Below are 56,108 nucleotides of genomic sequence, written 5' to 3'. Positions count from 1 at the left end.
TGCCGGTGAGTTCGTGGGCGACGAAGTCGTGGAGGTCCTCGGCCAGTTCGAGGCGCTGCTGGTGGCGGGCCAGGGCGACGGCGTGGGTGCGGCGGGTGTCCAGGGCGCGGAGGTAGCGGGCGGCGAGGGCCGTGGTCGCGGTGGGGACGGTGGCCAGGGCCATGAGGAAGAGGGATTCCTTCAGGCCGGTGCGGGGGTCGTGGAGGGTGAGGCGGAGGGGGAGGGTGAGGGCGGCGGTGGCGGTGAGGGTGGCCAGGGCGGGCGCTTGGTGGCGGGGTAGGTGGCGGATCGTGCGGTAGAGGAGCAGGAGGAGGGCCGGGGCTTCGAAGGGGAGCCAGAGGAGGGGCAGGCCGGGTGGGCCGGGGTAGGCGAGGTCGAGGGCTAGGGAGGCGGTGGCGGTGGTGGCGGCCGCGTGCGTCAGGGTGAGGCGGGCGGTCGGCCAGGGGTGGAGGGCCGCGGTGAGGGCGAGGGCGGCCAGGAGCGCCGGGAGCCAGGCGGTGGGTGGGGCGAAGGGGGCCGGGGCGAGCATCGCGCCGGCGGCGGCGTACGCGCCTGTGTGCCGGCGACGACTGCGGCGGCCTGGGGGTGGCGTGGTCGGGGCGGGTAAGGCCGGGGCGGAGAAGGGCGGTTGGGTCATGGGGTGCGGCCCGTCGCGTAGCCCGATTCCCAGGCGCGTACGGCTATTCCGACGCGATTACGGACGCCCAGCTTCCGTTGGATGCTGGCGAGGTGGGTCTTGACCGTGCCGGGCGAGATGAAGAGTTCCGCGGCGATTTCGGAATTGGTCATTCCCTGGGCGACTTTGCCGGCGATCTCGATTTCGCGGTGGGTGAGGAGGTCATCGTCCCGGCGGGGTTTCCGGAAGCGGCGGCCGTGGTTCCGCTCGGCCGGGTTGCCGGTGAGGTGCTGGAGCAGACGGACGGTGATGGAGGGGCTGATGAGGCTGTCGCCCGCCATCGCGGCCCGGACGCCTTCGACGAGCAGCGCCGGGCCGGAGCGTTTGAGCAGGAAGCCCGAGGCGCCGTACCGCAGTGCGGGGTAGACGTAGGCGTCGAGGTCGAAGGTGGTGACGACGACCACGCGGACCGGGTGCGGCGCCTCGGGGCCGGCCAGCAGCCGGGTCACCTCCAGGCCGTCCCGCCGCGGCATCCGGATGTCCACCAGGGCCACATCGGGGGTGAGCCGCCGTGCCAGCTCCACCGCCTCCACGCCGTCGGCCGCCTCGCCGACGACTGCCATGTCCGGCTGGTGCTCCAGGATCCGCCGCATTCCGCGGCGAACCATCTCCTGGTCGTCGGCGATCAGCAGGCGAATGGTCACGGGCAGATTGTGCCGGATGGCGCCGGATGGCGGAGCAGCCCCGGGTTCCCCGCCCCCACCTTCCGCTCGGGCCGGTGGGGGCCCGGTCGGGAGGTGGGGGCGGGGGCGGGGGGCGTGGTGGTCAGGCGTCGAGGCGGACCGGGAGGGAGTCCAGGCCGTAGACGATGGAGAGCTTGCGGAATTCCAGGTCCTCGGGGCGGGCGGCGAGGCGCATGGTGGGGAAGCGGCGGACCAGGGCGGGGTAGGCGGCGCGGAGTTCCATGCGGGCGAGTTCGGCGCCCACGCAGCGGTGGATGCCGTAGCCGAAGGCGAGGTGGGAGGGGATCTTGGCGCGGTGGGGGTCGAACTGCTCCATGTCGGGGCCGAGTTCGCCGTCGCGGTCGGCGCCGCTGAGGGAGCAGAGGACGACGTCCCCGGCGGAGATCTGGACGCCGCCGATCTCCAGGGCCTCGCGGGCGAAGCGGGGGAAGGCGACCTGGACGACGGTGAGGTAGCGGAGGAGCTCTTCGACGTAGCGGTCGACGGCGTCGTCGCCGTCCTTGAGGGCGGCGAAGTGCTGGGGGTCCTGGAGGAGGACCAGGGCGCCGAGCGCGAGCATGCTGGCGGTGGTTTCGAAGCCGCCGGTCAGGACGCCGTCGGCGAGGCCGGCCAGTTCCTCGTCGGTGACCGAGTCGCCGTGTTCGCGGACGATCATGCCCAGGAGGCCGTCGCCCGGGTTTTCGCGCTGCTTCTTGACGACGTCGCGGAAGTAGGAGAGCGATTCGGATATGGCGCCGAAGGAGGCGTTGGCGCCGCTGAAGAGGTCGAAGCGGGCGGCGCTGAGGCGCTCGAAGTCGGCCCGGTCCTCGTAGGGGACGCCGAGGAGCTCGCAGATGACGAGGGAGGGGATGGGGAGGGCGAAGGCGGCGACGAGGTCCACCGGGTCGCCGTTGCGGCCGGCCTGCTCCATGGCGTCGAGGCGTTCCTCGACGATGTCGTGGATGCGGGGGGTGAGCCGGCTCAGGCGGCGCATGGTGAATTCGGGGGTGAGGAGCCGGCGGAGGCGGGTGTGCACGGGCGGGTCGGCGAAGCCCAGGCCGCCGGGGTTCTGTTCGGCGCCGGCGCCGGCCTTGCCGACGAGGTTGGTGAAGTCGGAGCTGAAGGCGTCGGCCTTGCCGAGCACCGCCTTGACCTCGTCGTAGCCGGTGACCAGCCAGACGTTGGCGGCTATCGGCACGGGGAGCTTACTGATGGGCTCGCGCTCGCGGACGGCGGCCAGGTCGGGCACCGGGTCGAGTCCGTCCCGACGCAAGGGCATCAGGACGGCGTCCGGCAAGAAGGACATGCGGGAAAGGTCGAAGCCCTTCTTCCGCGTTCTCGCCAGGTAGAGGCGGCCGGCCCAGGCGAAGATCCGGGAACGGAGGGTCGTCATGGCGCTCATACTGCCTTTCGTCGCGGGGGACGGTCACCCGCGCTCGGCCGCCCCCGTGGGCCGAAACGGCGCGGGACCTTCACTCGGCGTGCTTGGTGTCGTACGCCATAGCCCCTCGCGTGCGGCGCCATGGCGCGTGTCCATGGCGTCGACCGGTTCGATCGGTCGTCCGCATCAGCGTGACGAGCTCGGCCTTCTGCTTTTCGTTCTGACCGAGTTTACAAACTGCCATTGGCCTCGTTGACAGAACAGCCCGGACCTACCCCTATGAGGTCCCTGATTCTCCCCCTAGGGGCCCGGCCGACCGGACCCGCCCCCGTCCGCCGCCCGGACCGGGGTCCGCCCGGAAGCCGGTGCGCGGCGGGTACAACAACGGGACCTATGGGCGTTATGGGCGAAATGCTGGGATTTGCTTGCTACGTTGCCGATGTGGATGTGGCGGACGGGGCGGATACGGCCGAGGTGCGGGCGACGGCGGTGGACGGTGGGCGGGTGGCCGACGGGGCCCCGGCGCCGCCGCGGCCCAAGAGGCGGGGGGTCGAACTGGCCCTCCTCGTGGGTGCCGTGCTCATCAGCGTCTGCGGCTATCTGGCGGTGGGGCTGGCCAGGACGCATGCGGTGCCGGCCGGGGCGCTCCGGTACGCGGCGGGGCTGGGCGGGCTGGCGCTGCTGGCGCACCTCGTGGTGCGGTTCGGCGCCCCGTACGCGGATCCGTTGCTGCTGCCGACCGCGGTGCTGCTCAACGGGCTCGGGCTGGTGCTGATCTTCCGGCTCGATCTGGAGACGCCGGCCGATCAGGCCGCGCCCGCGCAGTTGGTGTGGTCCACGGTGGGTGTGACGTTGTTCATCGGGGTGGTGGCGGTGCTGCGGGACCACCGGGCACTCCAGCGGTGCGCCTACGGGTGCGCGGCGCTGGCGCTGGCGCTGATGGTGGTGCCGATCGCCTTCCCGGCCGTCAACGGGGCGCGGATCTGGATCCGGGCGGCCGGGTTCTCGCTGCAACCGGGCGAGTTCGCCAAGGTGCTGATCACGGTGTTCTTCGCGGCGTACCTGGCGGCCAACCGGGAGGCGTTGGCGCACACCGGGAAGGTGGTGTGGCGGCTGCGGCTGCCGGCGGGCCGGGTGCTCGGGCCGGTCGTCGCCATCTGGCTGGTGAGCGTGGGGGTGCTGGTCCTCGAACGGGACCTGGGGACGTCGCTGCTCTTCTTCGGGGTGTTCGTGGTGCTGTTGTACGTGGCCACGGGGCGGACCGGGTGGATCGCGGTGGGGGTGCTGCTGGCGGCGGCCGGGGCGGCGGCGGTGGGCACGTTGGAGCCGCATGTGCACGTCCGGGTTCAGGACTGGTTGCAGCCGTTCGCCGGGATCGCGGCGGGTCGGGGGCCGGGGCAGTTGGCCCAGTCGCTGTTCGCGTTCGCCGCGGGCGGGACGTTCGGGACGGGGCTGGGGCAGGGGCACTCGTCGCTGATCGGGTTCGCGATGAAGTCGGACTTCATCCTGGCGACGCTGGGCGAGGAGCTGGGGCTGGCCGGGTTGAGCGCGCTGTTCCTGCTGTACGCGCTGCTGGCGGCGTGCGGCTACCGGGCGGCGCTCGGACTGCGTGACCCCTTCGGCAGTCTGCTGGCGGTCGGGCTGGCGGCGCTGCCCGCCCTCCAGGTGTTCGTGATCGCGGGCGGGGTGATGGGGCTGATCCCGCTGACCGGGATGGCGATGCCGTTCCTGGCCCAGGGCGGCTCGTCGGTGGTGACCAACTGGATCATCGTCGCGCTGCTGGTGCGGATCAGCGACCGGGCGCGCGGGCCGCGGGCCGCGACCGCCGCCCGGCCGGCCCGCGCCGCCCCGGACGTCGTCGGGGCGCTCCGGTGATCCGCGGCATCCGGCACACCGCCGCGTTCTCGTTCCTGCTGCTGGCCGCGCTGCTGGTCAACGCGGTCCGGGTGCAGGTCTTCGAGGCGGACCGCTACACCGGCAACTCCGCCAACCGGCGGGCCGCCATCGCCCGGTACGCGCAGCCGCGCGGTGCGGTGCTGGTCGGCGGCCGCCCGGTCACCGGCGCGCGGGACAGCGGCGGGCGGCTGCGCTACGAGCGCACCTACACCGACGGCCCGCTGTACGCGCCGGTCACCGGCTTCGCCTCGCAGACGTACGGCACCTCGCTGCTGGAGGGCGCCGAGGACGGCATCCTGGCCGGGACCGACGACCGGCTGGTCACGTTCCCGTGGTGGGACCGCTTGATCCGCCGCCGGCCGCCGGGCGGTCGGGTCGAGACCACCGTCGATCCGGCGATACAGCGCGCCGCGTTCCACGGGCTGGCCGGCCGGAAGGGTGCGGTGGCGGCGGTCGAACCGCGCACCGGGCGGGTGCTGGCGCTGGTCAGCTCGCCGTCGTACGACCCCGGTGAGCTGTCCGGGAACGGGCGGTCGGTGACCGCTGCCTGGCGGCGGTTGAACGAGGCGGCGGACCGGCCGATGCTCAACCGGGCGCTGCGGCAGACCTATCCGCCCGGCTCCACCTTCAAGGTCGTCACCGCGACGGCCGCGCTGGACAGCGGTCTGGTCAAGGACCTCGACGCCCCGCTGGACGTGCCCGACCCGTACACCCTGCCGGACACCCGCACCCGGCTGGGCAATCCGACGGCGGGCTGTGCGCACGTGGGGCTGCGGGAAGCGTTCCGGCTCTCCTGCAACACGGTCTTCGCGCGGCTGGGGGTCGGTGTCGGGTTGCGCGCGATGGCCGGGACGGCGGAGCGGTTCGGCTTCAACGACCCGGGGCTGCGGCTCCCCTCCCCCGTCGCGCGCAGCACCTTCGACACCAGGATGGACCCGGCGCAGCTGGCGCTCTCCGCGATCGGGCAGTACGACACCGCCGCCACCCCGCTCCAGATGGCGATGGTGGCGGCGGCGGTGGCCAACGACGGCCAGCTGACGCCGCCGTACCTCGTCGAGCGGGTGACCGACGCGCACGGGGTGCTGGTCGCCCCCGGGGCGCGGGAGCCGACCCGGCAGGTGATGAATCCGGCCACCGCCCAGCAGTTGCAGGAGCTGATGGCCGAGGTCGTCGAGCACGGCAGCGGGCGGACCGTGGCGATCGACGGGTTCACGGTGGGCGGCAAGACGGGGACCGCGCAGCACGGCGTGCGCAACGAGGGCACGCCGTACGCCTGGTTCATCGCGTGGGTGCGGGACCGGCAGAGCCACGAGCCGGTGGCGGCGGTGGCGGTGGTCGTGGAGGACGCGGAGGCCGAGCGGGCGGACATCAGCGGGGGCGGCAGTGCCGGGCCGATCGCGCGGGCGGTGCTGGCGGCGGGGTTGCGGTGAGGCGACGGTGAGGCGACGGACTGCGCGGGGCGGGCCGTCCGGTGGCCGGTGTCCGCGGCGGCCCGGCCCGCCGTCACAATGGCGCCATGGTTTGTGATGCGGAATCCTCCCCGGCCCCCGCGGAACGGTCGCGGCTCTCGCTCGCCGAGGTGGAAGCGCTGGCCCGGCGCGCGCACGAGGGGCAGACCGACAAGGCGGGCCGGCCGTACGCCGAGCATCTGGCGGCGGTCGCGGCGGGGGTGCGGGCGCGCGGTGGCAGTGCGGCGCAGATCGCCGCGGCCTGGCTGCACGACGCGGTCGAGGACGGGGCGGTGAGCTCCGCGTGGCTGGCCGGGGCGGCGCTGGACGAGTCGACCAAGGCGATGGTCCTGGCGGTCAGCAAGCGGCCCGGGGAGCCGGTCGAGGAGTACACCGCGCGCATCCTGGCCACGCCCGGTGCGCTGCTGGTCAAGGAGGCGGACCTGGCGCACAACGCCGATCCGGCCCGGCTGGCGGTCCTGGACGCGCCGACCCGGGAGCGGCTGACGGCCAAGTACGCCCGGGTGCGGGCGTTGCTGGGGCTGGCGTGACTGAGTGACTGAGTAGCTGAGTGACTGAGTAGCTGAGCGACTTGAGTGACTGAAGTCACTGCCGCGCTCCGGTCGCCACTACGGACTTTCCGGGCCCTTCGGACAGTTGACGGCCTCCGGATGCGCGACGCCCCGCGGACATCGGCGCCTCCCGCCGGCGGGTCGGGCCCGGCATCCGGAACCGGCTCCCGCGGTTCCACGCATCGGACGCCCGCCCAGAAAGGTGTCGTACGCAGCTAATCTGCCGCGATGACTCCCACGCAGCCTTCGGAACCGCAGTCCCCGGCCCCCCGGCCCACCGACCTGCACCGACCGGACGCGGGGCGGGTGGTCGCCGCGCTGGCCGGCGTCGGCGTCCGCCGCCACACCACCGACCAGGTCATCCTCGACGGCATCGACTGGACCGTGCGCGCCGGTGAGCACTGGGCGCTGCTCGGCGCGAACGGCGCCGGCAAGACCACCGTCCTGCGGCTGATCGGCGCGCTGATGTTCCCCACCGTCGGCACCGTCGAGCTGCTCGGCCACCGGCTCGGCCGGGTGGACGTACGGGAGCTGCGCGCCGTCATCGGCCTGGTGTCCGGTGCGCAGAAGGTGCCGCAGGACGCGACCGCGCACACGGTGGTGCTGACCGGCGCGAGCGGCACCGTGCAGCCGCTGTGGCGGACGTACGACCCGGCGACCCGGGAACGGGCCCATGAGCTGCTGGCCGAGTTGGACTGCAAGGAGTTGACGGACCGGCCGTACGGCGTCTGCTCGGGCGGGCAGCGGGCCCGGATCCTGATCGCCCGCGCGCTGATGGCCGATCCTTCGCTGCTCCTGCTCGACGAGCCGTTCAACGCGCTGGACCTGCCCTCCCGCGAGGACCTGATCGACGCGCTGCACCGGCTGGCCGTGCGGCGGCCGGAGTTGGCGACGGTGACGGTCACCCATCACCTGGAGGAGCTGTCCCCGGCCATCGGGCGGGCCGTGCTGCTGCGCGACGGGCGGGTGCAGGCACTCGGCCCGGTGGCGGAGGTGCTGACGGGTGAGCGGATGACGGCCTGCTTCGGGCGGCCGATCGAGGTGTCCCGGCACGAGGGGCGGTGGCTGGCCCGGTCCGGGCGGCGGTAGGCCCGCCGGCCGTCACGTCCCGTCCGCGGTGTCCCGCACCCCCGTCAGGAAGCGCCGGATCGCGGCCCGTTCGTCGGCGTCGAAGGTGTCGAGCAGGGCGAGGGTGCGCTCGATCAGCGGGCCGAAGAACGACTGGCCCAGGGTGACCGCGCTCGGGTCCACGGCCAGCAGGACGCGCCGCCGGTCGCGGGTGTCGCGGACCCGGCGGAGGTGCCCGAGCCGCTCCAGGCGGTCGACCAACGCCGTGGTGCCCGCGGAGTTCAGGCCGAGCCGGGCGCCGAGCCGCCCGGCGGTCAGCTCCTCGCCGGCCCGGGCCGCGTCCAACAGGGCGATCAGGGCCCGCAGGTCGGTGGGGTGCAGGCCGTTGCGGGCCGCGAACTCCCCGCCCGCGAGGTCGAGTCGGACCGTCACCTCGCGCAGGAGATGGACCAGGTCCATGCCCTCCGGTTCCCGCTCCTGCGCCACCTTCACCGCTCTCCGCCTCTCCTGCACCCGGCCCGTACGTCCCGCACCGGCAACCTAACGCGGCCGGGGCGCGTACGATCGCCAATTAGCTTGCTCAGCAAGATACTTGCTGAGCAAGCCAATTATCGCCCGTCCGTCTGCCGTCGTCCTCGCCGCGGAGGCGCACCATGACCGCCGAACCCACACCACCCACCACCGCCGCACCGTCGGCTTCCCCGGCGTCCCCGGTGTCCCCGGCGTTCCGGGCCGCCTACGGGCAGGTCCTGGCGCTCTGGCCCGTCCCGGTCGAACCGCTCGCGCTGGACACCGAGTTCGGCACCACCCGGGTCAACGCCTGCGGGCCGGCCGACGGGCCGCCGGCCGTGCTGCTGAGCGGCGGCGGGACCACCTCCGCCGGCTGGTACGCGCGGGTCGCCGCCCTCGCGCGCACCCACCGGGCGTACGCCGTGGACCTGATGGGCGCGCCGGGGCTGAGCGTGCCCGGTGGGCGGCCGCTGCGCCGGCCGGCGGACCTGATGGCCTGGTTGGACGGGGTGCTGACCGCGCTCGGGGCCGAACGGGCCGCGCTGCTGGGGCACTCGTACGGGGGCCGGCTCGCGCTGGGGTACGCGGTGCACGCCCCGGACCGGGTGGACCGGCTGGCGCTGCTCGACCCGACGCAGTGCTTCGCGGGGTTCCGGGCGGCGTATCTGGTGCGGGCGGTGCCGCTGTTCGTCCGGCCCGGCGAGGACAGTGCCCGGCGGTTCCTGGCGTGGGAGAGCCGGGGCGGCCCGGCGGTGGCGCCGGAGCTGGTCCGGCTGATGGGGGTGGGCGGACGGGAGTTCCGGGGGCGGCCGGTCACCGGGCCGCGGCCGGAGGTGGCCCGGCTGGGGTCCGCCGCGCCGCCCGCGCTGGTGCTGCTGGCCGGGCGCAGCCGCGCGCACGCGGTGCGGCGGGTCGCGGAGACGGCCGGGCGGACGCTGCCGGGGGCGCGGATCGTGACGCTGCCGGGGGCCGGGCACCATGCGCTGCCGGAGCTGCGGTCGGCGGAGTTGGACCGGCGGTTGGCGGAGTTCCTGACGGGGTGACGGGTGCGGGGTGACGGGCGGGGGCGGCGGGCCGGGGCCGGCCCGGGCCGCGGGTCGAGCTGGCGGCCGGGCTTGGCGGCCCCGGGGACCTCAGATCCCGGCGACCCAGTCCGGCAGTTGCTCCCGTCGTCGCGCCCACTCCTCCCCCAGTGCCGCGGCCCTGGTCCCGGCGCCCACCACTCCGCCGGTGATGGCGCAGGTGGTGTCCACGTCGCCGAGGCCGGCCGCGGCGGTCCACAGGGCGGCCGCCAGGTCGTCGGGGTGGCCGGCGGCGCACCACAGGGCGAACGGGACGGTGTCGTCGATGGGGGTTCCCCTGCTCGTTGAGAGCTTGGGGGAGGATCCGGCGGCCGCTGCCGAGGGCCGCGGCGGCCTCCTCGGGGCCGGTGCCGGGCGGGAGTGCGGCGGCGCGCAGCAAGCCCTCGCGGACCGCGCCGTCGGGGGTGCGGGCGGCGATCCCGGACAGTTCGAGCGGCGCGCCGCGGGCGGCGAGCGCGGCGGCGACGGCCACCGCCACCGCGCCGGCCACGCCCTGGGGGTGGGCGTGGGTGACCTCCGCGATGGGGGTTCCCCCTGCTCGTTGAGAGCTTGGGGGAGGGCGGCCTGCGCGGCGGCGCGGTCGAGGTCGTGGTGGAACCAGGCGCCGAGCGGGGCGACCCTCCCCCAAGCTCTTAAGGAGCAGGGGGGACCCCCATGGCGGCGCCGTTGCCGAGGCTGCCCTCGCCGCCGAAGAGGGCGTGCGCCAACTCCCGCCATTCCGCCGGCTTGGCGGCGGCCCGGGGCAGCAGGGCGTGCATGCCGGAGCCGTAGCCGCGGCCCGGGTCGGCGCGGTAGGTGGCGGCGAACCGCGCCACCAGGTCCGGCTGCCGGACATCACCGTGCTCGGCCAGGACGGCGAGCAGGTCGAGCGCCATAGCGGTGTCGTCGGTCCAGTGCCACTTGGGCTCGGGCGGCAGGCGGCGGGCGGCGATCAGCTCCCGGGCCGCCGCCTCGGGCCGGAAGAGCCCGAAGAAGCGTTCGCCGAAGGCGTCGCCGTGCGCCAGGCCCTCGATGCTGCCGCGCACCGCGGCGCGCCGTCGGTCGTCGGTGTCCATGGGCGGATCCTGCCATTGGTGCGGGGGCGGGGGCGGCGCTCCGTCCCGTCCGGCGGCAGGCAGTTGGGGCGGTGGCCGTCAGTCCTCGGCGGCGCCCCGGGCGATGGCGTCGGCGACCTCGGCGGTACGGGCCGCCTCTTCGGCGGCGAACCGCTGGGCGTCCAGTTGCTCGGCGAGTTCCTCGTCCTGGGCCATCAGCAGGTCCAGATTGGCGTCGCCCAGTTCGAAGACGCCGAGGTCCAGGTAGGCGCGTTGGAGGCGGGTGCCCCACAGGCCGATGTCCTTGACGCACGGGACGATCCGGCTGAACAGCAGCTTCCGGAAGAGCCGGAGGAACTCCGAGCGCTCGGTGAACTCGGCGGCCTCCTTGGGCGGGATGCCGAAGTTCTCCAGGACCTCCGTGCCGCGCAGCCGGTCGCGCATGAGGTAGCAGCCCTCGATGACGAACTCCTCGCGTTCGCGGAGTTCGGCGTCGGTGAGCTGGCGGTAGTAGTCGCGCAGCGCCATCCGGCCGAAGGCGACGTGGCGGGCCTCGTCCTGCATGACGTAGGTGAGGATCTGCCGGGGCAGCGGTTTGGTGGTGGTGTCGCGGATCATGCCGAAGGCGGCCAGCGCCAGTCCTTCGATGAGCACCTGCATGCCGAGGTAGGGCATGTCCCAGCGGGGATCGGCGAGGGTGTCGTCGAGCAGTGCCTTGAGGTTGTCGTTGACCGGGTAGAGCATCCCGATCTTGTCCTTCAGGAAGCGGGCGTAGATCTCCGCGTGCCGGGCCTCGTCCATGGTCTGGGTGGCCGAGTAGAACTTGGCGTCGAGGTCGGGGGCGGATTCCACGATCCGCGCGGCGCACACCATCGCGCCCTGCTCGCCGTGCAGGAACTGGCTGAACTGCCAGGAGGTGTAGTGCTGCCGGAGGTCGCCGCGGTCCTTGGCGGTCATCTTGTCCCAGTACGGGGTGCCGTAGAGGGAGAGGGCGTCGTCGGGGGTGCCGAGCGGGTCCTTGGGGTCCACCTCCAGGTCCCAGTCGATCCGCGTACCGGCGTCCCACTGCTTGTCCTTGCCCTTTTGGTAGAGGGCCAGCAGTCGGTCGCGTCCGGAGCCGTTCTTTTCCCCCGGATACATGGCCTCCCAGGTGAAGCGGGCCGCGCCGGTGGCCGGCACGGTCCAGAGGGAGTCGCCTGGGTCCTGTACGTACAACTCTCGGGTCGACACCGGCCGCACCTCTTCCGCTCGCCGAACGCCCCCTGTCGGGCGGCCCGTTGGCAGATTCACACGCTTCTTACTGGCGGGTCAATAAGTCGTGCGCGAGGGATTGACGTCCTTACTGACAGGCAGTCTCATAAGAGGCAGCCGCATGTGACCGCGGGTAACTCCGACTATGAGGTGTAGCCAGAGCCATGACGAGCGCGCCCACCGCAATGACCGAAGCGGACCTCGACGTCCTGCGGGATGCCCTCGGGCTGCTCAAGGACCGGGAGCAGATCGCCGAGCGGCTGCTCGCCTCCTCCGCCAAGCACTCCTTCGACCCCGACACCGAACTCGACTGGGACGCCCCCTTCGAAGCGGGCAAGTGGTTCTGGCCGCCGGAGCTGGTGTCGCTCTACGACACCCCGATGTGGCGGCGGATGAGCGAGGAGCAGCGCATCCTGCTCTCCCAGCACGAGGCCGCGGCGCTCGCCTCGCTCGGCATCTGGTTCGAGATCATCCTCATGCAGCTGCTCGTCCGGCACATCTACGACAAGCCGGCCACCAGCGCACACGTCCGGTACGCGCTCACCGAGATCGAGGACGAGTGCCGGCACTCCAAGATGTTCGCCCGGCTGATCTCGCGCGGGGACACGCCCTGGTACCCGGTCGGCCGGGCGCACCAGAACCTCGGCCGCGTCTTCAAAACGATCTCCACCACCCCGGGCTCCTTCACCGCGACCCTGCTCGGCGAGGAGGTCCTCGACTGGATGCAGCGGCTGACCTTCCCGGACGAGCGGGTGCAGCCCCTGGTCCGGGGCGTCACGCGGATCCACGTGGTGGAGGAGGCCCGGCACGTGCGCTACGCACGCGAGGAACTGCGGCGGCAGATGGTGACCGCACCGAAGTGGTCGCAGGAGTTCACCCGGGTCACCTCCGGCGAGTTCGCCCGGGTCTTCGCCATCGCCTTCATCAACCCCGACGTCTACACCAATGTCGGCCTGGACAAGCGGGCGGCCATGGCGCAGGTGAAGGCCAGCGGCCACCGGCGGGAGGTCATGCAGAACGGCGCCAAGCGGCTGACCGACTTCCTCGACGACATCGGGGTGCTGCGCGGAGTGGGCCGCCGACTGTGGCGCAGCTCGGGACTGCTGGCCTGAACGCCCCGCCCGCGGCCCGCTGCGCCCCGAGCACCTGTACGAGGGGAAATCCCCGGCGGTTACGCTGCTGTTCATGAACGGCAGCGGCACCGCCCCAGCAGTACCCAGACCCGCCTACCGCAGGCTGAGCGTGGAGCAGCGCCGCAGCCAGCTGCTGGCCGCCGCGTTGGGCCTGTTCGCCCAGCGCGTGCCGGAGGACGTCTCGTTGGACGACGTCGCGACCGCCGCCGAGGTCTCCCGGCCGCTCGTCTACCGCTACTTCCCCGGCGGCAAGCAGCAGTTGTACGAGGCGGCGCTGCGCAGCGCAGCGAACGAGCTGGAGCAGTGCTTCGCGGAGCCGGAGACCGGCCCGCTCACCCAGCGGCTGGGCCACGCCCTGGACCGCTACTTGGCCTTCGTCGACCAGCACGACGCCGGGTTCAGCGCCCTGCTCCAGGGCGGCAGCGTGGTCGAGACGTCCCGGACGACCGCGATCGTGGACGAGGTCCGGCGCGCCGCCGCCGAGCAGATCCTGCACCACCTCGGCGAGCCGGCGCCGGGCCCGCGGCTGCGGACCACGGTCCGGATGTGGATCACCGCGGTCGAGGCCGCCTCACTGATCTGGCTCGACGAGGAGAAGCAGCCAACCCTCGACGAGCTGCGGGACTGGCTGGTGGACCACTTCGTCGCGCTGCTGACCGCCACCGCGGCCCGGGACCCGCAGAGCGCGCGGGTGATCCGGGCGGCGCTGAAGCGGGAGGCCCCCGACGGCCCGGCCGGCGAGCTGGCGCGCCGGATCCTGCCCGTCGTGAGCGAGGCCGCCCACCTGCTGTGAGACTGGGGCGGTGCGTAGCGAGAACACCCTCTTCGTCGGCGGCCCCCTGGACGGCCGGGTCCTCCCGGTCCTGGTCGGCCCCACCGGCCTGCCCCCGAAGACTTACGAGATCCCGGTACCCCGCGACGACGGCCGGCCGCCGGAGGTCCACGTCTACCGCCGGGTTCCCGGCCCCACCGGCCGCCTGGGGCTGCCACGCGGCTGGCAGTACGCCTACGACCCGGAGGGCCGGGCCGGCAAAGGCCCCAAGTGGCCCTGGGGGAAGCGGCGTTGACACCGCAGGCCGACGGACCACCGCACGGCCCGCCGGGCGTGCGCCCGACCCGCTCTCCGTGGCCACCTGCCCACCCCCAGTACGATCACGGGGTTGCGACATGACTATCGAAGGAGGAGCCCCATGGCTCAGGTCACGCTGAAGGGCAACCCGGTACGGATCGACGGCGGCCTGCCCGACACCGGCAGCCAGGCGCCGGCTTTCACCCTGGTCGGCGAGGGGCTGGCGGACAAGTCGCTGAAGGACTTCGCCGGCAAGCGCAAGGTTCTGAACATCTTCCCCAGCGTCGACACCCCGACCTGCGCGGCTTCCGTCCGCACGTTCAACGAGCGGGCCGGCGAGCTCGCCGACACGGTGGTGCTGTGCATCTCCGCCGACCTGCCCTTCGCCCAGGGCCGGTTCTGCGGCGCCGAGGGGCTTACGAACGTGCAGAGCCTCTCCACCTTCCGCAGCCCGGAGTTCCGCGCGGACTACGGCGTGGCGATCGCCGAGGGGCCGCTCGCGGGGCTGGCCGCCCGCGCCGTCGTCGTGCTGGACGAGAACGACACGGTCCTCCACTCGCAGCTGGTCCCGGAGATCAGCGAGGAGCCGAACTACGACGCCGCCCTCGCGGTCCTGAAGTAGGCCCCGGCGCGGAACGCGGACGGCCCTACCCGGTCACCCGGGTAGGGCCGTTCGCCGATCCGGAGGGAATGCCTAGGCGGCTACCTGGACCTTGTCGGCCTGCATCCCCTTCTGCCCCTGAACGGCCTCGAAGGTAACCTTCTGGCCTTCCTGAAGGCTCTTGAAGCCGTTTCCCTCGATCGCCCGGAAATGCACGAACAGGTCGGGGCCGGACTCCGGCGTGATGAAGCCGTAGCCCTTCTCGTCGTTGAACCACTTCACAGTGCCGTTCTGGCGCTCGGCCACGTTGTCCCCACTCCGTAGTAAGCAGTCATCGTCATCGGCAAAGCCGAAAGGATCATGGCATGCGACTGCCCCCGAGGGCGAGGAAACGGCTCAGAAGCATCGAGATGAACGACCTTCCGGCGCGTACTGAGGGCTGATGACCGACGGGCGGCGACGACCGGCGATGACCGATATCGGCCGGTGACGGCCGCGGGACCGCTGTTCAGGGGCCCCGTCAGGCGCCGGTCAGCGACGCCAGGTACGCGGCCGTCTTCTCGGGCTCGAAGAAGAAGTTCTCGAAGTCGGACGGGTCGTCGAAGCCGTTGGCGAACCGGTCGGCGGCCGGCTGGAGCTGGCCGGCGGCGCCGAGCAGGTTCAGGATGTGCTCCGGCGGCGGCGCCAGCATCGCGTTGGTCCACTTGGTGACGTGCCGGGCGGTCTCCCAGTAGCGGTCGAAGGCGGTCCGCATCCACTCCGCGTCGAACGGCCGGTCACCGTGCTCGACGATGGCGTCGAGGTAGGCCGCGGCGCACTTGGACGCCGAGTTGGAGCCCTGGCCGGTGATCGGGTCGTTGGCGACCACCACGTCCGCGACGCCCAGGACCAGGCCGCCGGAGGGCAGCTTGCCGATCGGGTTGCGGACGGTCGGGGCGTAGCGGCCGGCCAGCGTGCCGTTGGCGTCGGTCAGTTCGACCTCGGCGCTGCGCGCGTACTCCCACGGCAGGAACGTCTTCATCAGGTCCAGCGTGATGGCCAGGTGCTCCTGGGGGTCCCGCACGCCCTGGAAGGCGTCCACCGGGCCGCCGGGGATGCCCTCCCAGAAGAGGATGTCGGCGCGGCCGGAGACGGTCAGGGTCGGCATGACGAACAGTTCGCCGACGCCGGGGACGATGTTGCAGCGCACCGCGTCGTACTCCGGGTGCTCCGGGCGCGGGCCCATGCCGTGGACGTAGGAGACGGCCAGCGCGCGCTGCGGGGCGTCGTACGGCGAGCGGGCGGCGTCCCGGCCGAACATCGACACCAGCTCGCCCTTACCGGCCGAGACCAGCGTCAGGTCGTAGCGCTGTGCGAAGAAGTCCAGGTCGGAGACTGCCGCGCCGTGGATGACCACCTGGCCGCCGCGCTGCGCGAAGGTCTCCACCCAGCCGGCCATCTTGACCCGCTGGTCGACGGACTGGGCGTAGCCGTCGAGCTTGCCGACCCAGTCGATGGCGCGCTGGGTGCCGTCGGGCTCGGCGTGGCTGCCGGGGGCGGCGACCGAGACGCCCAGGCCCTCGATGCGCGGTGCCTGGCTCTCCCAGAAGTTGAGTGTCAGGTCGCGCTCGTGCTGGAGGGCGGTGTCGAACATGCACTGCGTCGACATGACCCGGCCGGAGCGGATCTCGTCGGCGGTGCGGTTGGACATCAGGGTGACCTCGTAGCCCTGGGACTGGAGGCCGAGCGCGAGTTGGAGACCGGACTGCCCGGCTCCGACGATGAGTATCTTCCGCATGGCGGGCTCTTCTCTGTTCCTGCTGTTCGGGGTGCCTGAGGGGTGGCGGGAAAGAGGCTATTCGGGGGTGACGTCCAGGGCGTGGCCGACCAGCGCGAGCAGTGCCTGGATGACGGTGGGCCGGCGCCGCGCGTCCATCACCACGACGGGCACCTCCGGCGGCACGGTCAGCGCGTCCCGGACGTCCTCCACGTCGAACCGCTCGGTCCCCTCGAAGTGGTTGACCGCGACGACGTACGGCAGTCCGCAGCTCTCGAAGTAGTCGAGCGCCGGGAAGCAGTCCTCCAGCCGGCGGGTGTCGGCCATCACGATCGCGCCGATCGCGCCGCGCACCAGGTCGTCCCACATGAACCAGAAGCGCTGCTGGCCGGGCGTACCGAAGAGGTACAGCACCAGTTCCTGGTCGAGGGTGATCCGGCCGAAGTCCATGGCGACCGTGGTCGTGGTCTTCTCCGGCGTCGCGGTCAGGTCGTCGGTCGCCTCGCTGGCCTCGGTCATCACCGCCTCGGTCTGGAGCGGGGTGATCTCCGAGACCGATCCGACGAAGGTGGTCTTGCCGACGCCGAAGCCACCGGCCACCACGATCTTGGTGGCGACCGGCGCCTGCGCCCGGTCCATCTGCCAGCTCTGCAGCCCCGCGTCGGCGGCGGTGGCCGGGCCGGCCGGTGCCGTGGAGCCGGCGGCCGGCCTGGTCCCGGCCGCTATCGTGTCAGAGCCTGTGAAGTCCACTCAGCACCCTTTCGAGCAGCGCGCGGTCGGGCCGGCCGGTGCCGTGCCCGGTGCCGTAGACGCGAATCTTTCCCTGGTCGGCAAGATCGCTGAGCAGGACGCGGACCACGCCCAGCGGCATCTTGAGCAGTGCGGAGATCTCCGCGACCGAGCGCATCCGGCGGCACAGCTCGACGATCGCGCGCATCTCCGGCATCACGCGGTCCCCCCAACCGCCCGAGGTCAGCTCGCGGCGCTCCTCGGGGGCCTCCAGCGCGGCCACGAACGTCTCGACGAGCAGCACGTGGCCGAACCGCGTCCGGCCGCCGGTCAGCGAATACGGCCGGACCCGCGCGGGTTTGCGATCCCCGCCGCGCACGGGGAGTTGCGGAGTACTACTCACTGGACGTTCTCCATCGACTTGCGCAGTTCGGTGCGGAGTTCGGGGGTGAGGACGTGACCGGCCCGGCCGACGAACAGCGCCATGTGGTAGGCGATGACGCTCATATCGCAGTCCGGGGTGGCGTGCACGCCGAGCAGCGAGCCGTCGCTGATCGACATGACGAACAGGCTGCCCTCGTCCATCGCGACCATCGTCTGCTTGACGGCTCCGCCGTCCATCAGCTTGGCCGCGCCGTTGGTGAGGCTGCCGAGGCCGGACACGATGGTGGCGAGGTCGGCGCTGGAGCCCCGGGGGCCCTCGTCGTCGCCGGTGTGGACCGGCGTGGCCTCGGCCCGCTCGGGGTCGGAGGACAGCAGCAGCAGACCGTCGGAGGACACCACCGCGACCGAGTGGACGCCGGGCACCTCATCCACCAAATTGGTCAGCAACCAGTGCAGGTTGCGTGCCTGGCTACTCAGTCCGTGTCCATAAGCAGTGGGCGCTTGCGCCTTCAATCGCGTGCCTCCTCGCCGATATGGCTTTCTCCCGGGGCCCCCGCTCCGTCGGTGTCCGTCTCTGGGATGGTCTGGTCCGCGGTGTGATCCGCGATCTCGGCCGCCACATCGCGTCGGCCGTTCCGCGCTCCTTGCTGGAAGCCGCCGAGCCGGCGGCGCAGTGCCTCGGCGTTGGCGGCACCGGTCTTGCGGGGCGCGGCGGGCGCCTTCTTCTGCGCCACGTTCTTCGGGGTGCGCTTGGGCAGCCCGGTGGTGGTCCGGCGTTGCGGCCGGGGCGCACCGGGTGCCTGCGCCGGGGATGCCTGGCCCGGGAGTGCCGGGTCCGGGGCGGCGACCGGCTCCGGGGCGCCGTCGGGCACCCCTTCCGGTGCCGGGCGGGTGTGCTGGTCCGGCCCGATGGCGTACGGGTCGGGGGTGGCGGGTGCCGGGGCGGCGTGCCGCCGCTTGCCGGGCGCCGGGACGGCCGGGGCGCCCTCGGCCGGGGGCGTGCCCTCGGCCGGCGGCGTGGTCTCCCCGGGGCGGGTGTGCTCGCCGGTGGTGCCGGCGGTGGTCCCGGCGGCGTACGGGCCGGGGGACTGCGGGCCGTATGGGCTCGGTTCGGTTTCGGCAGCGGGCTCCGGGGCGGCGGGCGGCGTGGTCGGGACCTGGGACGGGCCCTGGGCCTGGGCCGGTACGGCCGGCGCCACCTGCTCGGCCTGCCCCACCTGTTCGGCTTGCTCGGACAGCTCTGCCGGCTCGGCGGGTGCCGTCGGTTCCGCCGCGGCCTGGGTGCTGAGTCCGGCCGCGTCGATGGCGCGCTCGGCCGCGGCGACGAACGGGTCGCCGGCGAGTCCGCGACCGCCGGCCGGCGGCTGGGCGGCGGGTTCCGGCGCCGGTTCCGGCGCCGGCTCGGCCTCGGCGGACGGTGCGTCCGCCGCCGGGGTGGGGACGGCCGCGGGGGGCGCCTCGACGGCCGGCGGTACCGCCGGGTCGAGCCGGTTCATCCGCGTCTGGAGGGTGTTGGAGTTGGCCTCCGCGATCGAGCCCGGGAGGGTCGGCGCGGACGGCACGGCCCGGCTCGCCGTCGGGGCGGCCGGTACCGGTCCCGGCCGGTTCGGCAGGATCGAGCCGGGCAGCACGACGACGGCGGTGATGCCGCCCTGCTTCCGGTCCCGCAGCTGGACCCGCACGCCGTGCCGGGCGGCCAGCCGCACCACCACGTACAGGCCGAGGCCCAGCGCCTCGTCCACGCTCTCGGAGGTCGATGCGGCCTCCGCGTCGGAGAGCCGCTCGTTGACCTCCGCCAGCCGGTCCGCGGTCATCCCGATGCCCTCGTCCTCGACCGAGAGCATCAGCTCGCCGCTCTCCAGCAGCCAGCCGGACAGCTCGACGTGGGCGTCCGGCGGGGAGAACGCGGTGGCGTTCTCCAGGAGTTCGGCGACCAGGTGGCTGACGTCGTCGGCGGCGAACCCCGCGACCTGGGCGTGCGGCGGCAGCGAGGTGATGCGCACCCGCTCGTACCGTTCGATCTCGCTGACCGCGGCGCGCAGCATGTCCAGCAGCGGCACCGGCCCGGCGTGGCTGCTGCCGTGCTGTTCGGCGCCGGCCAGCACCAGCAGGTTCTCGCTGTTACGGCGCATCCGCGCGCCGAAGTGGTCCAGCTTGAACAGGGTGTCCAGCCGCTCCGGGTCCTGCTCGCTCTCCTCCAGGGACTCGATGACCGCGAGCTGACGCTCCACCAGGCCGAGGGTGCGCAGGGAGAGGTTGACGAACCGGCCGTGGACGCCGGTGCGCAGCACCGCCAGCCGCTCGTTGAGCGCGGCGACCTCTTCCTTGAGGGCCTCCGCCTGCTCCTGGAGGACCTCCCGCTCGGCGACCAGCCGCTGCCGCCCGCCGACCAGCCGCTTGCGCTCGCCCTCCATCTCGGCGGTGCGCCGTGCGGTGTCGGCGATCTGGGCGTGCAGGGTGTTGACGGACCGGACGGTGGCGGCGAACTCGTCGTTGCGGCCCTTGTAGCCGATGGGCTCCTCGTGGCCGGGGTCGGCCGCCAGCCGCTTGGCGCCGATCCGCAGCGCGGCCAGCGGCTGGGTCAGGGTGCGGGCGGCCCAGACGCCGGTGCCGACGGCGACCAGCAGGCAGAGGCCCTCCAGACCGATGGCGATCTCCAGGTCCGTCACGTCGTCGTCGCGCAACTGCCCCAGGCGCTGGACCTCGGCGGTGCCGAGGGCCGATTCGACGCCCCGCATCAGGCCGACCCGGGCCGTGAGGGCGGCCTGCACCCGGCGCCGGCTCAGGGCCAGGTCCGTGGCGTCCAGGTAGGGCTGGTCGGTCAGCTTGGTGAGGTAGCGCTCGGCGGTGTCGACGTCGGTGCCGTTGACGGTGCGTTGGAAGCGGTCCCGGGCGTCCTGGCTGGCGGCCTGGTTGAAGTCGCCGAGCGCGCCCTGCTCGCGGACGTGGGCGACCTGCGCGGCGGCGGTCAGCCGGGGCTGGGTGCCGCCCGCCTTGAGGCCGGCGAGCAGCAGCGTCTGGGCGGCGGCGGCCTGGTCGACGGCCCGGCCGAGGGCGGGCAGCGCACGGGTGTCGGCCGCCCCGGCGTCGGCCCGGGCGGGCAGTCCGCGGGCGATGTCGTCGCTGATCGTGCCGAGCGCCTGGACGACCTGGCTGTAGGCGTCGTAGACCTGATCGGCGGTGGCCGGCCCGGCGAGCGCCGTCTGGCGGGTCTCCGGCAGCTGCTTGAGGAGCTTGTCGGCGGCGGCGAACGCGCCGGTGTCCCCGGCCACCCCCTGGGCCTGGCCGCGCAGTTCGTCGATCTGCCGGTCCACCTGGGCGCGCTGGGACTCGGTGGGGGCGGCGGTGACGTTGCGGCCGGTGCGGCCGGCGGCGACGTACGCGGTCATCGCGTCCCGCTCGTCGGCGAGGGCGTGCGCGAGGGTGATGGCCTGCGCGTTCACCCCGGCCAGGTCGACCAGGTGCTGACTGCCGCCGGCGTTGTCGGCGGCGGTCGCCAGGGCGGGGGCGCCGGCCCCCAGGACGGCGACGGCGACCACGGCGACAGCTCCCATGAGTCGGTTGCGGACCCGCGCGGGACGCCGTCCCGAGCCGTCCGCGCCGTCGCCCGCCGTACCGGGTCCCGCACCGGGCACCTGGCCCGGTACCGAGACCGATCCGGCCGGTGACCCCGGCTTCCCTGCGCCGCCCCGAAGCCGCTTCTTCCGCACCGCTGCTCGCAATCCTGTCTCGCCTGCCCACGCCGTGTTGGCGTCGCGGACCCGACTCGCTCACCGCTCGCGGGGCGGATCTGCGCGAAGACCGCGGCAGCGCACAATTCCGCGAAGGGGAACAGCCCGGCTCTGCGCGTCGCGACGGACGTCCTGACTACCCCGGTTGATCCGGGAAACGACCATTCCACCGGCGTCGCGCAGTGGCTCGGCAACACATGTCCGGCCACCTGAACGAGTGAACAGCAATCGGAGTTTGACCATCAACTTCCGCGCGGCAACAGTTTCGGCCGCAACCCCGCGCAACCCCCGGATGGGTTTGGAGATGCGTGCCGGTCCTGGAAGGATGCCCGCCCGCAGCCGGCCCCCGGGCCCTGCGCGCCCGACCGGGCCACCGTTACCCACCCGACCGTCACGGCGGCCCGCCACCATGCGTTTTCGGCCACCTCCGGCAGACTTTCCGACATGCGCATCGAACTCGCCACCGAGCCGGGCGATCCCCAACGCCCCAACGAGGACTACGCGTCGGTCGCCCTACCTGCCTCCGGGGACGGCGGCGCCCTGGTACTGCTGGACGGGGTGACCCCACCGGAGGGGGACGACGGCTGTGTCCATTCCGTGCCGTGGTTCACCGCCCGGCTCGGGGGCGCAATGCTCGAACTGTCGGTTTCACGCCGCGACATGACGCTGACTGAGGTACTCGCCGCGGCCCTCGCCAGAACGGCCGACACACACCGCGCCACCTGTGACCTTTCTCACCCCCGCACTCCCCAGGCAACGGTGGTCGCCGCGCGCTGGTCCCGGGAGACCGTGGAGCACCTGGTGCTGTCCGATTCCGTACTGCTCCTGGAGAAGGCGGACGGCTCGGTGCATCCCGTACTCGACACCCGGCTCGACGACCCGCCGCCCGCGGTCCGCGCCCGGCGCGCGGCGGTCCGGGCCCTGCCCCGCGGCTCGGCCGAACGCGCCGCCGCGGCCCGGGAGTACGTCCGCGCGGTGGAGGCGCTGCGGAACGCCGAGGGCGGCTTCTTCACCGCGGCCGCCGATCCGTCCGTGGCGGCCCGCGCGGTCACCGGCACCACCCCGCGCGCCGAGGTCCGCGCCCTGACCGCGCTGAGCGACGGCGCGGGCCGCTGGGTGGAGGTCTTCGGCGCGGGCTCCTGGGCCCAGTGCGCGGCGCTGGTCGCCGAGGCCGGGCCGCAGGCGCTGATCGACCGGGTGCGGGCCCTGGAGGCGGCGGACCCGGAGTGCGCCGCGCACCCACGGGGGAAGGCCCGGGACGACGCGGCGGTGGTCCACGTCGCACCGTGACCCGGACCGGGCGGCCTCGGCCCGGGAGGCGACCGGGGGCCTGCCCGGTGGATCGGGGCCGGATACGCCGCGCACCCGGCCGTGGCCCGTCGGGCAGGTCCGGAGCCTGTCCGACCCCGATCCATCGGCAGGCCCTAGCCCTCCTCCCCCTCCTGCTCCGCGTTCAGCCGGTGGAGCAGGCGGGCGAGTTCGGCGACCTCGGCGCGGTCCCAGGAGGCGAGGTTGCGGGCGTAGCGGGCGCGGCGGGCGGTGCGGACGCGGTTGAAGCGGTCCCGGCCCTCGTCGGTGATCCGCACCAGGACGGCGCGGCCGTCGGCCGGGTCAGGGGCGCGGGCCACCAGGCCGAGCTTCTCCAGGGCGTTCAGTTGGCGGCTTATGGTCGCCTTGCCGACGCCGAAGTAGGCGGCGAGGTCGGTGGCGCGTTGGGCGCCGGCGTCGGCGAGGCGCACCAGCAGGCCGTAGGCGGCCGGTTCGAGGTCGGGGTGGACCTCGCGGGCGAGTTCGCCGGAGGAGGCGCGGGCCCGGCGCAGGAATACCGCCAATTCGCGTTCCAGGGACAGGAATGCGGGGTCCACTCCCATCGGCTCGCCGTCCGCCGTGGTACCGCCGGCTTCGGTGTCGTGCACGTCAGCGCCCTTTCCCGCGTTGTCCCGTCCAGAAATTCCCCCGCTGTGCCCTCCGCGCGTTTCCGCCGCCGGAAATTTTCCTTCCCGGGCGGACGGAACCGCAGTTGGGCCAGTATTTCGCAGGATTAGACCAACGGCAGCTCGCGGCCCCCTTTTATCACGGGGGTCTACGCGCGTATCGTCTTTTCTGGCATGGCCACACCAAGTGTGGCGCCGGTTCCTCCCCCCTCAAGGTCACTTCGCAAGGTCACTTCTCCGCCAAGTCACCGCACCGAGATCCACCGAGATCTACGGAGGCACGTAATGCCCGTGCTCAGATCCGGCTCCCCCCACCGCTCCGTGCGCTCCCGCGCGACCGCGGCCGGGACCCTCCTCGCGACCGTCTCCCTCCTCCTCGGCCTGCCCGGTACGGCCGGTGCCGCGGCCACCGGGCGCGCGCCCGAGCCCCGCCACCCCGAACAGGACTGGGCCGGCTCCCAGATCGCCAAGCACGAGGGCGCCACGAGCGGCGTGCTGCCGCCGCTGCGCTCGCTGACCGCCTCCGTCGAGGGCGTGGACGTCAGCAGCCACAACGGCAACGTGGCCTGGTCGACGCTCTGGAACAGCGGCGTGAAGTTCGCCTACGTCAAGGCCACGGAATCCACCAGCTACACCAATCCGTCCTTCGCGCAGCAGTACAACGGCTCCTACAACTCCGGCATGATCCGCGGCTCCTACCACTTCGCCACACCGGACACCTCCAGCGGCGCCGCCCAGGCCAACTACTTCGTCGACCACGGCGGCGGCTGGTCCAAGGACGGCAAGACGCTGCCCGGCGCGCTCGACATGGAGTACAACCCCTACGGCTCGACCTGTTACGGGCTGAGCGCGGCCGGGCTGGTGAACTGGATGAAGGACTGGTTCGCCACCTACAAGGCACGCACCGGTCGGGACGCCGTCGTCTACACCTCCACCAGCTGGTGGAAGCAGTGCACCGGCAACTCCTCCGCCTTCGGCAGCATCAACCCGCTGTGGGTCCCGCGCTACGGCTCGTCGGTCGGCGAACTCCCGGCCGGCTGGGGCTTCCACACCATCTGGCAGTACACCTCGACCGGCCCGACGGTCGGTGACCACAACAGCTTCAACGGGGCGTACGACCGGCTCCAGGCGCTGGCCAACGACTGAGGCGCGGCGGGCCGGCCCCTCCCCACTGGGGGCGGGCCGGCCGTCCGCCGGGCCGTTCCGGGCGCTACGCCGCGACCAGGACCTCGGGCCGCTCCCCGTTCGCGGCCGGCGTCAGGGCGAGTTCCAGCACCTGCCGCACGTCCGCGACCGGGTGCACCGCAAGCGCTTCGAGGATCTCGGCCGGGACGTCGTCCAGGTCCGGTTCGTTGCGCTTGGGGATGATCACGGTGGTGATGCCGGCCCGGTGCGCCGCCAGCAGCTTCTGCTTGACGCCGCCGATCGGCAGCACCCGCCCGGTGAGCGAGACCTCACCGGTCATCGCGACGTCCGGACGGACCGGGCGGCCGGACAGCAGCGAGGCCAGCGCGGTGGTCATCGTGATGCCGGCGCTGGGGCCGTCCTTGGGGACGGCGCCGGCCGGGACGTGCAGATGGACCCCGCGCTCCTTGAGGTCGCCCACCGGCAGCTCCAGTTCGGCGCCGTGCGAGCGCAGGAAGGACAGCGCGATATGCGCCGACTCCTTCATCACGTCGCCCAGCTGACCGGTCAGCTGCAGACCGGAGGCGCCGGTCTCCGGATCGGCCAGCGACGCCTCCACGTAGAGCACGTCGCCGCCGGCACCGGTGACCGCGAGACCGGTGACCACACCGGGCACCGCGGTCCGCCGCCCGGCCGGGTCCTGGGCCGACTCCGGGGTGTGGTGCGGCCGCCCGAGGAGCGGGCGCAGCGCGTCCACCCCTACGGTGCAGGGCAGCTCCCGCTCGCCCAGCTCGTGCTGGGCGGCCACCTTGCGCAGCAGCCTGGCGACCGACCGCTCCAGATTCCGCACGCCCGCCTCGCGGGTGTACTCGCCGGCCAGCTTGCGCAGCGCGTCGTCCGCCACGGTCACCTCGCCCGGCGTGAGGCCGGCCCGCTCCAGTTGGCGCGGCACCAGGTGGTCGCGGGCGATGACGACCTTCTCGTCCTCGGTGTAGCCGTCCAGCCGGACCAGTTCCATCCGGTCCAGCAGCGGTTCGGGGATCGCCTCCAGGACGTTGGCGGTGGCCAGGAACACCACGTCGGACAGGTCCAGTTCGACCTCCAGGTAGTGGTCCCGGAAGGTGTGGTTCTGCGCCGGGTCCAGCACCTCCAGGAGGGCGGCGGCCGGGTCGCCCCGGTAGTCGGAGCCCACCTTGTCGATCTCGTCGAGGAGGACGACCGGGTTCATCGAGCCGGCCTCCTTGATGGCTCGCACGATCCGGCCGGGCAGCGCGCCGACGTACGTCCGCCGGTGGCCGCGGATCTCCGCCTCGTCCCGGACGCCGCCGAGGGCGACCCGGACGAACTTCCGCCCCATGGCCCGCGCGACGGATTCGCCGAGCGAGGTCTTGCCGACGCCCGGCGGCCCGACGAGCGCCAGTACGGCGCCGCCGCGGCGCCCGCCCACCAGGCCGAGCCCGCGCTCCGACCGCCGCTTGCGCACCGCCAGGTACTCGGTGATCCGCTCCTTGACGTCCTCCAGCCCGGCGTGGTCCGCGTCCAGGACCCGCTTGGCGCCCGCGATGTCGTAGGCGTCCTCGGTCCGTTCGTGCCACGGGAGTTCCAGGACGGTGTCCAGCCAGGTGCGGATCCAGGAGCCGTCGGGACTCTGGTCGCTGGCCCGCTCCAGCTTGTCGACCTCCTTGAGGGCGGCCGTGCGGACCTCCTCGGGCAGGTCGGCGGCCTCGACCCGGGCGCGGTAGTCGTCGCCCTCGTCCTCCGGGTCGCCGTTGAGCTGGGCCAGTTCCTTGCGGACCGCCTCCAGTTGCCGCCGCAGCAGGAATTCCCGCTGCTGTTTGTCGACGCCCTCCTGGACGTCCTTGGCGATGGACTCGGCGACGTCCTGCTCGGCCAGGTGGGAGCGGAGCACGTCGGTGGCGTACTTCAGCCGGGCGACCGGGTCGGTGGTCTCCAGCAGCTGGAGCTTCTGTTCGCTCGTCAGGAACGGCAGGTATCCGGCGTTGTCGGCGAGGGTGGGGACGTCGTCGATGCCGGTGACCCGGTCGACGACCTGCCAGGCGCCGCGCTTGCGCAGCCAGCTGGTGGCCAGCGCCTTGTACTCCGTGACGAGTTCGCCGACCGCGCCGGGGAGGGCGTCCGGCGCCGTCTCCTCGACGGGGGTGCCCTCGACCCAGAGCGCGGCGCCCGGGCCGGTGGTGCCGGAGCCGATCCGCACCCGGCCCAGGCCCCGGATCAGGGCCCCGGGGTCACCGTCGGACAGCCGTCCGACCTGCTCGATCCGCCCGAGCGTGCCGATCGCCGCGTACGTCCCGTCGATCCGCGGCACCAGCAGCACTCTGGGCTTGCTGCCCGACGGGCCTGACGAGGCGGCGGCCTGGGCGGCCTCCACTGCGGCTCGCACCTCGGCGTCGGACAGGTCCAGGGGCACCACCATGCCGGGCAGGACGACCTCGTCGTCGAGGGGCAGCACGGGCAGGGTAAGCCTGGTGGGCTCAGTGGGCGCCGTGGACGCCGAATCAGCAGTCATGATCTCCCCTTCGGCAAGCAAGTTGAGCTTTACCCACTCAATGCCGAGCGGCCTGCCGTTGTTCCCCGCCGCATGTTCGCTGTGAGCGATCAGCTCCGGGCAACTCGGTTACGGGGCAGGGGGCGTGGGCCCCCACCGGAAGGGGAGGGATTCGGCGCTACCAGTGGGCGGGGCGGCGCAGCCCGCGCGGCAGCCGGGTGGTCGCGTCGCCCCGGGCCGCGTTCACCTGGGCCTGTGTCAGGAAGACGCTGCCGGTGAGGTCGGCGCCGCGCAGATCGGCATCCCGGAGGTCGGCGCCGATCATGTCCGCGGACCGGAGGTCGGCACCCCGGAGGTCGGCCGCGATGAGGTACGCCCCGCGCAGGTTGGCGCCCCGGAGGTCGGCGCCCTTGAGCCGCGCCCCCATCAGGTCCGCGCCCCGCCGCTCCTTCTTACGGCCCGGGACCTTCGCCCGGACCAGCTCACTGACCCGCAGCAGCAGGACGTTGACCACACCGCGGTGGGCGGCCACGTCCAGCCCGGCCAGCTCCTCGGCGGTGCCCGCCGTCAGCCGCTCGGTCTCCTCCAGGGCGGCCCGTAGCTCCTCGCGCACCGGGCGGCACTCCGGGAGCGCCACCGCCTCCGTCAGGTACCAGAGCAGTTCGTGCAGCTGGCGCATCACGGCGAACGCGTCGAACATCGGCCGGGCGGTCTCCGGCGCGGTCCGCCAGTCCTTCCCCTCGAAGGTGACCTGGGAGATCTTCTGGCCGGCGCCGAAGCACTCGAAGACCGTGCAGCCGGAGAAGCCGCGCTGCCGCAGGTCGCGGTGGACGCCGCAGCGGAAGTCGGTCCGGAGGTTCGGGCAGGGCCGGCCGGCCTCCTTGTCGAGGGCGAAGTCCGCCGAGCGCGCGAACGGCAGCGCCACACAGCACAGGCCGAAGCAGTTGCCGCAGTCGGAGAGCAGCGGGAGCCGGGCCTCGTCCGGGGCCTGCGGCGGGGCGGACGTGCGGTCCTGGGCGGGGCGGCGGCGCTCGTGCGACACGGTTCTTCTCTGCTCCTGCGGCCGGCGGACGCCCTCCGTCACAGCGCCCGCGAAGGACCCCATTCTCCGTGATGTGCTCCGCGGCGTGCTCCGCGACCGCCGCTGCTGGCGTGTCCGGCGGGCCGTGCGCGCGGGCGGTGTCGGGGTCAGGACGCCCGGGTGGCCCGCAGCGCCGGGTGCCCCAGGTCGCCCAGCAGCGGGGCGGGCCCGGAGCGCTGCGCCCGCCAGTACCGGAGCAGCGGCCAGGCGGCGACGCCCAGGCCGAGCGAGAGCAGATGACCCCAGTCGGTCATCGGGTCGACGTAGGCGAGCAGGCCGGACACCGCCTGGTAGCCGGCGCCGACCAGCAGCGGCCAGCGCACCCAGGCGGGCAGCAGTCCGGCGAGCGCCCCGACGCAGGTCATCACGCCGAAGCTGATGCCGTAGTCGAGGCGGTGCAACGAGCTGTCCGGCAGTCCCCCGGCGGCGACCGAGAAGCCGACCGGCATCTCGGTGGCGAGGGTGGCCAGCGCGTGCCCGCCGAAGAACACCGCCGCGGTGCGCACCCCGCCGATCCGCCGCTCCAGGGCGGTCAGGACGAAGAGGAAGGCGACGGCGTACCCCGAGAGCAGCCCGCCGGCGATCCACAGGGCACTGGCGACCAGCACCAGCAGCGGCGCCTGGGCGAGGTGGACCACGTCCGTACTGGAGCCCTGGAGCAGTGCGGAGACCAGGGAGGGGTCGCCCTGCTCGGCGAAGAGCGAGGTGGCCACGAGCAGCAGCGCGTAGCAGAAGGTGAAGGGGGTGCCGGCCGGAGTGGGGAGCAGCCGCCAGGGGTGCAGGCCCGTCCAGGGGCGGCGGGCCGGGGCGTCCGACGGCGCCGCCACGACCTGCGGGACGTCCGCGGCCGGTGCGGCCGCGGCACCGCGCTGCCGGGGCATCCCGGGGAGGAGCACCGGAGCGCCCTCACTCGCCCCGTCCCCGGCCGACGCACCGCCGGCCGTCTCCACCGCACTCGCCATCCCAGGTCCTTCCACGACCCCGCGCACCGTCCGAGATCCACTGTGCACGGCCAACCCATGAGTCAGCTGTGTGAGTGATATCCATCACAACCCTCAACTCACGCGCGATGCACTGCGTCCGCCGCGCCGGACGCGGTACCCGCCCCGTCCCACCGTCCGCCCGACGCTGGACCACCGCACGCGGAGTTGGCCAAGATGGCCGCATGGATCCCGCCCACCCCTGGCATCCGACCGCCGACCCCGAGCCGGCCGTACGCACCCTCGACCGGCGCGCGGGCCCCTACGGAGAGGTGGTGCTGCGGCGCCGGGGCCCGGCCGCCGGGGACCCCAACGCCCTTGCCCCGCCCGGGAAGGGGGACGACCCGGTCTACGAGATCATCGCCAACGGCTGCTTCCTGATGGACACCTCCGACGGACGCTCCGAACGACTGCTGGTGGACGCCGCACTGACCGCGCTGCCGCCCGACCGCGCACAGCCCTCGGTGCTGATCGGCGGACTGGGCGTGGGCTTCTCGCTGGCCCGGGCGGCCGCCGAGCCGCGCTGGGGCCGGATCGCGGTCGTCGAGCGGGAGGCCGCGGTGATCGACTGGCACCGCTCCGGCCCGCTGTCGGCGATCTCCGGACCGGCACTGGCCGACCCGCGCACCGAGGTCCGGCACACCGACCTGGTGGCGTACCTGCGCGAGGGCGCCGGCCAACTCGCGTACGACGCGCTGTGCTTGGACATCGACAACGGCCCGGACTGGACCGTCACCGAGGACAACGACGGGCTCTACTCCCCCGCCGGCCTGGCCGCCTGCCGGGACCGGCTGACCCCCGGCGGAGTGCTCGCCGTGTGGTCGGCCCAGCCGTCGTCGGAGTTCGAACGGGCGCTGGGAAATGCCGGATTCGAGGGTGTACGGACCGAAGAGATCCCGGTTGCCCGAGGCGTCCCGGACGTGGTCCACCTGGCGCTCCGGTCCGCGTAGGGCGCGTAGCCGACTGTCACATCATGCCCTTACGCTGCTGCCCAGCAAGACGCGACCACGCAGGGCACATGCAGGGGCGGGCGATGGACCAGACTCAGACAACCCAGGGCGGCACCACCGCGGCCACGCCGGGCGCCCAGCGCCGGGTGCTGGTCGTGGAGGACGATCCGACGATCGTCGATGCCATCGCGGCCCGGCTGCGCGCGGAGGGCTTCCAGGTGCAGACCGCCACCGACGGCCCGGCCGCGGTCGACACGGCCGAGGCGTGGCAGCCTGACCTGCTCGTCCTCGACGTGATGCTGCCGGGCTTCGACGGCCTGGAGGTGTGCCGCCGGGTGCAGGCGCAGCGCCCGGTGCCGGTGATGATGCTCACCGCCCGCGACGACGAGACCGACATGCTGGTGGGCCTCGGGGTCGGCGCCGACGACTACATGACCAAACCGTTCTCCATGCGGGAGCTGGCCGCCAGGGTGCACGTCCTGCTGCGTCGGGTCGAGCGGGCCGCACTGGCCGCGCACACCCCGCGCAGCGGCATCCTGCGGCTGGGCGAGCTGGAGATCGACCACGCGCAGCGCCGGGTGCGGGTGCGCGGCACCGACGTCCACCTCACCCCCACCGAGTTCGACCTGCTGGTCTGCCTGGCGAACACCCCGCGTGCGGTGCTCTCCCGCGAGCAGCTGCTGGCCGAGGTCTGGGACTGGGCGGACGCGTCGGGGACGCGGACGGTCGACAGCCACATCAAGGCGCTGCGCCGCAAGATCGGCGCCGAGCGCATCCGCACGGTCCACGGCGTCGGGTACGCCCTGGAGACCCCGCCCGCATGATCCGTCGGTGGCGGCCGCGGGCACGGGACCTGTGGGACCGGGTCTGGGACGCGTTGCGGCCGCTCGACCCGTACCGCTCGGTCAAGGCGGCGCTCGGGGCCCTGGTGATCGTCTCGGTGATCATCACCACGCTCCTGGTGTTCGTGGCGATGCACTCCGCGACCGAGCTGCGGGTGATCACGGTCTTCTCGATCATCGCCTCGCTGCTGATCACCCAGTTCGTGGCCACCGGGCTGACCGCCCCGCTCGGCGAGATGACCGAGGTGACCCGGGCGATGGCGCACGGTGACTACACCCGCCGGGTGCGCGCGGACCGCCGCGACGAGTTCGGCGACCTGGCCGACGCCTTCAACCGCATGGCCGCCGACCTGGAAGCGGTCGACACCCACCGCAAGGAACTGGTCGCCAACGTCTCGCACGAGCTGCGCACCCCCATCGCGGCGCTGCGCGCGGTACTGGAGAACGTCGTCGACGGCGTCTGCGAGCCCGACGCCGACACCATGCGGACGGCGCTGAAGCAGACCGAACGGCTGGGCCGGCTGGTGGAGCACCTGCTGGACCTGTCCCGGCTGGACAACGGCGTGGTGCCGCTGCACACCCGCCGCTTCGAGGTCTGGCCGTACCTGTCCGGGGTGCTCAAGGAGGCCAACATGAGCCGCGGCGCCGCCACGCTCTCCGGGCTCGCCGGCACCGGCACCCACACCCGGGCGGACGTCCACCTCCACCTCGACGTCTCCCCGCCGGAGCTGACCGCGTACGCCGACGCCGAGCGGCTCCACCAGGTCGTCGCCAACCTCATCGACAACGCGATCAAGCACAGCCCGCGGCACGGCCGGGTCACGGTGCGGGCCCGGCGCGGCGACGGGCCGGAGAGCCTGGTGCTGGAGGTGCAGGACGAGGGCCCCGGCATCCCGGAGTCCGAGCGCTACCGGGTCTTCGAACGGTTCAACCGCGGCGGGCCCGCCCCCTCGGGTCCGGGCACCGACGGCGGGACGGGGCTGGGCCTGGCGATCGCGCGCTGGGCGGTGGACCTGCACGGCGGACGGATCGGGGTGGCCGAATCACCCCGAGGTTGCCGGATCCGGGTCATTCTTCCGGGGCTGGAGTCATCCCGGGGTTGACGCTGACTGACGTAGGGTCGGTGGTGGGAGCACTCATTCCGGGGTGCGACGGCGATGAGCGCTACCCGCACACAGGCAAACCACGTGTGTTTCCCGCCAAGTCAGCCCCCGAAACCCTTCGGTGAATGTGACGTGCGCGACGAGTGGCCCTCCCGGACTGCACCAAAGGTCACAAGAGGCGTAGCCTTTATTCCCGCTGTCCACCACCTTAGGAAGCGGAAGAGGGCGGTTGCCGCCGTGTCGCTACAGTCCCCCAACAGTGCGAGTGTCTCGACCGAACAGGAAGAGCAGCGGAAGAATCCCGCTGCCGCGTTCGGTTCCAACGAGTGGCTCGTCGACGAGATCTACCAGCAGTACCTCCAGGACCCGAACTCGGTAGACCGAGCCTGGTGGGACTTCTTCGCCGACTACAAGCCGGGCGGCGCCACCGCGCCGAGCCAGCCGACGGCCGACGCTGCCCCGGCAGCTCCGGCCCCGTCGGCCCCGGCCCCTGCGGCGGCCCCCGCCGCACAGGCGCCGAAGCCCCCCGCCGCGGCCCCGGTCGCCCCGGTCGCCGCCCCGGCGAAGCCGGCCGCGAGTGCTGCGCCCGCGCCCGTCAAGAGCGCCCCCGCGAAGCCCGCGGCGAAGCCGGCTCCGGCTGCCAAGCAGTCCCCCACCGGCGAGGCGCCCGAGGGTCCCGAGTTCGTCACCCTGCGCGGCCCGTCGGCGGCCGTCGCGAAGAACATGAGCGCGTCCCTGGAGCTGCCGACGGCCACGTCCGTCCGCGCGGTCCCGGTGAAGCTGCTGTTCGACAACCGGATCGTCATCAACAACCACCTCAAGCGCGCCCGTGGCGGGAAGGTCTCCTTCACGCACATCATCGGGTACGCGATGGTGCAGGCCCTCAAGGCCATGCCGTCGATGAACAACTCCTTCGCGGAGAAGGACGGCAAGCCGACGCTGGTCAAGCCGGCGCATATCAACCTCGGCCTGGCCATCGACCTGGTGAAGGCGAAGGGCGAGCGCCAGCTGGTCGTCGCGGCCATCAAGAAGGCCGAGACGCTGAGCTTCTTCGAGTTCTGGCAGGCGTACGAGGACATCGTCCGCCGGGCCCGGGACAACAAGCTCACGATGGACGACTTCACCGGGGTCACCGCGTCGCTGACGAACCCCGGCGGCATCGGCACCGTCCACTCGGTGCCGCGCCTGATGCCCGGCCAGTCCATGATCATGGGCGTCGGCTCGATGGACTACCCGGCCGAGTTCCAGGGCACCTCGCAGGACGCCCTGAACAAGCTGGGTGTCTCCAAGGTCATGACGCTGACCAGCACCTATGACCACCGGGTGATCCAGGGCGCCGCCTCCGGCGAGTTCCTGCGGATCATGAGTCAGCTGCTGCTCGGCGAGAACGACTTCTACGACGACATCTTCAAGTCGTTGCGGATCCCCTACGAGCCGATCCGCTGGCTGCGCGACATCGACGCCTCCCACGATGACGACGTCACCAAGGCCGCGCGGGTCTTCGAGCTGATCCACTCCTACCGGGTCCGCGGCCACGTCATGGCCGACACCGACCCGCTGGAGTACCACCAGCGCAAGCACCCCGACCTCGACATCACCGAGCACGGCCTCACCCTGTGGGACCTGGAGCGCGAGTTCGCGGTCGGCGGCTTCTCCGGCAAGTCCATGATGAAGCTGCGCGACATCCTGGGCGTGCTGCGCGACTCGTACTGCCGCACCACCGGCATCGAGTTCATGCACATCCAGGACCCCAAGCAGCGCAAGTGGATCCAGGACCGGGTCGAGCGCGCGCACAAGTCCCCCGAGCGCGACGAGCAGCTGCGCATCCTGCGCCGGCTGAACTCCGCCGAGGCGTTCGAGACGTTCCTGCAGACCAAGTACGTCGGCCAGAAGCGCTTCTCGCTGGAGGGCGGCGAGTCCGTCATCCCGCTGCTGGACGCGGTCATCGACTCCGCGGCCGAGGCGCGACTGGACGAGGCCGTCATCGGCATGGCCCACCGCGGCCGGCTCAACGTGCTGGCGAACATCGTCGGCAAGTCGTACGCCCAGCTCTTCCGCGAGTTCGAGGGCAACCTCGACCCGAAGTCGATGCACGGCTCCGGCGACGTGAAGTACCACCTGGGCGCCGAGGGCACCTTCACCGGCCTGGACGGCGAGCAGATCACCGTCTCCCTGGCCGCGAACCCCTCCCACCTGGAGGCCGTCGACCCGATCGTCGAGGGCATCTCCCGCGCCAAGCAGGACATCATCAACAAGGGCGGTACGGACTTCACGGTCCTGCCGATCCAGCTGCACGGTGACGCGGCGTTCGCCGGTCAGGGCGTGGTCGCGGAGACGCTGAACATGTCCCAGCTGCGCGGCTACCGCACCGGCGGCACGGTGCACGTCGTCATCAACAACCAGGTCGGCTTCACCGCCGCGCCGGAGTCCTCGCGCTCCTCCATGTACGCCACCGACGTGGCCCGCATGATCGAGGCGCCGATCTTCCACGTCAACGGCGACGACCCCGAGGCCGTCGTCCGGGTCGCCCGGCTCGCCTTCGAGTTCCGCCAGGCGTTCAACAAGGACGTGGTCATCGACCTGATCTGCTACCGCCGCCGCGGCCACAACGAGCTCGACAACCCGGCCTTCACCCAGCCGCTGATGTACGACCTGATCGACAAGAAGCGTTCGGTGCGCAAGCTCTACACCGAGTCGCTGATCGGCCGGGGCGACATCACCCTCGAAGAGGCGGAGCAGGCGCTCCAGGACTTCCAGGGCCAGCTGGAGAAGGTCTTCACCGAGGTGCGCGACGCCGGCACGGCCCCGGCCGTGCCGGAGGTCCCGCAGCCGCAGGCCGAGTTCCCGGTCCACGTGGAGACCGCGGTCTCCCAGGAGGTCGTCAAGCGGATCGCCGAGTCGCAGGTCGCCATCCCCGACCACATCACCGTCCACCCGCGTCTGCTGCCGCAGCTGCAGCGCCGGGCGGGGATGATCGAGGACGGCACCATCGACTGGGGCATGGGCGAGACCCTGGCCATCGGTTCGCTGCTGATGGAGGGCACCCCGGTCCGGCTCGCCGGCCAGGACTCCCGCCGCGGCACGTTCGGCCAGCGCCACGCGGTGCTGATCGACCGGAAGACCGGCGAGGACTTCACGCCGCTGCTGTACCTGTCCGAGGACCAGGCCCGCTTCAACGTCTACGACTCGCTGCTCAGCGAGTACGCGGCGATGGGCTTCGAGTACGGCTACTCGCTGGCCCGTCCGGACGCGCTGGTGATGTGGGAGGCGCAGTTCGGTGACTTCACCAACGGCGCGCAGACCGTCATCGACGAGTTCATCTCCTCCGCGGAGCAGAAGTGGGGCCAGACGTCCGGCGTCACCCTGCTGCTCCCGCACGGCTACGAGGGCCAGGGCCCGGACCACTCCTCGGCCCGGATCGAGCGCTTCCTCCAGCTGTGCGCGCAGAACAACATGACCGTCGCGATGCCGACGCTCCCGTCGAACTACTTCCACCTGCTGCGCTGGCAGGTGCACAACCCGCACCACAAGCCGCTGATCGTCTTCACCCCGAAGTCGATGCTGCGTCTGAAGGCCGCGGCGTCGAAGGCGGCGGAGTTCACCACCGGCGGTTTCCGTCCGGTCATCGGCGACGGCGTGGTCAAGCCCGAGGACGTCCGCAAGGTCGTCTTCTGCTCCGGCAAGGTCTACTACGACCTGGAGGAGGAGCGGAAGAAGCGCGGCGCGTTCGACACCGCGCTGGTCCGGATCGAGCGGCTGTACCCGCTGCCCGGCAAGGAGCTCCAGGCGGAGATCGCCAAGTTCCCGAACGCCGAGAAGTACCTGTGGGCGCAGGAGGAGCCGGCGAACCAGGGTGCCTGGCCGTTCCTCGGCCTCAACCTGATCGACCACCTGGACCTGGCGGTCGGCGCCGACGTCCCGCACGGTGAGCGCCTGCGCCGCATCTCGCGGCCGCACGGCTCGTCGCCGGCGGTCGGTTCGGCCAAGCGGCACCAGGCCGAGCAGGCTCAGCTGGTGGCGGAGGTCTTCGACGCGTAAGCGTCCAGCCACCGCTGACCACGGTCCGCGAAGGGCCCGTTCCCACCGTTCGGTGGGGCGGGCCCTTCGGGCTGTCCGGGGGCGGTGCGGGCCGCCCCCGGCCGGTGGCACGGCGGGTCCCCGCGGCTGCCTATCCTGGCCGCAATGTCCCTTTGACCTGGTGGAGAGCACGTGTATTTCACTGACCGCGGCATCGAGGAGCTGGAGAACCGGCGCGGCGAGGAGGAGGTCACCCTCGGGTGGGTGGCCGAGCAGCTCCGGACGTTCGTCGACCTCAACCCGGACTTCGAGGTTCCGGTCGAGCGGCTGGCCACCTGGCTGGCTCGGCTGGACGACGAGGACGATGAGTAGGGGATAGGGGCGTAGGCCGTAGGGGGCGTAGGCCGTAGGGGGCGTAGGCCGTAGGGCGCGTAGGCCGTAGGGCGCGTAGGCCGTAGGGCGCGTAGGCCGTAGGGCGCGTAGGACTCGTAAGGACGAGGTCGACGCGTAGGGCGCGTAGCCGGCGGGCCGGGCCGGCGTCACCTAGGGGAAACGGCAGGGGCGTATCAGGGCAGGGTCGGGGGTGGACCCGCTTGACTCCCGCGGGCTGCGATATATCGTGTCTAACGAAGACGCGATATGTTGCGTGTCTGCCTACCCAGGGGAGGTCAGGTATGTCAGCCCGGACCGAGTGGACGGTCTCCGCACCACGCACACTGGAGATCGAGGAACCCGTCAGCGCCCTCTCCGTGCGCCTGATGGGCGGCACCGTCAACGTCGTCGGCACCTCCGAGGGCGGGCCGGCCCGGCTGGAGCTCTCCGAGCTGCACGGCCCGCCGGTGACGGTCTCCTACGAGGACGGCACCCTCTCCGTCGGCTACGACGACCTGCCCTGGAAGGGCTTCCTGAAGTTCCTGGAGCGCAAGGGCTGGAACCGCAGCGCGGTGGTCTCGGTGACGGTGCCGGCCACCACCCGCGTCGAGGTCGGGGTGGTCGGCGCCGGTGCGGTCGTCTCCGGCGTCTCGGGGCGCACGGAGCTGCGCGGGGTGAACGGGGACTGCACCCTCGTCGGACTCTCCGGTCCGGTCCGCGCCGACACCGTCTCCGGCAACGTCGAGGCCCAGGCCCTGACCGGCGACCTCCAGTTCAACTCCGTATCGGGCGATCTGACGGTCATCGAGGGCATCGGCGGCGCGGTGCACGCCGACTCCGTCAGCGGTGACATGGTCCTGGACCTGGACCCGGCGGCGGGGGCGGAGATCGACCTGACCACGGTCTCCGGCGAGATCGCCATCCGGCTGCCCGACCCGGCCGACGCCAAGGTGGACGCGGGCACCACCACCGGCGCGGTCACCAACGCCTTCGACGACCTGCGGGTCACCGGCCAGTGGGGCGCCAAGCGGATCACCGGCTCGCTGGGGGCCGGCACCGGCCGGCTCAAGGCCACCACCATCTCCGGCTCCCTCGCCCTGCTGCGCCGCCCCGCCGACGAGGAACCGGGCGGCCCCGCCGACGAGAGGCCGGACGGCGCACCGGGCGACGGCCCCTCCCCCACGACCCCACCCGCCGGGAAGAAGGTGCTCTGAGCATGCCCCCCGTCTTTGCCCACGGCCGCCTGCGGCTCTACCTCCTCAAGCTGCTCGACGAGGCCCCGCGGCACGGCTACGAGATCATCCGCCTCCTGGAGGAGCGCTTCCAGGGGCTCTACGCCCCGTCCGCCGGCACGGTCTACCCCCGACTGGCCAAGCTGGAGGCCGAGGGCCTGGTGACCCACACCACCGAGGGCGGCCGCAAGGTCTACTCCATCACCGACGCCGGCCGCGCCGAACTGGCCGACCGCGGCGGGGAACTCGCCGATCTGGAGCTGGAGATCCGCGAGTCGGTGGCGGCCCTCGCCTCCGACATCCGCGCGGATGTCAGCGGCTCGGCACGCGATCTGCGCCGGGAGGTCCGGGAGGCCGCCCAGCAGGCCCGGGCGGGCGCCGGGAAGGCCGGTGCGGGGAAGGCCGGTGCCGGGCAGAGCGGGCGCACGGGCCCCGCCGGTGGACGGCCGTTCCCGGAAGCCTCGGACTACTTCGACGGTGCGTTCGGCGACAAGGACGCCTGGCGCCAGGCGAAGGAGGAGTTCCGGCGCGCCAAGGAGGAGTGGAAGGAGCAGGCCCGCCGCGCCAAGGAGGAGAGCCGCCGCGCCAAGCAGGACGCCCAGCGGGCCCGCAAGCAGGCCAGGGACGCCCAGGTGTTCGCCCGCGAGGAGGTCCAGCGGGTCATCAAGCACGTCCAGGAACAGGCCCAGGGGGCGATGCGCACCGGCGACTGGTCGGCGGCGGTGCGGGACGCACTGTCCGAGGTGTCCCGCGAGGTCGGCCGGTACACCGGCGCCACGTCCGGCACCGATACGGCCGACGAGCACGGGCGGACCGCCCCGGACGCCGCGGACGCCCCGGACCGCAGCGCCACCGCGGACCACGGCACGGCCCAGGACGGCCCGCGGATCACGGTCGAGCGGATCGACCTCACCAAGGAGGCCCCCGAGGCGGGGACTTCGGAGTCCTCGGAAGCACCGGAGTCCCCGGAAGCACCGACGGCCCGGGCTGCGCACGCCCCCGAGGAGCCCGCCGCGCCCGCGTGGGCCACCGAGCCGGGCAGCGGCGACCCGGCCCGCGACTTCGACCGCCTGCTGGACCGTTTCCGGGACGACCTGCGGGACGCCGCCCGCGACCACGGCGTCACCGCGGCACAGCTCACGGAGTCCCGCCGCCGGTTGGCGGCCACCGCCGCCCACATCGGCACACTGCTGCGCCGCCCGGGGGCGGACGACACGCACACGCAGGCGGACCGGGAGGCGTAACGGCCGGTCCACCGGTCCAGGCAGGTGCGGTCCGCACGGGGGACGGACCGCACCCGCCTGGACCGGTGGGTCGTTCTGCGCCGGGCCGGTGGGACGGACCGCACCGGGCCGGTGGGACGGACCGCACCGGGGCCAGTGGGTCGCACCGCACCGGGGCCGGTCCGCCGGTCCGCGCCGGGGGTGCCGACGGCTGTCCCGGCTGTGGGCCGCCCGCCCGGCCTTCGTGGCTCGGCCTTCGGCAGCTCTGCCCGCAGCCGGCGGAACGCGGCGACGGCGCGGAGCCCGGCCCGCGGGTCCGGGTCGCCCGCCGGTCCGGGTCGCTCGCCCGCGCGGCGGGATCCGTTGCTTCGGGCATGGCTGTCCACTTGCATGGACAGCCTGAGCCGCGCCGACCGCGGTTGACACCTCGGCGCACGCCAACCTCCTTGACCTCAACCAGGCTTGAGGAAGCAGCATCGTGCCCGACGCCCCAGGACCGCCCGGCACGAAAAGGAGCCCCCATGCCCCCGACCGCCACCACCCCGGCCTCGGCCCCGGCCCCCGCCTCCGGTTTCCCGGACGTCCGGCGGCCCGACGCCGGCACCGTCCTGATCAGCCCCTGGGTGGTACCCGCGGCCCGCTTCCAACGCGCGGCGGCCGACGCGGTACTGGCCGCCTGGGAGGAGCAGCAGCGCCCGGCCGCGATGCTGGCGCTCACCACGTTCCTGAGCACCGACGGCGGCCACGTCCTCAACTACGCGCAGTGGACGGACGACGCCGCCCACCGGGAGTGGGTCCGCACCCGGCGTCCCGCGGCCATCGCCCCCATCGACCAGACCATCCCGGGCATCCGCCGTCCGGGCCTGATCCGCTATCGCCGCTACCGCAGTCACGTGGCCCAGGAGCGCGCCGCCCGGACGCCGGCGTTCCTGGTGACCCCGACGTTCGCCACCACCGGGCCGGAGGCCCAGCGCACCCTCGCCGACACCGTGTTCCGGATGGTGGCCGAGGAGCCGGTACCGGGGCTGCTCGGCGCCCACTTCCACCTCTCGCAGGACGGCGGACGGGTGCTCAACTACGGGGAGTGGGTGGACGCTTCGGCCTGGCGGGCGTTCGCGGCCGGCGCCGCCGCGGCCGGGCTCCGGGCGGCGATCGAGGCCCTGCCCGGTGTCGCCCCCGCCCCGGCGGTACCGCTGGACGACACGGGCGCGGGCACGCCCGGCGTACCGGACGTGCCCGGCTACGTCCTGCACCGGAGCCTGGTCAACGTCCCGCCGCCCGGGCGCGGCTGACGCCCGGGACGGGCCCGGCCCGGCGGCTCAGACGGTCAGCACGATCTTCCCGAAGAGTTCGCCCTCGGCCATCTTCCCGAAGCCCTCGCGCGCCCGGTCCAGCGGCAGTGTGGAGTCGATCACCGGCCGGATGCCCTTGGCGGCGCAGAAGCTGAGCAGCCCGGCCAGTTCCTCCTTGCTGCCCATCGTCGAACCGACGATCTTCAGCTCCAGGAAGAAGATCCGGTTGAGCTCCCCGCTCTTCGGCGTGAAGCCGCTGGTGGCGCCGGAGATGACCAGAGTGCCGCCGGGCCGCAGCGACTTCACCGAATGCGACCAGGTGGCGGCGCCGACCGTCTCGATCACCGCTTCCACCCGCCGGGGCAGCCGCTCGCCGGACGCGAACGCCGCCTCGGCGCCCAGCTCCACCGCGCGCTTGCGCTTGGTCTCGTCCCGGCTGGTGGCGAAGACCCGCAGGCCCGCGGCGGCGCCCAGGACGATGGCGGCGGTCGCCACCCCGCCGCCGGCGCCCTGGACCAGCACGCTGTCCCCCGGCCGGACCCCGGCGTTGGTGAACAGCATCCGGTACGCGGTCAGCCACGCGGTGGGCAGGCAGGCGGCCTCCGCGAAGGACAGCTCCGCGGGCTTGGGGAGGACGTTCCAGGTGGGCACGGTGACCCGCTCGGCGAAGGTGCCCTGGTAGCGCTCGGTGAGGATGGACGGCTTCTCGTTCGGGCCGACTCCGTGGCCGGTCTGCCCGATGACGGAGTGCAGGACGACCTCGTTGCCGTGCTCGTCGATGCCTGCGGCGTCACAGCCGAGGATCATCGGGAGCGACTCCTCGGTGATCCCGACGCCGCGCAGCGTCCACAGGTCGTGGTGGTTGAGGGAGGCGGCCTTGACGTCGACGGTGGTCCAGCCGGGGCGGGCGGCGGGGGCCGGGCGCTCCCCCAATTCGAGGCCGTTCAGCGGCTGGTCGCGGTCGATGCGGGCGGCGTAGGCAGCAAACATGATCCCAACGTAGGCCGCGGGCGGGCCCCGCGACAGCGGGCGCGGGTGTGACACGCGCCGCCCCGCCGGGGTCGCGGACGACCGGATTCCCACCGCTCTTTCCGGCCACCGCCCCCTATGCCGGACGGGCCGGGCCGTCACCCACGAGGGGTGCCGGCCCGGCCCGTCAGCGATCTCCGCGGGGGGCGGGAGGTCAGCGCCGGGCGACGCCCTCCGCACGGGCGGCGGCGGCGACGGCCGCGGTGACGGCCGGGGCGACCCGCTCGTCGAACGGCGAGGGGATGACCTTGTCCGCGCTGAGCTCGTCGGCGACGACGGCGGCCAGCGCCTCCGCGGCGGCGAGCTTCATGCCCTCGGTGATCTGCGAGGCGCGCACCTGCATGGCGCCGGCGAAGATGCCCGGGAAGGCCAGCACGTTGTTGATCTGGTTCGGGAAGTCGCTGCGCCCGGTGGCGACCACCGCGGCGTACTTGTGGGCGACGTCCGGGTGGATCTCCGGGTTGGGGTTGGCCATCGCGAAGATCATCGATTCCTTCGCCATCTTCGCCACCGCCTCCTCCGGCACCGTGCCGCCGGAGACGCCGATGAAGACGTCGGCGCCGTCCAGCGCGGTCTCCAGGGAACCGGTCAGGCCCGCCTTGTTGGTGAAGCCGGCCAGCTCGCGCTTGACGTCCGTGAGGTCACCGCGGTCCGCCGAGACGACGCCCTTGCGGTCGCAGACCGCCACGTCGCCGATGCCCGCCTCGACGAGGATCTTGGCGATGGCGACCCCGGCCGCACCGGCGCCCGAGATGACCGCCCGCAGGTCGCCGAGCTCGCGCTGGGTGAGCTTGGCGGCGTTGCGCAGCGCGGCCAGGGTGACCACGGCGGTGCCGTGCTGGTCGTCGTGGAAGACCGGGATGTCCAGGCGTTCCTTGAGCTTCTGCTCGATCTCGAAGCACCGGGGCGCCGAGATGTCCTCCAGGTTGACGCCGCCGAAGGACGGCGCGAGGCGGACGACGGTGTCCACGATCTCGTCGGCGTCGGTGGTCGCGAGCGCGATCGGGACCGCGTCCACACCGCCGAACTGCTTGAAGAGGATGGCCTTGCCTTCCATCACAGGAAGGGATGCCTCCGGCCCGATGTCGCCGAGGCCCAGCACCGCGGTGCCGTCCGTGACCACGGCCACGACCTGGGACTTCCACGTGTAGTCGTGCACGAGCTCGGGCCGCTCGGCGATGGCGCTGCACACCTTGGCGACGCCCGGCGTGTACGCGAGGGACAGGTCGTCCTTGTCGCGCACCGGGACGGTTGCCTGGACGGCCATCTTGCCGCCGCGATGCAGCGCGAAGGCCGGATCGAAGAATTCGCCGGACGTGCCGTCCGCGCCTTCTTCCGCGCCCGTCGCGTTGTCGCTGCGAGGATTGACGATCTCCGCTGCCACTGTTCTCTGACCCCTTTGTCGTAAATCTGTTGAGGGTGGCCACTCCCTGGTTGGGGGGTGGGCGGGCACCGCGTCCGCGCCCTGCACAGCGGATAGCCACCGCGCGGGGGGAGGTACGGACGCCGGGCGCGCCGCACACGCGCCCTGAGCCCCGGATGAGGGGTGTAACGACCCTTTCTACCGGACGGGCGTGCAAGGCGACGAGTTAGATTCGTTACCTACCGGTACAGGGCTCCGACATTAGCGACGGAACGCCCGAAATCGCCGAAGATCCCCCGCGACTGTCCGAATTCCGAGACAGGGCCCTCTCCCCTCACTTCGCCTTCGGTATCGGCGAGAGGTGATTCCCCTTGTGCCGCAAGGCCGACGACGTACCGCGCTCGTCCGTTATCCGATTTTGACCTGTACGACAGTCCGAATACCGGAGTCCGGATGGCAAGATTCCGTCACCGACCGAGGGCCGACGGCCAAAGGTGCCCAAAGGTGTGTGCCCACCCCCTTCTCACCAGCACATCGGCTGCCCACACTGGCACGTCGGTTACCCATCCGCAGGAGGATCCGCATGACCGCAGACTCCACCCGCCGCGCGGCGGCCGGCAGGTCCGGTAAGTCCGTCAAGACTGCCGCCGCAATAGCCACGGTCACCGCTTCGCTGTTGCTGCTCAGCGCCTGCGGTGACCAGACCGACGCGGCGATCGCCCGGCGGGAGGCGGCCAAGAACCGCAATCCGCACGCCCCGCTGTTCAGCAAGCTCCCCAAGGACGTCCAGGACAAGGGGATGCTCCAGGTCGGCTCGGACATCACGTACAAGCCGGTGGAGTTCCGCTCGAACGGCAAGGTGGAAGGGATCGATCCGGATCTCGCGGCGGCAATCGGTAAGGAATTGGGCATCAAGCTCAATTTCAACAACGCCACCTTCGACACCCTCATGGGTGGGCTGAAGTCCCAGCGCTATGACCTCGCGATGTCGGCGATGACGGACACCAAGGACCGCCAGCAGGGCATCGACAGCACCACCGGTAAGAAGATCGGCGAGGGTGTCGATTTCGTCGATTACCTCAACGTCGGCGTCTCGCTCTATACGCAGAAGGGCAAGACCAAGGGCATCGACGGTTGGGAGACCATGTGCGGCAAGAAGCTCGCCGTGCAGCGCGGCACCGTCTCCCACGACCTCGCCAAGGACAAGTCCAAGGCCTGTGAGGCGGGCGGCGAGCAGCCTATCTCCATCGAGGCGTTCGACAACGACTCCGAGGCCCAGACCCGCCTGCGGACCAGCGGTGTGGACGCGGTCTCCAGCGACTACCCGGTCGCGTCCTACGCGGTGAAGGTCTCCGGCGGCGGCAACGACTTCCAGATGGTCGGCGGCGCCCCGCTCAAGGCGGCCCCGTACGGCATCGCCGTCCCCAAGGGACAGGAGCAGCTGCGCGACGCGATCAAGGCGGCCGTGGAGCTGGTGATCAAGAACCACGCGTACGACGGCGTCCTGGCCAAGTGGAACGTCAGGGACGCCGCGATCAAGGAAGTGCAGATCAACGGCGGCACCTGAGCCGGCGACCGGCCCCGTTCCGCCGGCGCGCCCCGCGCGGCCCACGCACGCCTCTCCCGCCACACGCTGAAAGGCTTTCCTCCGTGTCAGTTGACGTCGACAAGCCGGCCGAGCCGCCGGCGGCCGCTCCGCCGGCCCAGCCCGAGCCCATCAAAGCCATACCGGTCCGCCACTACGGGCGCTGGGTCGCCGCGCTCGTCGTCATCGGGCTGCTGGTGCTGCTCGTCCGGGCCTTCGCCGCCGGCAAGGTCAACTGGGGCGCGATACCGGAGTACATGTTCAACGCGGACATCCTCAAGGGCCTGCGCAACACCCTGTGGATCACCGTGCTGGCGATGGTGATCGGCATCGTGCTGGGCGTGATCCTGGCGGTCATGCGGCAGTCCAAGAACCCGGTGACCAAGTCCGTGGCGTGGTTCTACGTCTGGTTCTTCCGCGGCACCCCGGTCTACGTCCAGCTCTTCCTGTGGTTCAACCTCGGCCTGGTCTTCCAGTACATCGACATCATGCCGATCTACAAGGACGAGTGGTCGGACTTCATGACCCCGTTCCTGTGCGCGCTGCTCGGACTCGGACTCAACGAGGCCGCGTACATGGCCGAGATCTGTCGGGCCGGTCTGAACGCCGTCGACGAGGGCCAGACCGAGGCGGCGCACGCCCTGGGCATGAGCCACGGCAGGACGCTGCGCCGGATCGTCGTGCCGCAGGCGATGCGGGTGATCGTGCCGCCGACCGGCAACGAGGTCATCAACATGCTCAAGACCTCGTCCCTGGTCATCGCGGTCCAGTATTACGACCTCCTCCAGGCAGCGCAGAACGTCGGCCGGGACTCCGGTGTGGTGGTCGAGATGCTGATCCTGGCCGCCGCCTGGTACCTGATCGCCACGACGGTCCTCAGCATCGGCCAGTACTACCTGGAGCGCTACTACGCCCGCGGCTCCAGCCGCCAGCTTCCGCCCACCCCGTTCCAGCGCATCAAGGCGAAGCTGGCCGGCCTGAACCGTGCCGGAGGTACGGCATGAGCAAGAGCAAGAGCAAGACCGTGAGCACCGGCTCCGGCAAGGCCGCGGTCCCGATGGTCAAGGCCGAGGGCGTCCACAAGTCCTTCGGTTCGGCGCACATCCTCAAGGGGATCGACCTGGAGGTGGCGCCCCGGGAGGTCTTCTGCCTGATCGGCCCGTCCGGTTCCGGCAAGTCGACGTTCCTGCGGTGCATCAACCACCTGGAGAAGATCAACTCCGGCCGGCTGTCGGTCGACGGCGAGCTGGTCGGCTACCGCGAGAGCCACGGCAAGCTCTACGAGCTGCGCGACCGCGAGGTCGCCGCCCGCCGGCGGGACATCGGCATGGTCTTCCAGCGCTTCAACCTCTTCCCGCACATGACCGCGGTGGAGAACATCATGGAGGCGCCGGTCCAGGTCAAGGGCGAGTCCAAGGCGTCCGCGCGGGAGCGGGCGGTCAAGCTGCTGGACCGGGTCGGACTGGCCGACAAGGCCGGCAACTACCCCTCGCAGCTCTCCGGCGGCCAGCAGCAGCGGGTGGCGATCGCCCGGGCCCTGGCCATGGAGCCCAAGCTGATGCTCTTCGACGAGCCGACCTCGGCCCTCGACCCGGAGCTGGTCGGCGACGTCCTGGACGTCATGAAGGACCTGGCGGCCGACGGCATGACGATGGTCGTGGTGACCCACGAGATGGGCTTCGCCCGTGAGGTCGGCGACTCGCTGGTCTTCATGGACGACGGCGTGGTCGTCGAGTCCGGCCACCCGCGCGACGTGCTCACCAACCCCCAGCACGAGCGGACCCAGTCGTTCCTCTCCAAGGTCCTCTGAGGACCCCGGGCCCGGACGTTCCCGGACCTGCCGCGGCGGCGCGGCGGGCGGCACCCTCGCGGTGCCTCCCGCCGCGCCGCGCGCCGTTCCGACGCCGGGCGTAGCCGCTGCGCGGGGCTTTTCGCCCGTCCCCTCCCGTGGGTGGTCATGAAGACGGTGGGTGGCGGCGTGTGTCGGTGGGCCACTGCGGGTCGTCTACTGATGGGTGACCGGCAGACGGCCACTCCGGCCCGTAATACCCTCGTACTGACAACACTCATTACGCATGGGTACTCGCACTTAGACGCGCCCCCGTAAGGACTACAAGTGGAACTGGCCTATTACTCGGATTACGCCGTGCGACTGGTCAACACCGAACAGCCCGAGCGCGGCGGGGACTCCCTGACCTCGGTCGAAGCGGTCCGTGAACTCTTCGGCGCGGCCCAGCAGGCCGCCCGGCGGGCCACCGAGAGCGATGTCACCCGGCTGCGCACGGTCCGCGCCCGGCTGCGCGCGATCTTCGAGGCCGCCGACCGCGGCGACGAGGTGCTCGCCGTCGACCTGCTGAACGCGCTGATGATGGAGTTCCCGGTCAGCCCGCAGATCTCCGGCCACGAGTCCCGCGACGATGGGGGCACCTCCCGCTCATGGGGGTCCTCCCGCGCATGGGGGTCCCCCCGCGCGAGCGAAGCCGAGAGTGGGGGAGAAGCCGAGAGTGGGGGAGGAGCCGAGAGTGGGGGAAGCCGCCCCAACTGGCACATGCACATCGCCGACCACGCCGCCAACGCCACCGCCGGCTTCACCGCGACCGCCTGCATGGGACTGGCCTTCCACCTCACCGAGCTCGGCGTGGACCGGCTGGGCATCTGCGAGGCCAAACCCTGCCGCAACGCCTACCTGGACACCTCCACCAACCGGTCCCGGCGCTACTGCTCGGACCGCTGCGCCACCCGCGCCAACGTCGCCGCCTACCGCGCCCGCAAGCGCCGGGAGAGCGGCCTCACCGCCGAGAGCACCCAGGCGCCCCAGTCGAGCACCGCCCGCGGCGAGCGCTGAAGGCCGCGCGGCGGCCGCACCCGCAGCCAGGCCCGGGCGATCACCAGCTCGTCGGGGACCACCCCGAACTCCCGGCTGTCGTTCTCCACGTACGGATTGTCGCCGCGCACCCACCAGCCGCCGTCCCGCCGCTCCACCGCGCGCTTGACGATCAGCAGGTCCTGCCGGAACGGATGCCGCAGCACGACCACGTCACCGGGGCGCACCACCGCGCCGTACTGGACCACCAGCTGGTCCCCCGGTTGGAGCGTCGGCACCATCGACGGGTTGTAGACCTCCGCCAACCCGAACGCCCGCAGCGGCCCGCCGCGCACCGGCTCCGCGCCGCCGCCGCTCTCCTGCTCCGGCTCGCGCACCCGCTCCGGCATCCGTACCTCCCGGTCCAGCCCCCGTACGACCTCACCGGACCATCCTCCATCAGTCCCGGCCCGGCACCGGACTTTTGCCCTAAGACCCCCGGGGCGCCCGAGAAAAGCCTTCCCGCACCGAGTAATCTCGCACCTGAGAAGACGATCACGAGGAAGGACTGAACATGCTCTCCCGCCTGTTCGCCCCCAAGGTCAAGGTCAGCGCCCACTGCGACCTGCCTTGCGGTGTCTACGACCCCGCCCAGGCCCGCATCGAGGCCGAGTCGGTCAAGGCCGTCCAGGAGAAGTACCAGGCCAACGAGGACCAGGACTTCCGCACCCGCGCCGTCCTGATCAAGGAGCAGCGGGCCGAGCTGGCCAAGCACCACGTCTCGGTGCTGTGGAGCGACTACTTCAAGCCTCCGCACTTCGAGAAGCACCCGGAGCTGCACCAGCTGGTCAACGACACCCTCAAGGCCCTCAGCGCGGCCAAGGGCTCGAACGACCCGGCCACCGGCCAGAAGGCCCTGGACCTGATCGCCCAGATCGACAAGATCTTCTGGGAGACCAAGAAGGGCTGAGCTCGCCTCATCCCTGCTGACCTGCGGTCTCCCTGATCGCCTGGTCGTCGACCGCACCCGGTCCGCACCCCGCCGCAACCCGGCGGCACTGGCGGGCCGGGTGCGGTCGTTCCGGGGCCGGCGCGGACGTCCCCGGTCCGCTCCGCGACCGGCGATAGCCCCGAGCTATAAGCCCCTGACGTCTCAGCGCCCGGACGCCAGCACGCCGCCGTGCCGAACCAGCCAGTCGTGGTACGCCTCGCTGGCCCAGGCGATCTCCATATAGGCGGCGGTGAGGTCGGCGAACAGGTCGTCGGCGGAGGCGGCCGGCGGGCCGTCCGCGCGGCAGGCCATGAAGAGCCGGACCGCCAGCGGGTCACCGTGCAGCGGGCGGATCGCCATGCCGGGGCGGGAGCGGGCGGTGGGCTGGCAGGGCGTGACCACCTCGCCGGCCATGACGAGGTCCACGGCGGTGAGGTAATCGCCGTGCACCACCCGGGGGTTGATGCCGGCCGCGGCCCAGATGCGGCGCAGGCCGGCCCATTCGCCGTCCACGGTCGGGTCGACCATCCACTGGTCGGCGGCCAGGTCACAGACCCGGACGACGGTCCGCCCGGCCGCCGGGTGGCTCTCCGCGAGGGCGATGAACTGCGGCTCCCGGGCGAGGAGTTCGTGCGCCACCAGGCCGTCGGGGATCCGGAGCGGGGCGCCCTCGACCTCGTGCACGAAGGCCGCGTCGAGCTGCCCCATCGCGACCATGTGGAGCAGGGCGTTGGCGGACACGTCGGTCCGTATCGTGGTGTCGGTCTCCGGGAGCCGGGCGCGCAGCCGGCGCAACCAGCCCGCGACGGCCGGGCTGTTCGTGCTGCCGATCCGCAGCCGGGTGCCTTCCTCCCGGACCGATACCGAGGTGATGTCCTCGACAAGCGCGCGCATTTCGGCCACTATCGGCCGGGCGCGGCAGAGCACCGAGTGCCCGAGCGGGGTGGGGCGACTGCCGGTCGGCTCGCGGAAGAAGAGCTGGCCGCCCAGGGCCTTCTCGATGCGGTGGAGCTGGGTCGTCAAGGAAGGCTGCGTCATCCCCAGCTGCCGGGCCGCCTTGCGCACGCTGCCGGTGTCGGCGATGGCGCACAGGGCGCGAAGATGCCTTACCTCTAGCTCCACGCCGGGAGCATAAACGCGCGGGCGCGGCTCACACCAGACTCTCAGGCCGGTCCGAACTCTGGCTCTTCACCAGCACGTTGGCTCGCGGCCACCGGGGGTATTGGCTCGCGCTATCGCCACCTGGCATCTCCGCCCCACGGGTGAACTCCGTCCACACTCGGCGGCACCAAGAAATCCGCAGGGCCCCGGCCGCCGCCCCACACGGCGGCCGTACGGCCTCTCGGAAATTAAGGAGCCCCCCACATGAGATCTCCCAAGACGGCGCTGTCGGCTGCGCTCGGTCTGGGCCTTGCCGCCGCGCTCGCCGCGGCGGCCCCGGTGTCGGCCACGTCCCTCACCGCACACTCCGCCCCCCACCACAGCACCTCCGCCTCGATCGCCGCCTACACCGGGTCGACGGCGGAGAAGGCGAACACCAAGGCGTTCTTCGAGGCCGTCATGAAGTCGGCCCGGGCCAAGATGAAGGCCAACCCGCACCTGAAGTCGGTCACGGTCACCTACGACCCGAGCGCCGCCCCGACCTTCGCGAACGAGATATCCCAGAGCGCCTCGATCTGGAACAGCGCCGTCCAGAACGTCAAGCTGCAAGCGGGCAACGGCGGCGACTTCCAGTACAAGGAGGGCAACGACCCGCGCGGTTCGTACGCCAGCACCGACGGCCACGGCAAGGGCTTCGTCTTCATCGACTACAACCAGGCCCAGCAGTACAACCGCACCCGCATCGTGGCGCACGAGACCGGTCACGTACTGGGCCTGCCGGACCACTACGAGGGCCCTTGCAGCGAGCTGATGTCCGGTGGCGGGCCCGGCCCCTCCTGCCAGAACACCCAGCCGGACGACAATGAGCGCGCCCAGGTGGACCAGCTCTGGGCGAACGGCCTGGCCGGGGCCCGCTTCGGCGGCTGACCTGCAAGGCCGTCCCTGGACGCGGCACGGCGGTCGGCCCGCCGTCCCCCGGCCGGGCTGACGGCGGCCGGGCAGATGACGGGCCCGGGCTGACGGAGCCGGTACCTGGCGGCCGGCTCCGTTCCCCCCACCAGCCCTCGCAATCCGTACGTCCGCCCATGCGGTGGGGCTCCTACCCGAGCCCCACCGCTCGCGTGTGCGCGGGGACTTGCGGGAGGGTCGGGGATCCTTGAGGAACGGGTCAGAGGGCGCGGCCGAGGGCCACTCCGGTGCAGGCGGCGGCCAGTCCGACCGCCAGGCTCACCCCGATGTTGAGCGCGGCGTACCGGCGCGCCCCGTCGGCGGCCAGCCGGAGCGTCTCGTAGGAGAAGGTCGAATAGGTCGTCAGCGCCCCGCACAGGCCGGTGCCGAGCAGCAGTTGGACGTGCGGGGACGCGGCCGCGCCGGCCAGCAGGCCGAGGATCAGGCTGCCGACGACGTTGATCGCACAGGTCCCCCAGGGGAAGACCGTGTCGTGCCGGGCCTGGACGAAGCGGTCGGTGAGGAAGCGCAGCGGTGCCCCGACCATGGCACCGGCCACCACCAGCAGCCAGTTCACCCGGTCGTGCCCTCCCCGCCGGCGGCTGTGCCCGGCCGGCTCCGGAACGCCAGCACCTCGCACGGGTCGAGGGTCACCAGGCCCCCGCCCGCCAGCAGTTCGGTCAGTTGCGGGAGGAACGCCCGCACCCGCTCCTCGGTGTCCACGACGATCACCGCCACCGGCAGCTCCTCGCTGAGCGACAGCAGCCGCTGGGTGTGGATCAACGAGGTCGCCCCGAAGCCCTCGACGCCGCGGAAGGCGCTCGCCCCGGCGAGGCCCGCCGCGCGGGCGCGGTGCACGATCTCGGCGTAGAGGGGCCGATGGTGCCAGACGTCCTGCTCGCCGACGAGGACGGTCAGCCGCAGGGCGGGGCTTCCGACCGGGCCCGCGGCCGGCTGCACCGGACCGGCCGCCGGGCCGGCCGTCCCGCCGCCCGTCGCGCTGTCCGTCCCACCGTCCGGCCGGTGTTCGGTCCGGTGGTCCCTCCGGTGGTCCGTCATGCCGTCCGCCGCCTCAGCCCGAAGAGCGTCCTGGTGGCGCTGCCGGCGAGCGCCACCGCCGCGAGCGCGGCGAGCAGGGTGCCGGCGAGGTAGGCCAGTGCGAGCGTCAGTCGCCCGGCGGCCAGCAGGCGCTGGATGTCCACGGTGTAGGTCGAGAAGGTGGTGAAGCCGCCGAGAATGCCGGTGCCCAGGAACGGGCGGAGCAGCCGGTGGGCCGCCCACACCTCGGTGATCAACACCATCAGGACGCCCATCAGGGCGCAGCCGACCACATTGACCAGCAGCGTGGTCCAGGGGAAGGCGGCGCCGGCGGTCGGCCAGAGCAGGCCGACGCCGTAGCGGGCCGCGGCACCGATGGCGCCGCCCACCGCCACCGCACCGATGACCGGCCACTCGCCCTGCCAGGGCAGCGGCCGGCGGGCTCGTTCTTCCATGGTCCGCGGGTCCTTCTGTCCGTGTGTGCGGCCGGCACCGGAGTCGTTCACCGGGTGGCCGGCCGGCCCGCCCCACCGAGGGGCATCGCCGCCCTCAGGCTAAGCCCGGTCATTTGACACCGCTAAACATGGGATGTTCCCATCACCGGTAGAATTCGATGTCCTGTCAGTGGGGCGCCGCTGGGGCACCGCCACCCGCGGCCCCGCGGAACGCGAACGAGAGGACGGCGCCGATGCCGCTGCGCAGTACCGCCCGCACCAGCCTCGTCGAGTTGGTCATCGAGCAGATGGAGCGGCTGATCGCCGACGGCGAGTGGCCGGTCGGCGCGAAGATCCCGGCCGAGCCGCTGCTCGTGGAGCAGTTGGACGTCGGCCGGAACACCGTCCGCGAGGCGGTCCGCGCCCTGGTGCACACCGGGATGCTGGAGCCGCGACAGGGCGACGGGACGTACGTCCGGGCCCGCAGCGGCTTCGGGGCCGCCGTCCGGCGTCGACTGCGCCGGGCCGCCAACCTGGAGGCGTACGAGGTCCGCGCCAGCCTGGAGCGGGACGCCGCCCGCCATGCGGCCGAGCGCCGCACGGACGAGGACCTGGCCGCGCTGCGGGAGGCGCTGGCGGTGCGCGGCCGGGCCTGGGAGGCCGGCGACGTGGCCCAGTTCATCGAGGCGGACATGCGCTTCCACCAGGCGGTCGCGGCCGCCGCCCACAACAGTCTGCTGGCCGAGCTGTACGAGCAGTTCAGCGACGCCCTGCGGGGGACGCTGCGGGCCGTGGTCGGCACGCCGCTGCTGCCCGAAGCGGTCCGCCACCAGATCGACGCGCACACCGCGATCGTCGACGCCATCGAGGCCCGGGATCCGGACGCCGCCGAGCGGGCGGCGCTGGCCCACCTCGCCGAGGCGGCCGACGCCCTGCGCGCGGAGCCGGCGGACGGCAACGGCACCCCGGACGGAACGGCAACCGGGGCCGGAACAAACGGACATGACGGGACTACGGAGGAACCCCAGTGAGGACACACGGACCGGCATCGGGCATAGCGGAGGCCGGGCCGCGGCCGGCCGGCGCGGCGACGGCCGCGGTACCGGACGTCCCCGTGCCCGCCGGCGCCACCGGCCGCCGCGCCCTCCACCTCGGGCTCGGGGTCGTCCTGCTGGCGCTGAACCTGCGCCCCGCGCTGGTCGCGGTCTCCCCGCTGGTCGGCACCATCCGGTCCGACAGCGGGATGTCGGCGGCCGCCACCAGTCTGCTGACCGCGCTGCCGCTGCTCTGCTTCGGACTGCTGGCGCCGCTCGCCCCGCGGCTGGGCCGGCGCTTCGGCATGGAGCGGTCGCTGCTCGGCACCATGGTCCTGATCTGCCTGGGCACCGGGCTGCGGCTGCTGGACTCGGTGGTGGCGCTGTTCGCCGGGACGGTCGTGATCGGTGCCGGGATCGCCGTCGCCAACGTCCTGCTGCCCGGTCTGATCAAGCGGGACTTCCCGGCGAAGGCGGGCCTGATGACCGGGCTCTACTCGATGTCGCTGTTCGGCGGCGCGGCGCTGGCGGCCGGCGTCACCGTTCCGGTACAGCAGGCCGCCGGGCTCACCTGGCAGGCCACGCTGGCCTGTTGGGGCGTGCTGGCGGTGCTCGCGTCGATCCTCTGGCTGCCGCAGCTCCGCAGCCGTACCCAGGTGGGCGAGGCCGCCGCCCGCCAGGCCGCGCACCCGGTCCGCGGTCTGTGGCGCTCCCCGCTGGCCTGGCAGGTCACCGGCTACATGGGGCTCCAGTCGCTGAGCTACTACGCGGCCGCCGCCTGGCTGCCGACGATGCTCAAGGACGCCGGGCTGAGCGCGGGCGACGCCGGCTGGATGCTGTCGTTCTCCTCGCTGCTGGGGATCGCGGGCTCGTTCCTGGCTCCGGTGATCGTCGGTCGCCGGCTGCGGGCCGGCACGCTGGCCGCGCTGGGCGCGGTGCTGTGCGCGGCGGGCTTCGTCGGGATCTGGGCGGCGCCGGTCGGCGGCGCGTACCTGTGGATGACGCTGTTGGGCCTGGGGCAGGGTGCGGCGATCAGCCTGGCGCTGCTGTTCATCGTCCAGCGCGCCCCGGACACCCGGCACACCGCCCAACTCTCCAGCATGGCCCAGTGCTTCGGCTACGTCCTCGCCGCCACCGGACCGGCGGTGCTGGGCGCCGTACACGATGCCTCGGGCACCTGGACGGTTCCGTTGGCGGTGCTGCTGGTGCTGTTGGTGCCGCAGGTGGCGGCGGGGTTCGGAGCCGCCCGGCCGCGGCACGTCGCGGGGCGGTGAGCGCACGGGGCGGTGTGCCGCCCCGGAGCCGCCGTCCGACGACCGGGTCTACAGCCAGCCGTTCCGCTTGAAGCCGCGGTGCATCAGCCAGCAGACCCCCACCATCAGGGCCATCACCAGCGGGTAGCCGAAGGTCCAGCTCTTCTCCGGCATGTACTCGAAGTTCATCCCGTAGACGCCGGTGACCATGGTGGGGACGGCCAGGATCGCCGCCCAGGCGGACATCCGGCGCATCGCCTCGTTCTGGGCGTTGGCGACCTGGGCGAGATGTGCCTGGAGTATGGAGTTGAGCAGTTCGTCGAAGCCGGTGATCCGCTCGCGGACCTGGTCGAGGTGGTCCGCGACGTCCCGGAAGTAGGTCTTGGTCCGGGGGTCGATGAACTGGAGGGAGCGGGTCGCCAACTCCTGGAGGGGGCGGTCCAGCGGGGTCACCGCCCGCTTGAATTCGAGGAGTTCGCGCTTGAGCTGGTAGATCCGGTCGGCGCCGCGACTGCCGCGCACCGAGAAGACCTCGCTCTCGACGTCGTCGATGTCGTCCTGGACGGCGGCGGCGACGTCGAGGTAGTCGTCCACGACGAGGTCGGCGATGGCGTGCAGCACCGCGGACGGGCCGAGCGCGAGCTGCTCCGGGTCGCGCTCCAGTTGCTCGCGCAGCGGGCCCAGCGAGCCGTGGCCGCCATGCCGCACCGTGATCACGAAGTCGACGCCGGTGAAGACCATGAGCTCGCCGGTGTCGACGACCTCGCTGGTGTCGGTCAGCTGGTCGTGCTCGACGTAGCGGACGGTCTTGAAGACGGTGAACAGCGAGTCGTCGTAGTGCTCCAGCTTGGGGCGCTGGTGGGCGTGGACCGCGTCCTCGACGGCGAGCGGGTGCAGCCCGAACAGCTCGACGATGCCGGCGAACTCCACCTCGGACGGTTCGTGCAGGCCGATCCAGACGAAGCCGTCACCGGTCCGCCGGACCTGTCGAATGGCTTCCTCGGCCGGCAGACTGCCCTCCTGGCGCACCCCGGACACGTAGACCGCGCAGTTCACCACGGCGGTGCCGAGCGGCGAACGGGCGGGATGGCTGAGGTCCACCCCGCCCTGACGCGGCTGCGGCAGCTGGGCGGCCTTGCGGAGATTGCTGATCATCGACACCGGGCCAGTATCGCCCGCGGGGGCACACCGGAGGTACGGCCCGGGCCTGATTTTGCGCACTCCGCACCGCGCCGTGGTCGGAGCCGTGCCGTCCATTTGCCCGCGCGCCCCGGGCGTGCGCTCCGCGCGCCGGTCAGGGGACGAGCGCCGGCTGGTCCGCCGCGGCCCGCTCGGGCGCCGCGGGCTCCTCCTGGGGCAGGCTCTGCACCCGGGCCCGCCGGGGCAGCCGGAACAGCAGGCCGAGGACGAGCACCAGCCCGCCGGCGATCCACCACAGGGCGTGCGTGGTGGCGGCCACGAAGCCGGCGCCGCCCGGGCCGTCCACCGCGCCGAAGAACGCCACCGACGACAGCGCCAGGCCCAGTGCCATGCCCACCTGACCGGTGGTGTTGAAGATGCCGGAGGCCGAACCGGAGTGCCCGACCGGCACCTCGGAGAGCACCGCATCGGTGATCGGCGCGATGATCAGGCCCATCCCGGCCCCCATCAGGACCATCGCCGGGGCCATCTGCCAGGACTGCATCGCGGTGCCGTAGTGGTCGGCCTGCCAGAGGTAGAGCAGGGTGCCGCCGAGCATGATCAGTGCGCCGGCCTGGAGCACCGCGCGGCCGAAACGGGGCACCAGCTTCTGGACGGACAGTCCGGCCGCGGCGGAGCAGGCCAGCGAGAACGGCAGGCCGGTCAGCCCGGCGTGCAGCGGCCCCCAGCCCAGCCCGAGCTGCATGTACAGCGTCCAGATGAGGAAGAACAGGCCGCTCACCACGCCGAAGGTGAGCTGGACGCCGACGCCGGCGGCGAAGGTCTTGATCCGGAACAGCGAGAGCTCGACCAGCGGCGAGCCGTCCTTGCGGGCCTTGAACTGCTCGTAGCGGACGAACCCGGCGAGGACCAGCGGCCCGGCCGCCATGGCGACGAAGCCCCAGACGGGCCAGCCGGCCTCGCGGCCGTGGGTGAGCGGGTAGAGCACCAGCAGCAGGCCGAGGGTGAGCAGCGCGGTGCCGACCAGGTCGAGGCGGAGCGCGGTGTCCGAGCGGGACTCGGTCAGGAAGCGGCGGCCGAAGAGGATCCCGAGGACGCCGACGGGGAGGTTGATCAGGAAGATCGGCCGCCATTCCAGGCCGAAGAGGTTCCCCTGGGTGAGCAGGGCGCCGATCAGCGGGCCGCAGACCGCGCCGAGGCCGACCACCGCGCCGAACATCCCGAAGACCTTGCCGCGCTCGTGGGCCGGGAAGCTGACGTGGATGATCGCCAGCACCTGCGGCACCATCAGCGACGCCGTCGCGCCCTGCAACACCCGCGCGGCGACCAGCATCGCCGGGTCCGCGGCCAGCCCGCACAGCGCGGAGGCGACGGTGAAGCCGCCCATCCCGAGCAGGAAGAGCTTCTTGCGGCCGTGGATGTCGCCGAGCCGGCCGCCGGTGATCAGGCCGATGGCGAAGGCCAGGGCATAGCCGGCGGTGACCCACTGGAGAGCGCCGAACCCGGCGCCGGTGTCCTGTCGGATGCTGGGCAGCGCAATGTTGACGATGGTCGCGTCGACCAGGTCCATGAAGCTCGCGGTCAGGACGACGGCGAGGGCTATCCACCGTCTCCGGTCGGCGGACGGGGGTCCGTCGCCGGCCGGCGCGGCGGGGGTCGGATCGGCCGGCGCGGCGGGGGTCGGATCGGGCGGGGTCATGCGGAACTCCTGGCGGTGCCGTGAACGAGCGGAAGGGACGTGCCGGGGGC

Annotated in this window: 52 protein-coding genes and 2 pseudogenes (1 of these 54 only partly in view); 27 read left to right on the top strand and 27 right to left on the bottom strand. The window is 72.5% G+C overall.

The window, feature by feature from the left end; genetic code table 11:
* The 3 genes from ACFVT2_RS10415 to ACFVT2_RS10405 all read right to left on the bottom strand — a co-directional run.
* On the bottom strand, positions 1-637 hold the 5' portion of the coding sequence (locus ACFVT2_RS10415; RefSeq protein ID WP_390014727.1) for a sensor histidine kinase. 638 nt of this gene lie to the left of the window's left edge; the window shows 637 of its 1,275 coding nt (coding positions 1-637); the start codon lies at positions 635-637; its stop codon lies off the left edge, out of view.
* Positions 634-1,320: a response regulator gene (locus ACFVT2_RS10410; protein ID WP_390014724.1), complete on the bottom strand. Its 687-nt coding sequence runs from the start codon at positions 1,318-1,320 to the stop codon at positions 634-636. The genes ACFVT2_RS10415 and ACFVT2_RS10410 overlap by 4 nt, the downstream gene beginning before the upstream one ends.
* A 121-nt stretch (positions 1,321-1,441) precedes the next feature.
* Complete coding sequence (locus ACFVT2_RS10405) at positions 1,442-2,740, bottom strand: cytochrome P450 (protein ID WP_390014721.1); 1,299 nt, start codon at positions 2,738-2,740, stop codon at positions 1,442-1,444.
* A gap of 483 nt (positions 2,741-3,223) precedes the next feature.
* Here ACFVT2_RS10405 and ACFVT2_RS10400 point away from each other — a divergent pair, with 483 nt between their 5' ends.
* From ACFVT2_RS10400 to ACFVT2_RS10385, 4 genes are all read left to right on the top strand, one after another.
* A complete protein-coding gene (locus ACFVT2_RS10400; RefSeq protein ID WP_390014967.1) occupies positions 3,224-4,594 on the top strand; it encodes an FtsW/RodA/SpoVE family cell cycle protein in 1,371 nt (456 codons plus the stop codon).
* Positions 4,591-6,045, top strand: a complete 1,455-nt coding sequence (locus tag ACFVT2_RS10395) for a penicillin-binding transpeptidase domain-containing protein (RefSeq protein ID WP_390014719.1) — start codon at positions 4,591-4,593, stop codon at positions 6,043-6,045. Before ACFVT2_RS10400 ends, ACFVT2_RS10395 begins: the two co-directional genes overlap by 4 nt.
* An 86-nt stretch (positions 6,046-6,131) precedes the next feature.
* Positions 6,132-6,614, top strand: a complete 483-nt coding sequence (locus ACFVT2_RS10390) for an HD domain-containing protein (protein ID WP_390014716.1) — start codon at positions 6,132-6,134, stop codon at positions 6,612-6,614.
* Positions 6,615-6,863: 249 nt separating this feature from the next.
* Entirely contained in the window at positions 6,864-7,724 is an 861-nt protein-coding gene (locus ACFVT2_RS10385) for an ABC transporter ATP-binding protein (RefSeq protein WP_390014713.1), read from the top strand.
* A 12-nt stretch (positions 7,725-7,736) separates the two neighbouring features.
* Here ACFVT2_RS10385 and ACFVT2_RS10380 read toward each other — a convergent pair whose 3' ends face one another.
* Positions 7,737-8,162: a MarR family transcriptional regulator gene (locus ACFVT2_RS10380; protein WP_390014965.1), complete on the bottom strand. Its 426-nt coding sequence runs from the start codon at positions 8,160-8,162 to the stop codon at positions 7,737-7,739.
* A 194-nt stretch (positions 8,163-8,356) separates the two neighbouring features.
* Between ACFVT2_RS10380 and ACFVT2_RS10375 the strand changes: the two genes are divergently transcribed.
* Positions 8,357-9,256 (top strand): alpha/beta fold hydrolase, encoded by a 900-nt coding sequence (locus ACFVT2_RS10375; protein WP_390014710.1) that lies wholly within the window; start codon positions 8,357-8,359, stop codon positions 9,254-9,256.
* A gap of 210 nt (positions 9,257-9,466) precedes the next feature.
* Here ACFVT2_RS10375 and ACFVT2_RS10370 read toward each other — a convergent pair.
* From ACFVT2_RS10370 to ACFVT2_RS10355, 4 genes and pseudogenes are all read right to left on the bottom strand, one after another.
* A pseudogene (locus ACFVT2_RS10370) lies at positions 9,467-9,562 on the bottom strand (ADP-ribosylglycohydrolase family protein); the annotation flags it as partial.
* A gap of 145 nt (positions 9,563-9,707) precedes the next feature.
* Positions 9,708-9,767: pseudogene (locus tag ACFVT2_RS10365) on the bottom strand (hypothetical protein); the annotation flags it as partial.
* Positions 9,768-9,927: 160 nt separating this feature from the next.
* On the bottom strand, positions 9,928-10,350 hold the full coding sequence (locus tag ACFVT2_RS10360) for an ADP-ribosylglycohydrolase family protein (RefSeq protein ID WP_390014708.1): 423 nt from the start codon (positions 10,348-10,350) through the stop codon (positions 9,928-9,930).
* Positions 10,351-10,428: 78 nt separating this feature from the next.
* Entirely contained in the window at positions 10,429-11,559 is a 1,131-nt protein-coding gene (locus ACFVT2_RS10355) for a ferritin-like domain-containing protein (protein WP_390014705.1), read from the bottom strand.
* A 206-nt stretch (positions 11,560-11,765) separates the two neighbouring features.
* Here ACFVT2_RS10355 and ACFVT2_RS10350 point away from each other — a divergent pair, with 206 nt between their 5' ends.
* From ACFVT2_RS10350 to tpx, 4 genes are all read left to right on the top strand, one after another.
* Positions 11,766-12,692 (top strand): diiron oxygenase, encoded by a 927-nt coding sequence (locus ACFVT2_RS10350; protein ID WP_390014963.1) that lies wholly within the window; start codon positions 11,766-11,768, stop codon positions 12,690-12,692.
* Between the two features lie 73 nt (positions 12,693-12,765).
* Positions 12,766-13,506, top strand: a complete 741-nt coding sequence (locus ACFVT2_RS10345; RefSeq protein ID WP_390014703.1) for a TetR/AcrR family transcriptional regulator — start codon at positions 12,766-12,768, stop codon at positions 13,504-13,506.
* Positions 13,507-13,516: 10 nt separating this feature from the next.
* Entirely contained in the window at positions 13,517-13,780 is a 264-nt protein-coding gene (locus ACFVT2_RS10340) for a hypothetical protein (RefSeq protein WP_390014701.1), read from the top strand.
* Between the two features lie 123 nt (positions 13,781-13,903).
* Positions 13,904-14,404, top strand: a complete 501-nt coding sequence (gene tpx / locus ACFVT2_RS10335; protein ID WP_390014698.1) for a thiol peroxidase — start codon at positions 13,904-13,906, stop codon at positions 14,402-14,404.
* Positions 14,405-14,476: 72 nt separating this feature from the next.
* Here the strand turns inward: tpx and ACFVT2_RS10330 are convergent, their stop codons facing one another.
* From ACFVT2_RS10330 to ACFVT2_RS10305, 6 genes are all read right to left on the bottom strand, one after another.
* Positions 14,477-14,689 carry a cold-shock protein gene (locus ACFVT2_RS10330; RefSeq protein WP_390014696.1) on the bottom strand — a complete coding sequence of 71 codons (213 nt, stop codon included), beginning with the start codon at positions 14,687-14,689 and terminating at the stop codon, positions 14,477-14,479.
* Between the two features lie 214 nt (positions 14,690-14,903).
* A complete protein-coding gene (locus ACFVT2_RS10325) occupies positions 14,904-16,160 on the bottom strand; it encodes a styrene monooxygenase/indole monooxygenase family protein (protein WP_390014693.1) in 1,257 nt (418 codons plus the stop codon).
* Between the two features lie 57 nt (positions 16,161-16,217).
* Positions 16,218-16,889: an ATP/GTP-binding protein gene (locus ACFVT2_RS10320; protein WP_390014691.1), complete on the bottom strand. Its 672-nt coding sequence runs from the start codon at positions 16,887-16,889 to the stop codon at positions 16,218-16,220.
* Positions 16,870-17,271 carry a DUF742 domain-containing protein gene (locus tag ACFVT2_RS10315; protein WP_390014688.1) on the bottom strand — a complete coding sequence of 134 codons (402 nt, stop codon included), beginning with the start codon at positions 17,269-17,271 and terminating at the stop codon, positions 16,870-16,872. Before ACFVT2_RS10315 ends, ACFVT2_RS10320 begins: the two co-directional genes overlap by 20 nt.
* On the bottom strand, positions 17,268-17,765 hold the full coding sequence (locus ACFVT2_RS10310) for a roadblock/LC7 domain-containing protein (RefSeq protein WP_390014685.1): 498 nt from the start codon (positions 17,763-17,765) through the stop codon (positions 17,268-17,270). Before ACFVT2_RS10310 ends, ACFVT2_RS10315 begins: the two co-directional genes overlap by 4 nt.
* A complete protein-coding gene (locus tag ACFVT2_RS10305; protein ID WP_390014682.1) occupies positions 17,762-20,806 on the bottom strand; it encodes a nitrate- and nitrite sensing domain-containing protein in 3,045 nt (1,014 codons plus the stop codon). The genes ACFVT2_RS10310 and ACFVT2_RS10305 overlap by 4 nt, the downstream gene beginning before the upstream one ends.
* A gap of 621 nt (positions 20,807-21,427) precedes the next feature.
* On the opposite strand from ACFVT2_RS10305, the gene ACFVT2_RS10300 reads away from it, so the two are divergent.
* Positions 21,428-22,273, top strand: coding sequence for a hypothetical protein (locus tag ACFVT2_RS10300; protein WP_390014679.1), 846 nt, complete (start codon positions 21,428-21,430; stop codon positions 22,271-22,273).
* 134 nt (positions 22,274-22,407) lie between these two features.
* On the opposite strand, the gene ACFVT2_RS10295 is transcribed toward ACFVT2_RS10300, so the two are convergent.
* Positions 22,408-22,899: a MarR family winged helix-turn-helix transcriptional regulator gene (locus ACFVT2_RS10295; RefSeq protein ID WP_390014676.1), complete on the bottom strand. Its 492-nt coding sequence runs from the start codon at positions 22,897-22,899 to the stop codon at positions 22,408-22,410.
* 303 nt (positions 22,900-23,202) lie between these two features.
* On the opposite strand from ACFVT2_RS10295, the gene ACFVT2_RS10290 reads away from it, so the two are divergent.
* Entirely contained in the window at positions 23,203-24,063 is an 861-nt protein-coding gene (locus ACFVT2_RS10290; RefSeq protein WP_390014674.1) for a lysozyme, read from the top strand.
* A gap of 64 nt (positions 24,064-24,127) precedes the next feature.
* On the opposite strand, the gene lon is transcribed toward ACFVT2_RS10290, so the two are convergent.
* From lon to ACFVT2_RS10275, 3 genes are all read right to left on the bottom strand, one after another.
* Complete coding sequence (lon, locus tag ACFVT2_RS10285; RefSeq protein WP_390014671.1) at positions 24,128-26,569, bottom strand: endopeptidase La; 2,442 nt, start codon at positions 26,567-26,569, stop codon at positions 24,128-24,130.
* Positions 26,570-26,726: 157 nt separating this feature from the next.
* The gene (locus ACFVT2_RS10280; RefSeq protein WP_390014669.1) at positions 26,727-27,590 is read right to left on the bottom strand and encodes a pentapeptide repeat-containing protein; all 864 of its coding nucleotides are present in this window, start codon (positions 27,588-27,590) and stop codon (positions 26,727-26,729) included.
* 146 nt (positions 27,591-27,736) lie between these two features.
* Positions 27,737-28,591, bottom strand: coding sequence for a rhomboid-like protein (locus tag ACFVT2_RS10275; protein WP_390014665.1), 855 nt, complete (start codon positions 28,589-28,591; stop codon positions 27,737-27,739).
* A gap of 203 nt (positions 28,592-28,794) precedes the next feature.
* Between ACFVT2_RS10275 and ACFVT2_RS10270 the strand changes: the two genes are divergently transcribed.
* The 8 genes from ACFVT2_RS10270 to ACFVT2_RS10235 all read left to right on the top strand — a co-directional run bounded on the left by ACFVT2_RS10270 (position 28,795) and on the right by ACFVT2_RS10235 (position 39,640).
* Complete coding sequence (locus ACFVT2_RS10270; RefSeq protein ID WP_390014662.1) at positions 28,795-29,559, top strand: spermidine synthase; 765 nt, start codon at positions 28,795-28,797, stop codon at positions 29,557-29,559.
* 83 nt (positions 29,560-29,642) lie between these two features.
* A complete protein-coding gene (locus ACFVT2_RS10265) occupies positions 29,643-30,383 on the top strand; it encodes a response regulator transcription factor (RefSeq protein ID WP_274913320.1) in 741 nt (246 codons plus the stop codon).
* The gene (locus tag ACFVT2_RS10260) at positions 30,380-31,504 is read left to right on the top strand and encodes a sensor histidine kinase (RefSeq protein WP_390014659.1); all 1,125 of its coding nucleotides are present in this window, start codon (positions 30,380-30,382) and stop codon (positions 31,502-31,504) included. Before ACFVT2_RS10265 ends, ACFVT2_RS10260 begins: the two co-directional genes overlap by 4 nt.
* A 237-nt stretch (positions 31,505-31,741) precedes the next feature.
* Positions 31,742-35,542: a multifunctional oxoglutarate decarboxylase/oxoglutarate dehydrogenase thiamine pyrophosphate-binding subunit/dihydrolipoyllysine-residue succinyltransferase subunit gene (locus ACFVT2_RS10255; protein WP_390014657.1), complete on the top strand. Its 3,801-nt coding sequence runs from the start codon at positions 31,742-31,744 to the stop codon at positions 35,540-35,542.
* 171 nt (positions 35,543-35,713) lie between these two features.
* Positions 35,714-35,893, top strand: a complete 180-nt coding sequence (locus ACFVT2_RS10250) for a DUF6104 family protein (protein WP_004937694.1) — start codon at positions 35,714-35,716, stop codon at positions 35,891-35,893.
* A 302-nt stretch (positions 35,894-36,195) separates the two neighbouring features.
* Positions 36,196-37,107 (top strand): DUF4097 domain-containing protein, encoded by a 912-nt coding sequence (locus tag ACFVT2_RS10245; RefSeq protein WP_390014654.1) that lies wholly within the window; start codon positions 36,196-36,198, stop codon positions 37,105-37,107.
* Between the two features lie 2 nt (positions 37,108-37,109).
* Positions 37,110-38,369, top strand: a complete 1,260-nt coding sequence (locus ACFVT2_RS10240; RefSeq protein ID WP_390014652.1) for a helix-turn-helix transcriptional regulator — start codon at positions 37,110-37,112, stop codon at positions 38,367-38,369.
* A gap of 500 nt (positions 38,370-38,869) precedes the next feature.
* Positions 38,870-39,640, top strand: coding sequence for an antibiotic biosynthesis monooxygenase (locus tag ACFVT2_RS10235; RefSeq protein ID WP_390014650.1), 771 nt, complete (start codon positions 38,870-38,872; stop codon positions 39,638-39,640).
* Between the two features lie 27 nt (positions 39,641-39,667).
* Here the strand turns inward: ACFVT2_RS10235 and ACFVT2_RS10230 are convergent, their stop codons facing one another.
* Both ACFVT2_RS10230 and ACFVT2_RS10225 read right to left on the bottom strand, forming a co-directional pair.
* Entirely contained in the window at positions 39,668-40,630 is a 963-nt protein-coding gene (locus ACFVT2_RS10230; protein WP_390014647.1) for a zinc-binding dehydrogenase, read from the bottom strand.
* A 193-nt stretch (positions 40,631-40,823) separates the two neighbouring features.
* Positions 40,824-42,053 carry an NADP-dependent malic enzyme gene (locus ACFVT2_RS10225; RefSeq protein ID WP_390014644.1) on the bottom strand — a complete coding sequence of 410 codons (1,230 nt, stop codon included), beginning with the start codon at positions 42,051-42,053 and terminating at the stop codon, positions 40,824-40,826.
* A 562-nt stretch (positions 42,054-42,615) separates the two neighbouring features.
* Here ACFVT2_RS10225 and ACFVT2_RS10220 point away from each other — a divergent pair.
* The 4 genes from ACFVT2_RS10220 (at position 42,616) to ACFVT2_RS10205 (ending at position 46,462) form a co-directional block, all read left to right on the top strand.
* Complete coding sequence (locus ACFVT2_RS10220; RefSeq protein WP_390014642.1) at positions 42,616-43,599, top strand: ABC transporter substrate-binding protein; 984 nt, start codon at positions 42,616-42,618, stop codon at positions 43,597-43,599.
* Between the two features lie 83 nt (positions 43,600-43,682).
* Positions 43,683-44,621, top strand: a complete 939-nt coding sequence (locus ACFVT2_RS10215) for an amino acid ABC transporter permease (RefSeq protein ID WP_390014640.1) — start codon at positions 43,683-43,685, stop codon at positions 44,619-44,621.
* A 53-nt stretch (positions 44,622-44,674) separates the two neighbouring features.
* Positions 44,675-45,427, top strand: a complete 753-nt coding sequence (locus ACFVT2_RS10210) for an amino acid ABC transporter ATP-binding protein (protein ID WP_390014961.1) — start codon at positions 44,675-44,677, stop codon at positions 45,425-45,427.
* Between the two features lie 306 nt (positions 45,428-45,733).
* Positions 45,734-46,462, top strand: coding sequence for a CGNR zinc finger domain-containing protein (locus ACFVT2_RS10205; protein WP_390014638.1), 729 nt, complete (start codon positions 45,734-45,736; stop codon positions 46,460-46,462).
* On the opposite strand, the gene sodX is transcribed toward ACFVT2_RS10205, so the two are convergent.
* Positions 46,375-46,830 carry a nickel-type superoxide dismutase maturation protease gene (sodX, locus tag ACFVT2_RS10200; protein WP_390014636.1) on the bottom strand — a complete coding sequence of 152 codons (456 nt, stop codon included), beginning with the start codon at positions 46,828-46,830 and terminating at the stop codon, positions 46,375-46,377. The two genes, ACFVT2_RS10205 and sodX, sit on opposite strands and share 88 nt — an antisense overlap.
* 164 nt (positions 46,831-46,994) lie before the next feature.
* Here sodX and sodN point away from each other — a divergent pair, with 164 nt between their 5' ends.
* Entirely contained in the window at positions 46,995-47,390 is a 396-nt protein-coding gene (gene sodN, locus ACFVT2_RS10195; protein ID WP_390014633.1) for a superoxide dismutase, Ni, read from the top strand.
* 183 nt (positions 47,391-47,573) lie between these two features.
* On the opposite strand, the gene ACFVT2_RS10190 is transcribed toward sodN, so the two are convergent.
* On the bottom strand, positions 47,574-48,533 hold the full coding sequence (locus ACFVT2_RS10190) for a LysR family transcriptional regulator (RefSeq protein WP_390014630.1): 960 nt from the start codon (positions 48,531-48,533) through the stop codon (positions 47,574-47,576).
* Between the two features lie 243 nt (positions 48,534-48,776).
* Here ACFVT2_RS10190 and snpA point away from each other — a divergent pair, with 243 nt between their 5' ends.
* Complete coding sequence (snpA, locus tag ACFVT2_RS10185) at positions 48,777-49,439, top strand: snapalysin (RefSeq protein WP_390014627.1); 663 nt, start codon at positions 48,777-48,779, stop codon at positions 49,437-49,439.
* A 241-nt stretch (positions 49,440-49,680) separates the two neighbouring features.
* On the opposite strand, the gene crcB (ACFVT2_RS10180) is transcribed toward snpA, so the two are convergent.
* From crcB (ACFVT2_RS10180) to crcB (ACFVT2_RS10170), 3 genes are all read right to left on the bottom strand, one after another.
* Positions 49,681-50,037 (bottom strand): fluoride efflux transporter CrcB, encoded by a 357-nt coding sequence (crcB, locus tag ACFVT2_RS10180; protein WP_390014625.1) that lies wholly within the window; start codon positions 50,035-50,037, stop codon positions 49,681-49,683.
* Positions 50,034-50,420: a DUF190 domain-containing protein gene (locus ACFVT2_RS10175; protein ID WP_390014959.1), complete on the bottom strand. Its 387-nt coding sequence runs from the start codon at positions 50,418-50,420 to the stop codon at positions 50,034-50,036. Before ACFVT2_RS10175 ends, crcB (ACFVT2_RS10180) begins: the two co-directional genes overlap by 4 nt.
* A gap of 95 nt (positions 50,421-50,515) precedes the next feature.
* Positions 50,516-50,953 carry a fluoride efflux transporter CrcB gene (gene crcB, locus ACFVT2_RS10170; RefSeq protein WP_390014623.1) on the bottom strand — a complete coding sequence of 146 codons (438 nt, stop codon included), beginning with the start codon at positions 50,951-50,953 and terminating at the stop codon, positions 50,516-50,518.
* Positions 50,954-51,186: 233 nt separating this feature from the next.
* On the opposite strand from crcB (ACFVT2_RS10170), the gene ACFVT2_RS10165 reads away from it, so the two are divergent.
* Together ACFVT2_RS10165 and ACFVT2_RS10160 are read left to right on the top strand one after the other, a co-directional pair.
* The gene (locus ACFVT2_RS10165; RefSeq protein ID WP_390014620.1) at positions 51,187-51,963 is read left to right on the top strand and encodes a FadR/GntR family transcriptional regulator; all 777 of its coding nucleotides are present in this window, start codon (positions 51,187-51,189) and stop codon (positions 51,961-51,963) included.
* Positions 51,960-53,240: a CynX/NimT family MFS transporter gene (locus ACFVT2_RS10160; RefSeq protein ID WP_390014617.1), complete on the top strand. Its 1,281-nt coding sequence runs from the start codon at positions 51,960-51,962 to the stop codon at positions 53,238-53,240. Before ACFVT2_RS10165 ends, ACFVT2_RS10160 begins: the two co-directional genes overlap by 4 nt.
* Positions 53,241-53,288: 48 nt before the next feature.
* On the opposite strand, the gene corA is transcribed toward ACFVT2_RS10160, so the two are convergent.
* Together corA and ACFVT2_RS10150 are read right to left on the bottom strand one after the other, a co-directional pair.
* On the bottom strand, positions 53,289-54,374 hold the full coding sequence (corA, locus tag ACFVT2_RS10155; protein ID WP_390014956.1) for a magnesium/cobalt transporter CorA: 1,086 nt from the start codon (positions 54,372-54,374) through the stop codon (positions 53,289-53,291).
* 139 nt (positions 54,375-54,513) lie between these two features.
* Positions 54,514-56,058: an MFS transporter gene (locus ACFVT2_RS10150; RefSeq protein ID WP_390014614.1), complete on the bottom strand. Its 1,545-nt coding sequence runs from the start codon at positions 56,056-56,058 to the stop codon at positions 54,514-54,516.
* Positions 56,059-56,108: the final 50 nt, after the last annotated feature.

This window comes from Streptomyces sp. NPDC058000, from assembly GCF_042886435.1.
Lineage (GTDB): Bacteria > Actinomycetota > Actinomycetes > Streptomycetales > Streptomycetaceae > Streptomyces.
This window is presented reverse-complemented; position numbering and strand designations above follow the sequence as displayed.

Excerpts from the sequence above, each read along its gene's own strand:
- ACFVT2_RS10405 (WP_390014721.1), bottom strand. The coding sequence starts at position 2,740 with ATGAGCGCCATGACGACCCTCCGTTCCCGGATCTTCGCCTGGGCCGGC.
- ACFVT2_RS10390 (WP_390014716.1), top strand. The coding sequence starts at position 6,132 with ATGGTTTGTGATGCGGAATCCTCCCCGGCCCCCGCGGAACGGTCGCGG.
- ACFVT2_RS10385 (WP_390014713.1), top strand. The coding sequence starts at position 6,864 with ATGACTCCCACGCAGCCTTCGGAACCGCAGTCCCCGGCCCCCCGGCCC.
- ACFVT2_RS10380 (WP_390014965.1), bottom strand. The coding sequence starts at position 8,162 with ATGGACCTGGTCCATCTCCTGCGCGAGGTGACGGTCCGACTCGACCTC.
- ACFVT2_RS10375 (WP_390014710.1), top strand. The coding sequence starts at position 8,357 with ATGACCGCCGAACCCACACCACCCACCACCGCCGCACCGTCGGCTTCC.
- ACFVT2_RS10360 (WP_390014708.1), bottom strand. The coding sequence starts at position 10,350 with ATGGACACCGACGACCGACGGCGCGCCGCGGTGCGCGGCAGCATCGAG.
- ACFVT2_RS10350 (WP_390014963.1), top strand. The coding sequence starts at position 11,766 with ATGACCGAAGCGGACCTCGACGTCCTGCGGGATGCCCTCGGGCTGCTC.
- ACFVT2_RS10345 (WP_390014703.1), top strand. The coding sequence starts at position 12,766 with ATGAACGGCAGCGGCACCGCCCCAGCAGTACCCAGACCCGCCTACCGC.
- tpx (WP_390014698.1), top strand. The coding sequence starts at position 13,904 with ATGGCTCAGGTCACGCTGAAGGGCAACCCGGTACGGATCGACGGCGGC.
- ACFVT2_RS10325 (WP_390014693.1), bottom strand. The coding sequence starts at position 16,160 with ATGCGGAAGATACTCATCGTCGGAGCCGGGCAGTCCGGTCTCCAACTC.
- ACFVT2_RS10305 (WP_390014682.1), bottom strand. The coding sequence starts at position 20,806 with ATGGGAGCTGTCGCCGTGGTCGCCGTCGCCGTCCTGGGGGCCGGCGCC.
- ACFVT2_RS10300 (WP_390014679.1), top strand. The coding sequence starts at position 21,428 with ATGCGCATCGAACTCGCCACCGAGCCGGGCGATCCCCAACGCCCCAAC.
- ACFVT2_RS10290 (WP_390014674.1), top strand. The coding sequence starts at position 23,203 with ATGCCCGTGCTCAGATCCGGCTCCCCCCACCGCTCCGTGCGCTCCCGC.
- lon (WP_390014671.1), bottom strand. The coding sequence starts at position 26,569 with ATGACTGCTGATTCGGCGTCCACGGCGCCCACTGAGCCCACCAGGCTT.
- ACFVT2_RS10275 (WP_390014665.1), bottom strand. The coding sequence starts at position 28,591 with ATGGCGAGTGCGGTGGAGACGGCCGGCGGTGCGTCGGCCGGGGACGGG.
- ACFVT2_RS10270 (WP_390014662.1), top strand. The coding sequence starts at position 28,795 with ATGGATCCCGCCCACCCCTGGCATCCGACCGCCGACCCCGAGCCGGCC.
- ACFVT2_RS10265 (WP_274913320.1), top strand. The coding sequence starts at position 29,643 with ATGGACCAGACTCAGACAACCCAGGGCGGCACCACCGCGGCCACGCCG.
- ACFVT2_RS10260 (WP_390014659.1), top strand. The coding sequence starts at position 30,380 with ATGATCCGTCGGTGGCGGCCGCGGGCACGGGACCTGTGGGACCGGGTC.
- ACFVT2_RS10245 (WP_390014654.1), top strand. The coding sequence starts at position 36,196 with ATGTCAGCCCGGACCGAGTGGACGGTCTCCGCACCACGCACACTGGAG.
- ACFVT2_RS10240 (WP_390014652.1), top strand. The coding sequence starts at position 37,110 with ATGCCCCCCGTCTTTGCCCACGGCCGCCTGCGGCTCTACCTCCTCAAG.
- ACFVT2_RS10235 (WP_390014650.1), top strand. The coding sequence starts at position 38,870 with ATGCCCCCGACCGCCACCACCCCGGCCTCGGCCCCGGCCCCCGCCTCC.
- ACFVT2_RS10230 (WP_390014647.1), bottom strand. The coding sequence starts at position 40,630 with ATGTTTGCTGCCTACGCCGCCCGCATCGACCGCGACCAGCCGCTGAAC.
- ACFVT2_RS10220 (WP_390014642.1), top strand. The coding sequence starts at position 42,616 with ATGACCGCAGACTCCACCCGCCGCGCGGCGGCCGGCAGGTCCGGTAAG.
- ACFVT2_RS10210 (WP_390014961.1), top strand. The coding sequence starts at position 44,675 with ATGGTCAAGGCCGAGGGCGTCCACAAGTCCTTCGGTTCGGCGCACATC.
- sodX (WP_390014636.1), bottom strand. The coding sequence starts at position 46,830 with ATGCCGGAGCGGGTGCGCGAGCCGGAGCAGGAGAGCGGCGGCGGCGCG.
- sodN (WP_390014633.1), top strand. The coding sequence starts at position 46,995 with ATGCTCTCCCGCCTGTTCGCCCCCAAGGTCAAGGTCAGCGCCCACTGC.
- snpA (WP_390014627.1), top strand. The coding sequence starts at position 48,777 with ATGAGATCTCCCAAGACGGCGCTGTCGGCTGCGCTCGGTCTGGGCCTT.
- crcB (WP_390014623.1), bottom strand. The coding sequence starts at position 50,953 with ATGGAAGAACGAGCCCGCCGGCCGCTGCCCTGGCAGGGCGAGTGGCCG.
- ACFVT2_RS10165 (WP_390014620.1), top strand. The coding sequence starts at position 51,187 with ATGCCGCTGCGCAGTACCGCCCGCACCAGCCTCGTCGAGTTGGTCATC.
- corA (WP_390014956.1), bottom strand. The coding sequence starts at position 54,374 with ATGATCAGCAATCTCCGCAAGGCCGCCCAGCTGCCGCAGCCGCGTCAG.
- ACFVT2_RS10150 (WP_390014614.1), bottom strand. The coding sequence starts at position 56,058 with ATGACCCCGCCCGATCCGACCCCCGCCGCGCCGGCCGATCCGACCCCC.